This window comes from Desulforegulaceae bacterium, from assembly GCA_034006035.1.
Classification (GTDB): domain Bacteria; phylum Desulfobacterota; class Desulfobacteria; order Desulfobacterales; family JACKCP01; genus JACKCP01.
In genome coordinates this window covers 1-57671 of sequence record JAVETN010000008.1, presented here as the reverse complement: position 1 = coordinate 57671, position 57671 = coordinate 1, and the positions used below count along the sequence as shown (strand labels likewise).

General features: G+C 32.6%; 52 protein-coding genes and 1 other RNA gene (1 of these 53 running past the window's edge). 18 read left to right on the top strand and 35 right to left on the bottom strand.

Annotation, left to right across the window (positions count from 1 at the left end; translation table 11 throughout):
* The 11 genes from RBR53_07695 to RBR53_07645 form a co-directional block, all read right to left on the bottom strand.
* Positions 1 to 1262, bottom strand: the 5' portion of a protein-coding gene (locus RBR53_07695; GenBank protein MDY0132536.1) for an SUMF1/EgtB/PvdO family nonheme iron enzyme. The gene continues 775 nt to the left of window position 1, outside the view; only the first 1262 of its 2037 coding nucleotides appear in the window; the start codon lies at positions 1260 to 1262; the stop codon falls past the left edge of the window.
* 29 nt (positions 1263 to 1291) lie between these two features.
* Positions 1292 to 2473, bottom strand: coding sequence for a hypothetical protein (locus RBR53_07690; protein ID MDY0132535.1), 1182 nt, complete (start codon positions 2471 to 2473; stop codon positions 1292 to 1294).
* Positions 2474 to 2535: 62 nt separating this feature from the next.
* Complete coding sequence (locus RBR53_07685; GenBank protein ID MDY0132534.1) at positions 2536 to 3801, bottom strand: hypothetical protein; 1266 nt, start codon at positions 3799 to 3801, stop codon at positions 2536 to 2538.
* A gap of 31 nt (positions 3802 to 3832) precedes the next feature.
* Positions 3833 to 4258, bottom strand: coding sequence for a hypothetical protein (locus RBR53_07680; GenBank protein ID MDY0132533.1), 426 nt, complete (start codon positions 4256 to 4258; stop codon positions 3833 to 3835).
* A 103-nt stretch (positions 4259 to 4361) separates the two neighbouring features.
* The gene (locus RBR53_07675) at positions 4362 to 5342 is read right to left on the bottom strand and encodes a hypothetical protein (GenBank protein ID MDY0132532.1); all 981 of its coding nucleotides are present in this window, start codon (positions 5340 to 5342) and stop codon (positions 4362 to 4364) included.
* Positions 5332 to 6228, bottom strand: a complete 897-nt coding sequence (locus RBR53_07670) for a phosphoribosylaminoimidazolesuccinocarboxamide synthase (protein ID MDY0132531.1) — start codon at positions 6226 to 6228, stop codon at positions 5332 to 5334. Before RBR53_07670 ends, RBR53_07675 begins: the two co-directional genes overlap by 11 nt.
* Positions 6197 to 6757 (bottom strand): metallophosphoesterase, encoded by a 561-nt coding sequence (locus RBR53_07665; GenBank protein ID MDY0132530.1) that lies wholly within the window; start codon positions 6755 to 6757, stop codon positions 6197 to 6199. The genes RBR53_07670 and RBR53_07665 overlap by 32 nt, the downstream gene beginning before the upstream one ends.
* A gap of 8 nt (positions 6758 to 6765) precedes the next feature.
* The gene (locus RBR53_07660) at positions 6766 to 7113 is read right to left on the bottom strand and encodes a PilZ domain-containing protein (GenBank protein MDY0132529.1); all 348 of its coding nucleotides are present in this window, start codon (positions 7111 to 7113) and stop codon (positions 6766 to 6768) included.
* Between the two features lie 17 nt (positions 7114 to 7130).
* On the bottom strand, positions 7131 to 8273 hold the full coding sequence (locus RBR53_07655; GenBank protein MDY0132528.1) for a DUF4388 domain-containing protein: 1143 nt from the start codon (positions 8271 to 8273) through the stop codon (positions 7131 to 7133).
* A 5-nt stretch (positions 8274 to 8278) separates the two neighbouring features.
* Entirely contained in the window at positions 8279 to 8893 is a 615-nt protein-coding gene (locus tag RBR53_07650) for an ADP-ribosylation factor-like protein (protein MDY0132527.1), read from the bottom strand.
* Between the two features lie 13 nt (positions 8894 to 8906).
* Positions 8907 to 9794, bottom strand: coding sequence for a hypothetical protein (locus tag RBR53_07645; GenBank protein MDY0132526.1), 888 nt, complete (start codon positions 9792 to 9794; stop codon positions 8907 to 8909).
* Positions 9795 to 9949: 155 nt separating this feature from the next.
* Here RBR53_07645 and mdh point away from each other — a divergent pair, with 155 nt between their 5' ends.
* A complete protein-coding gene (gene mdh, locus RBR53_07640) occupies positions 9950 to 10876 on the top strand; it encodes a malate dehydrogenase (protein ID MDY0132525.1) in 927 nt (308 codons plus the stop codon).
* A gap of 182 nt (positions 10877 to 11058) precedes the next feature.
* Entirely contained in the window at positions 11059 to 11841 is a 783-nt protein-coding gene (locus RBR53_07635; GenBank protein MDY0132524.1) for a hypothetical protein, read from the top strand.
* Here the strand turns inward: RBR53_07635 and RBR53_07630 are convergent.
* From RBR53_07630 to tmk, 7 genes are all read right to left on the bottom strand, one after another.
* A complete protein-coding gene (locus tag RBR53_07630; protein MDY0132523.1) occupies positions 11824 to 12492 on the bottom strand; it encodes a class I SAM-dependent methyltransferase in 669 nt (222 codons plus the stop codon). The genes RBR53_07635 and RBR53_07630 overlap by 18 nt on opposite strands.
* Positions 12493 to 12520: 28 nt before the next feature.
* A complete protein-coding gene (locus tag RBR53_07625; protein ID MDY0132522.1) occupies positions 12521 to 14686 on the bottom strand; it encodes a DNA translocase FtsK 4TM domain-containing protein in 2166 nt (721 codons plus the stop codon).
* A 10-nt stretch (positions 14687 to 14696) separates the two neighbouring features.
* Entirely contained in the window at positions 14697 to 16346 is a 1650-nt protein-coding gene (locus tag RBR53_07620) for a ribonuclease J (protein ID MDY0132521.1), read from the bottom strand.
* Between the two features lie 184 nt (positions 16347 to 16530).
* The gene (locus RBR53_07615; GenBank protein MDY0132520.1) at positions 16531 to 16863 is read right to left on the bottom strand and encodes a hypothetical protein; all 333 of its coding nucleotides are present in this window, start codon (positions 16861 to 16863) and stop codon (positions 16531 to 16533) included.
* Between the two features lie 100 nt (positions 16864 to 16963).
* Positions 16964 to 17152, bottom strand: a complete 189-nt coding sequence (locus RBR53_07610) for a 4Fe-4S binding protein (protein MDY0132519.1) — start codon at positions 17150 to 17152, stop codon at positions 16964 to 16966.
* A gap of 245 nt (positions 17153 to 17397) precedes the next feature.
* Positions 17398 to 18141 (bottom strand): hypothetical protein, encoded by a 744-nt coding sequence (locus RBR53_07605; GenBank protein ID MDY0132518.1) that lies wholly within the window; start codon positions 18139 to 18141, stop codon positions 17398 to 17400.
* A 44-nt stretch (positions 18142 to 18185) separates the two neighbouring features.
* Complete coding sequence (gene tmk, locus RBR53_07600) at positions 18186 to 18842, bottom strand: dTMP kinase (protein ID MDY0132517.1); 657 nt, start codon at positions 18840 to 18842, stop codon at positions 18186 to 18188.
* Positions 18843 to 18956: 114 nt separating this feature from the next.
* Here tmk and lptD point away from each other — a divergent pair, with 114 nt between their 5' ends.
* The 10 genes from lptD (at position 18957) to RBR53_07550 (ending at position 30058) form a co-directional block, all read left to right on the top strand.
* Positions 18957 to 21173 carry an LPS assembly protein LptD gene (gene lptD / locus RBR53_07595; protein ID MDY0132516.1) on the top strand — a complete coding sequence of 739 codons (2217 nt, stop codon included), beginning with the start codon at positions 18957 to 18959 and terminating at the stop codon, positions 21171 to 21173.
* A gap of 126 nt (positions 21174 to 21299) precedes the next feature.
* Entirely contained in the window at positions 21300 to 21836 is a 537-nt protein-coding gene (locus tag RBR53_07590) for a UpxY family transcription antiterminator (protein ID MDY0132515.1), read from the top strand.
* 65 nt (positions 21837 to 21901) lie between these two features.
* A complete protein-coding gene (locus RBR53_07585) occupies positions 21902 to 22183 on the top strand; it encodes an HU family DNA-binding protein (protein ID MDY0132514.1) in 282 nt (93 codons plus the stop codon).
* 32 nt (positions 22184 to 22215) lie between these two features.
* Positions 22216 to 23130, top strand: coding sequence for a hypothetical protein (locus RBR53_07580; GenBank protein ID MDY0132513.1), 915 nt, complete (start codon positions 22216 to 22218; stop codon positions 23128 to 23130).
* Positions 23123 to 23938: a regulatory iron-sulfur-containing complex subunit RicT gene (gene ricT / locus RBR53_07575; protein MDY0132512.1), complete on the top strand. Its 816-nt coding sequence runs from the start codon at positions 23123 to 23125 to the stop codon at positions 23936 to 23938. The genes RBR53_07580 and ricT overlap by 8 nt, the downstream gene beginning before the upstream one ends.
* Before the next feature lie 25 nt (positions 23939 to 23963).
* The gene (locus RBR53_07570; GenBank protein ID MDY0132511.1) at positions 23964 to 25262 is read left to right on the top strand and encodes a penicillin-binding transpeptidase domain-containing protein; all 1299 of its coding nucleotides are present in this window, start codon (positions 23964 to 23966) and stop codon (positions 25260 to 25262) included.
* Between the two features lie 20 nt (positions 25263 to 25282).
* Positions 25283 to 26461, top strand: a complete 1179-nt coding sequence (locus RBR53_07565) for a DegT/DnrJ/EryC1/StrS family aminotransferase (GenBank protein MDY0132510.1) — start codon at positions 25283 to 25285, stop codon at positions 26459 to 26461.
* 16 nt (positions 26462 to 26477) lie between these two features.
* Positions 26478 to 27542: an iron-containing alcohol dehydrogenase family protein gene (locus tag RBR53_07560; GenBank protein ID MDY0132509.1), complete on the top strand. Its 1065-nt coding sequence runs from the start codon at positions 26478 to 26480 to the stop codon at positions 27540 to 27542.
* 324 nt (positions 27543 to 27866) lie between these two features.
* The gene (locus RBR53_07555) at positions 27867 to 29720 is read left to right on the top strand and encodes a heavy metal translocating P-type ATPase (protein MDY0132508.1); all 1854 of its coding nucleotides are present in this window, start codon (positions 27867 to 27869) and stop codon (positions 29718 to 29720) included.
* A gap of 107 nt (positions 29721 to 29827) precedes the next feature.
* On the top strand, positions 29828 to 30058 hold the full coding sequence (locus tag RBR53_07550; protein ID MDY0132507.1) for a heavy-metal-associated domain-containing protein: 231 nt from the start codon (positions 29828 to 29830) through the stop codon (positions 30056 to 30058).
* Positions 30059 to 30178: 120 nt separating this feature from the next.
* Here the strand turns inward: RBR53_07550 and RBR53_07545 are convergent, their stop codons facing one another.
* The 3 genes from RBR53_07545 to eno all read right to left on the bottom strand — a co-directional run bounded on the left by RBR53_07545 (position 30179) and on the right by eno (position 34054).
* Positions 30179 to 31828 (bottom strand): CTP synthase, encoded by a 1650-nt coding sequence (locus RBR53_07545; protein ID MDY0132506.1) that lies wholly within the window; start codon positions 31826 to 31828, stop codon positions 30179 to 30181.
* Positions 31829 to 31919: 91 nt separating this feature from the next.
* Positions 31920 to 32726, bottom strand: coding sequence for a hypothetical protein (locus tag RBR53_07540; protein ID MDY0132505.1), 807 nt, complete (start codon positions 32724 to 32726; stop codon positions 31920 to 31922).
* A gap of 56 nt (positions 32727 to 32782) precedes the next feature.
* Positions 32783 to 34054: a phosphopyruvate hydratase gene (gene eno, locus RBR53_07535; protein MDY0132504.1), complete on the bottom strand. Its 1272-nt coding sequence runs from the start codon at positions 34052 to 34054 to the stop codon at positions 32783 to 32785.
* Positions 34055 to 34261: 207 nt separating this feature from the next.
* Here eno and RBR53_07530 point away from each other — a divergent pair, with 207 nt between their 5' ends.
* Positions 34262 to 34666 carry a hypothetical protein gene (locus RBR53_07530; protein ID MDY0132503.1) on the top strand — a complete coding sequence of 135 codons (405 nt, stop codon included), beginning with the start codon at positions 34262 to 34264 and terminating at the stop codon, positions 34664 to 34666.
* 68 nt (positions 34667 to 34734) lie between these two features.
* On the opposite strand, the gene RBR53_07525 is transcribed toward RBR53_07530, so the two are convergent.
* The 6 genes from RBR53_07525 to RBR53_07500 form a co-directional block, all read right to left on the bottom strand.
* On the bottom strand, positions 34735 to 36129 hold the full coding sequence (locus RBR53_07525; protein ID MDY0132502.1) for a hypothetical protein: 1395 nt from the start codon (positions 36127 to 36129) through the stop codon (positions 34735 to 34737).
* Positions 36126 to 36899, bottom strand: a complete 774-nt coding sequence (lgt, locus tag RBR53_07520) for a prolipoprotein diacylglyceryl transferase (GenBank protein ID MDY0132501.1) — start codon at positions 36897 to 36899, stop codon at positions 36126 to 36128. Before lgt ends, RBR53_07525 begins: the two co-directional genes overlap by 4 nt.
* 31 nt (positions 36900 to 36930) lie before the next feature.
* Positions 36931 to 37413 carry a signal peptidase II gene (gene lspA, locus RBR53_07515; GenBank protein ID MDY0132500.1) on the bottom strand — a complete coding sequence of 161 codons (483 nt, stop codon included), beginning with the start codon at positions 37411 to 37413 and terminating at the stop codon, positions 36931 to 36933.
* Positions 37414 to 37520: 107 nt separating this feature from the next.
* Positions 37521 to 40322 carry an isoleucine--tRNA ligase gene (gene ileS, locus RBR53_07510; protein ID MDY0132499.1) on the bottom strand — a complete coding sequence of 934 codons (2802 nt, stop codon included), beginning with the start codon at positions 40320 to 40322 and terminating at the stop codon, positions 37521 to 37523.
* Positions 40323 to 40369: 47 nt separating this feature from the next.
* Positions 40370 to 41068, bottom strand: a complete 699-nt coding sequence (gene rsmG / locus RBR53_07505) for a 16S rRNA (guanine(527)-N(7))-methyltransferase RsmG (GenBank protein ID MDY0132498.1) — start codon at positions 41066 to 41068, stop codon at positions 40370 to 40372.
* Positions 41069 to 41470 carry an NUDIX hydrolase gene (locus RBR53_07500; GenBank protein ID MDY0132497.1) on the bottom strand — a complete coding sequence of 134 codons (402 nt, stop codon included), beginning with the start codon at positions 41468 to 41470 and terminating at the stop codon, positions 41069 to 41071.
* Positions 41471 to 41950: 480 nt separating this feature from the next.
* Between RBR53_07500 and fusA the strand changes: the two genes are divergently transcribed.
* Positions 41951 to 44032: an elongation factor G gene (gene fusA, locus RBR53_07495; protein MDY0132496.1), complete on the top strand. Its 2082-nt coding sequence runs from the start codon at positions 41951 to 41953 to the stop codon at positions 44030 to 44032.
* A gap of 150 nt (positions 44033 to 44182) precedes the next feature.
* On the opposite strand, the gene RBR53_07490 is transcribed toward fusA, so the two are convergent.
* The 8 genes from RBR53_07490 to RBR53_07455 form a co-directional block, all read right to left on the bottom strand.
* The gene (locus RBR53_07490; GenBank protein MDY0132495.1) at positions 44183 to 45613 is read right to left on the bottom strand and encodes a GTPase/DUF3482 domain-containing protein; all 1431 of its coding nucleotides are present in this window, start codon (positions 45611 to 45613) and stop codon (positions 44183 to 44185) included.
* A 5-nt stretch (positions 45614 to 45618) separates the two neighbouring features.
* Positions 45619 to 47184 carry a DUF2868 domain-containing protein gene (locus RBR53_07485; protein ID MDY0132494.1) on the bottom strand — a complete coding sequence of 522 codons (1566 nt, stop codon included), beginning with the start codon at positions 47182 to 47184 and terminating at the stop codon, positions 45619 to 45621.
* Between the two features lie 195 nt (positions 47185 to 47379).
* Positions 47380 to 47523, bottom strand: coding sequence for a FeoB-associated Cys-rich membrane protein (locus tag RBR53_07480; protein ID MDY0132493.1), 144 nt, complete (start codon positions 47521 to 47523; stop codon positions 47380 to 47382).
* Positions 47524 to 47600: 77 nt separating this feature from the next.
* On the bottom strand, positions 47601 to 48401 hold the full coding sequence (locus RBR53_07475; GenBank protein ID MDY0132492.1) for a DUF4198 domain-containing protein: 801 nt from the start codon (positions 48399 to 48401) through the stop codon (positions 47601 to 47603).
* Between the two features lie 110 nt (positions 48402 to 48511).
* The gene (locus RBR53_07470) at positions 48512 to 48829 is read right to left on the bottom strand and encodes a hypothetical protein (GenBank protein MDY0132491.1); all 318 of its coding nucleotides are present in this window, start codon (positions 48827 to 48829) and stop codon (positions 48512 to 48514) included.
* 11 nt (positions 48830 to 48840) lie between these two features.
* The gene (gene feoB / locus RBR53_07465; GenBank protein ID MDY0132490.1) at positions 48841 to 51297 is read right to left on the bottom strand and encodes a ferrous iron transport protein B; all 2457 of its coding nucleotides are present in this window, start codon (positions 51295 to 51297) and stop codon (positions 48841 to 48843) included.
* Complete coding sequence (locus tag RBR53_07460) at positions 51294 to 51518, bottom strand: ferrous iron transport protein A (GenBank protein ID MDY0132489.1); 225 nt, start codon at positions 51516 to 51518, stop codon at positions 51294 to 51296. The genes feoB and RBR53_07460 overlap by 4 nt, the downstream gene beginning before the upstream one ends.
* Before the next feature lie 347 nt (positions 51519 to 51865).
* On the bottom strand, positions 51866 to 52423 hold the full coding sequence (locus RBR53_07455) for a metal-dependent transcriptional regulator (protein MDY0132488.1): 558 nt from the start codon (positions 52421 to 52423) through the stop codon (positions 51866 to 51868).
* A gap of 270 nt (positions 52424 to 52693) precedes the next feature.
* Here RBR53_07455 and ssrA point away from each other — a divergent pair.
* From ssrA to RBR53_07435, 4 genes are all read left to right on the top strand, one after another.
* Positions 52694 to 53039: a transfer-messenger RNA gene (gene ssrA, locus RBR53_07450) on the top strand.
* 164 nt (positions 53040 to 53203) lie between these two features.
* The gene (locus RBR53_07445) at positions 53204 to 54472 is read left to right on the top strand and encodes a tyrosine-type recombinase/integrase (GenBank protein ID MDY0132487.1); all 1269 of its coding nucleotides are present in this window, start codon (positions 53204 to 53206) and stop codon (positions 54470 to 54472) included.
* Positions 54453 to 55502 (top strand): site-specific integrase, encoded by a 1050-nt coding sequence (locus RBR53_07440; protein ID MDY0132486.1) that lies wholly within the window; start codon positions 54453 to 54455, stop codon positions 55500 to 55502. The genes RBR53_07445 and RBR53_07440 overlap by 20 nt, the downstream gene beginning before the upstream one ends.
* Positions 55503 to 55704: 202 nt before the next feature.
* Complete coding sequence (locus RBR53_07435; GenBank protein ID MDY0132485.1) at positions 55705 to 57444, top strand: AAA family ATPase; 1740 nt, start codon at positions 55705 to 55707, stop codon at positions 57442 to 57444.
* Positions 57445 to 57671 lie beyond the last annotated feature (227 nt).

The following is a 57671-nucleotide window of genomic DNA, read 5'->3' as shown; positions in this document are numbered from 1 at the left end:
TGGGAAATGGAATTTGTAAAATTCATTAAAGGAGAAAGTTTTTCATCAATTTCAAGATTTTGTCCTTCCAAAATTTCAACTTTTATACTTTTTTCCAAATAAAAAGGAGAAGACAAAACAAGCTCATATTTACCTGGATCAAGTTTTATTTTGTTTTTGTATTTAATCTCCTTGTTTTTAAATTTAATTGAGCCTGTATCTGGAATTAGGTTGATACTAAGGCTTCCTTTTTCAGGTATAAGTTTATCAAGAAAAAACTCTAGTTTTTTGTCTCTGTTTTCATCAATTTTTAAATTTTCAATCTTTTCCTTATAACCTTTCTTAGATAATTTTAAATTGTATGAGCCAGGTTGAAGAATAAGGTTTTCAACAGGAGTTTTACCTTTGAATTTATTATCTATAAAAAGACTTGCCTCACCTGGATTTGTGAAAATATTTATAACTGAAGGTTTTTTCTCCTGAGATTTGATTTTCTCTTTTTTTAAAGGAACCTGATCCTTTTGATTTTTATAAGAGAAATTGGCAAATTTGATTTCTCCTTTTTGTACAGGAGAAATACCAAGAACTTTTAATTCAAGCTTAAGCCCCTGGGCAGATGAATTTTTACTTGCAGTTTCTGATAAAGAACGCACAGAAACTTCTTTTGTATCTGAATCTTTTAAAGCTTGAATCAAAGAATAACCAAAGATGCTGAACTCCGGGGAAATAGAAGAAGCTGATTGATTTCCAGATGAATTTAAAATCAATTTAATTCCAAGTCCTGAGTCTGAATAAGAGTTACCATATCTATACGAAGGATAGTTTTGAGGAAGAGATGAATTTGTTGCAATTAAAGTATTTGATTTTATTTTTTTTAAAATTTCTGAAGCTTTTGAATAATCAATATATGATAAGGTATCTCCATAAAAAGCATCATAGGGAATCCACCATGAATCATTGCTAAAAGCATCATATTCGGTTTTACCGCTGAAATAAATAAAAAGAGTATCTTTTTTTGAAAGTGTTTTTGAATAATTATCAAGTTTATTCAAGATGTTTTTTTTAGTTGCTTTTTCTCCTGAATAAACTTTTGTTTTAAACCCATATTTTTTGTTTAAAACCTCCCCAAGTCCTTTGGCATCATTTGCTGCTGTCCCAGGTCCTTTGATCATGGAATCATGATAATTATCAACTCCAATTAAAAAAGCATGGTACTCCCCAGCACTGACTAAAGAGGAATAAATTAGAAAAAAAATAATTAAAAGATATTTACAGCTTTTCATAAACTTTCCCCCAGAACTAAAGAAAAATCCTATTGAATAAAATGAGGATTTTCATTTACTACACTTCTATTTTTTCCACCTGCAATTATTGAAAAATCGCCTTTTGCATTATTTTTTTCTCCGCCAGCCACAGTGGAATATATACCTGAGGCAGTATTTGAGCTGCCACCTATTGCTACTCCAAAATTACCGCTTACTTTGTTATTGTTTCCTCCTGCAGCCACAGAATAGGGTTTTGATACACTATTGTTTTTACCTGTAACCAAGCCTCCATAGGAGCTGGCTTTAACTGAAGTTCCTGCAACTATATTATGGGAGCCAGAAATATTACCTTTTTCATTATAGCCAACTATTAAATTACCTGTTGAATTTGAAGATTCGGTTTTACCCAGTCCATTAACAAGATGGATATTTACATTGTTAAAAAAAATCTCATTATCTTTTCTAACAACACCGCTTAAAATAAGATTTAGCTTTTCTATTTGTTTTTCCAGCTGGGCTATTCTTGACTGAAGCTGATTTACTATAGCTGAATCCACACTTGCTGATTTATCACCTTGTCTTAAACTTACAATCATAGCAATATCAGCTTTTTTAGATAAAGCTTCTTCAAGTTCAGAATCCCTTGTTATTGAATCATCAATAAATTTTTCATTGATAATTCCCTCCACTATATCATTGCCGCTATGTGTATGGTTTTTATCTGCTTTTAAATTGATTTTTTCTCGAAGTTTTATTTGTGAGTAAATTGGGTAAACATCTTTTATTCCATAATCTCTAAAATATTTACATAAAACATCATCAGTTATTGAATTAAAAGAGTTTATATTTGCACTGCCCCTCCAGATCAAATGTGGAACAGAACTATGTATTTCAATGCCTTCATCATTTTTAATTACCAAAAAACCAACAATTGCATCTTCTCCTGATTCATACTTTGATTTATATGCAATCATTGAGTATTTGTCACATAAATCAAAAACTTTTACAGGGTCTAAAAAACTTATTTTTCTTTTCTTTTTTTCTTCATTTTTTGAAACAACATCAAGTGCCTTATCAATTTCACTTAAAGCTTTTTCAAGCTGAGCTTCAGTTAAATCAAGAGCTTTTCCGATTTCAGAATTTGAATTTACAGGGATTGAAAATGAAGTTGATATGAAAATAAAACAAAAAATTAAACCGCCCATAAAAACTTTAATGAGCTTATTCATTAATCCACCTCCAGCAGCTTAAAAAAAATCCGCTGAAAAACTCAGCGGATTTATATGATTTTTTAGAAACTGAATGTTAATTTAGCAGCTCCAAGATACCAATCTTGTTCTGTCTGAAGCTTACCGTCAAAAGTATTTATTCCTTTCATCAAAATAGCAGCACCGTCCATTTTATGACCTTCAACTTTTAATACCCAGTTGTCTGAAAGATCAAATTTAAAGGAAAGACAAAGATCTTTTAGCCATGCATCATGATCTTTGTAACCAGCTGCTTTACTAGGATTAGAATCTATTGTATTCGACTTTCCGTCCTTATCATCTATATCAGCATAATATACTGAATAATAGGTCCCTATTTCCATCCAGTCTGTAAATCTATATGAAACAGCTCCATAATAACCTTCTGTTTCCAATTTATCATGAGAATTTCCAATTTTATCGGCTTCACTCCAGAAATCATAATAATTTCTTGAATATTCCCCTGAAATTATAAAATCCCCTATTTCATATTGAATTGAACCAGTCCATTGTCTTGATTTTGTTTCCATTTCCATTTCAAACTTAAGCGTCTCATCTGAAACGACAGTTGTCTCGCCCTTAAGTGTGAAATTTACCACCCATCCAGTTAAGGAAAACTTTAATCCATCAACAGGAGCTGACCAAACCAAACCAGTAGCTGCTCCATAATGAGAGGTTGAGTCTTTAATATCAAAATCCATCCCCTTAAGTTTTAATTGATCTTTTGTGGTAGTAACAACTCCTGAATCTACATCAAATTCACAAATCCCCCCCTGGAACTGATATGAAAAGTTTCCAGCTTTTCCAAGGTAGATATCACCATAAACTTCTCCACCTTGAATTGCTGCAACTGAATCTCTCCAGGCTTCATTATATACAGACTGGGGTAAAAAAATATTTGTTCTTAAAAAGTCAATATCTCTTGTTGTATTATGAAGTCCGTGGGGGAGCTTCATTTTACCTGCACGGATACCAAGCCAGTCTTTATACCTATAGTCACCATAGGCCCAGTCTATTTCAACTTCACCTTTTCCAAACTCACCAAGTTTTCTTGAAAAAATCTGAATACCTAAACGAAGATTATCACCTAAATCAGTACCAAGGTTAAATCCTACCTCAGAAAATTCTGCTGTTCCATCATCAGTTTCACCAAAAAAATTATTATGACTGGACTGCATATAACCCTGAGAAATAAAGCCATGAATTTCAACATTACTTCCCATTGAAATATCACCAAACTCAACTGCAGACACAGAAAAAGCTGTAAATACAATGCAAATTGCCAGCAAATATTTAATATATTTTTTCATTGCTTACCTCCTTAAAAAATTTCTTACAAAATTATTTCACACTGATAACTTTAACACTGTCTGTATTTGCACCAGATGAAACAAAGCCTATTGCTCCCTTTTTCTGGGATACATATTGAATTAAATCTTCATCTTTTTCATAAAAAGGAGGCATTGAGCCTTTTCCTGTAAAAACTTCTTTTTTCCAATATCTTACAAAGTTTGAAGAATTTTGTCCCAGATAATCCTGGGTAAATTCATCAAGTAATTCATTTTTTAAGAGACAAAAATAAACCCTGTCTCCATTTTCCCATCTTGACATTTTACCCAAAAAAATTCTTTGAAGCTGATCTTTTGATAAAGAACTTTCAGATACTCCTTTGTTTGCAATAATAAGAATGTCTGAAGCTAAAGCAAAAGTTGCTGACCCAAAGAACAAGGTAAAAGCCAATGAAAAACAAATAAAACTTTTTTTCATTTTCCTACCCTTCTTTCTTTAAAATTGTAAATAAATTTAATTAAACCCATGAAATCAAATTTTCGATTGTAAAAATATCTTTTAAAATCGGAATTAAAAAAGACTAAGTAAGATTGACAAACTTTTCTATATAGCCTTTTTTTATATTTTCACTCATCTTTTCACATAAATTAATATAAGTTTCAAGACTATTAAAGCTAAGTTCAACTTTGAAATCAATGTTTTCAAAGTTTTTAGGAGGAATTATTTTAGGATTTTTTTCAAATCCAGATTCTTTAGCAAGTAATTGAAATTTATCTTTCAATTTTATCATTTCAGGATATCTTTTTTCTGTCAAAAACTTAATAATAATGTTTAATTTCTGGGGTTTAGACAATTTCTCATCTAAAATAATTTGATTTATTCTATTTTGATTTATAATTTCAGAAATATCCTTATCTTCAATATGGGCCAGTTCTTCCAAAAGATTAAGAAGTTCTCTTTGTCTGTTTAGGTTGGGTGATAAGTTTTTAAAAAAGATCAAGATGCTTTTTATTTCATCTTCTTCATGATTTAGTAGATCAAATAAAAGGGGAAGAGCAATTACTCCTTTTAAAAAAGCATCTTGGATATAAAAAGGGGCTTTTGAAAAAGAAATGATTTTATTGATAAAGTCTTTATTTTTGCCAAACCAAAAATCTTTTTCAGCTTTAATATTAATTTTTGGAAAAATTTCATTTATTCCTGAAAGAATTTTATAAAGTTTTGATTTAGCGTAAAAGTTTAAAGATTCATCAAAATTTTCAATCTCTTTATCTAAAAACTTTAAATAAAATCCTTTTAAAAAAGAGTCAGCACTATAATCCATAACAAGACAGCTGCAATTTTTTTTCTCTGATTTTAGGACTGAAAGCAAACGTTTAAAACCATCTACCACAATAAACTTTTTTAAATTTTTATCTTCAATAAGAATAGGAGGAGATAAAACCCCTAGCTTTTCAATATTTAAAAAAAGATTATTAAAAGTTTTTGTTTCCACAGGAAAAAGCCTGAACAAACTATAGTTAAAGTCAATATCATTAATAGAGATATCTCTAAACTGCATATTTTTCACCTGCAATTTTTAAAAGGGCTTCTTTATATTTATCTGCAGTTTTATTTATAACATCATCAGGAAGATAAGGGGCTGGAGGAGTTTTGTCCCAATTTATTTTTTCAAGATAGTCTCTTACAAACTGCTTATCAAAACTTGGCTGGGAACCGCCTGGTAAATATTTTGATTTTGGCCAAAACCGTGAAGAATCAGGAGTTAAAACCTCGTCAATTAAAATTATTTCATTATCATAAATTCCAAACTCAAATTTAGTGTCTGCAATTATTATCCCTTTTGTAAGAGCATAATCAGAAGCTTTTTTATATATTTCAAGGGTAAGCTCTTTTAATCTTTTTGCATTTTCATTTCCTATAAGAGCTGCGGACTCTTCAAAGGAAATATTTACATCATGGGTGCCCACTTCTTCTTTTGTTGAAGGTGTATAAAGCACTTCAGGAAGTTTGTCTGATTCTTTTAAATTATCCGGCAATTTAATTTTACAAACTTCTTTGGTCTTTAAATATGACTTCCAGCCCGAACCTGAAATATAACCTCTTGCAACACATTCCACAGGAAAGGGCTTAGCTTTTTTTACAAGCATACTTCTGCCTTCAAGCTGAGCTTTGTATTTAAGGCACTCTTTTGGATAATCGTCTATATTTGCTGAAATAAGATGATTCGGCACAATGTCTTTTAAAAAATCAAACCAGAATAATGATAGTTGGGTTAAAATCTTTCCTTTTTCTGGCACAGGATTTGGTAAAATCACATCAAATGCAGAAATTCTGTCTGTTGCTACCATAAGAATTGAATCACCAAGGTCATAAAGATCCCTGACTTTGCCCTGGTTTACAAGATTCAAATCCTTAAAAAAAGTTTCCTTTATTGTGTCTGACATCTAAAACCTCTTTAATTGTAAATTTTTTTTGTGAAATCTTTGAAAGATCAATAATTTTAAAAACTGCTTTTTCATCTTCAATTTCAATAAGCCCTGCACTTCTTGAAGGGTCTTTGACTCTGTTATATGAAAAAGAACCTGGATTAAAAAAAATATTTTTGCCGATTTTATTTATTAAAGGTTTATGGGTATGTCCATATAAAAAAACATTGAAGTCTGGAAATTCATTTTGGAGTGAATTAAAAAAGTTTGAATAGTACCCGTTTCCATGAAGAATAAGAAAATTAACTCCTGAAACAGTTATTTTTTCAATAAAAGGATAAACATTTCTAACATTGGAACCATCCATATTACCAGAAACAGCTATTACTTTCTTATTTGAAAACCCATCAAGAACATTAAGAGAAACAAGATCTCCACAATGAATGATTTTTGATGCATTTTTAAAAACAATTTCATTTAAAAACTCAAGCTCTTTGTCAGCTTTGTACATATGGGTATCGGAAATAACACCGAGAATAGTTTTCATAATTTAATTTATTTCATTTGTTCAAATATAGTTATGTATTTTTTTATTGCTTCAGTTTTTTTAATTGAATCTATTATAAAAGAAAGGCCTGAATGATAAAGTCCTTCTTTATTTTTGGTGAAATGTACAAGTTTTGCCTCTAAATCAACAGTTTCATTATTAAGTCCAAGACTTAAAGAAATTAATTGATCATCAATAAGTTTTTCATGGGTTTCAAGAAGAATTCCGCCCTCACTTATATTGATAGTTTTTCCCATGCCCTGTTGTTTTAAAGTTTTATCAGGATAAAATATTGCAAAATATACAAGATTAGCTGATTCTGACCTATGGGGATATTTCCTTCTTTCCACTTTCATTTTCAACCTGCCTTAATTTATCTTTTGCATAATACCGTAAGTTTTGAAGCCAGTCTCAAAGTTGTGGTTGATAAGCTTGAGCCTGTAAACTCCGCCATTTTTTTTATGTTTTCAGACATTATTGAAAACTCTTTATTAAGCTCGTTTTTATCAAGAATTTCTATGGAAAAATCCTTGTCACCTTCAAGATAAAAACTATAATCATTTTTTGTTTCTACAAAAGGAAGTTCTCCAACAATTTCACCTTTTACAATTTTGCCAAGATCAAGAAATTTACCGGAACACTCTAAATAAAGCTGTGCTGTTCCAGACTTTACTATTCCCGGATTTCTATTTTTAAGCTTTTCAGGAATAATGTTTTTTAATTGTTCTTTGTTGGAAACCTCTCTTATTCCATTGGCGTAAATTCGGGCACAAACGTTTGTTATCTTTCTCAGTCTATTATCTATTGAGATAAAATATGCTTTCAGTAAATCAGAATATGTTGAATATTCTTTGGAAAGAGACTGGGCATCAAGCACTCCAAGCTGAACCGGTGAAATTGCTTTTACAGTGGCACTTCTTGGTCTGTCCCCCCTTGAAAATGAAGAAAGGCTTCCAATAAATCCGCCTCTGCCAAGCTGGACAATGGGAATGCTTTTTCCTGAAAAACTTTTGTTAATTTGAACAATCCCGTCAAGAATCACCCAAATCCAAGAACCGTACCTGCCTTCTTTTACAATCATTTCATCTTTTTCAAAATATTCTTCATCCACTATTTCACTATAATCAATAAACCTGCCCTTTAAGAAAGGAATATCTTCACCAAAGTCAGTGATATCTGATTTAGGTGATAATTTTCCTTCGTCAAGCAATCTTAAGCCTTCAAGTATCAGTCCTGTAAGATTGTTTTCTATGGATTTTTCAAAATCTGTACTATTTAATAAAAATTTAAAATAGCCTTTCTTCCATGAAAAAGGCAGAAAAAAGGCTGGCTCGCCTTTTAGTTCTTTTGTCTGTGCATGAACAACTTCGCCTTTTTCAAAAAAAATTTTTACTTTTAAGTCTTTATCATCAGTAATTTCAAGAATACCGCTTGAAGCAGTTGATCCAAGAAGCTGCAAAACATCTGCAAAAGATATAAAGCCAAGACTGCCAGATAATAAATTAGTTACGATCATACTTATCAACCAGCCCAATTAAGCTCTTTTTGAAGATTTTCAAGGGTGAGTTCAAGACACTTTTTTAAAGCTTGACCAACCCCGTCACCTCTGATTGCACTTCCTGGAAATGAGGGAACCTTAAGCTGCCTGTTTAAATCTTTTTCCATTGTTTCCACCTCAAGAAGAGGTAAACCCTGGTCAAGCAGATCTCGTTTATTATATTGAAGGACCAGGGGAACTTTAAAAATATTTCTATCGTATTCCTTAAGATTGTCGTGAAGATCCTGGAGGGATAAGATGTTATTTTTTCTCTGAACTTTTAAAGAATCAGCTACAAAAACTATCCCATCTGCTCCCTTTAAAACAAGCTTTCTTGTTGATGCATACTGGGGTTGACCCGGAACTGTAAAAAGTTGAACTTTTACCTCACAACCCCTTATTTTACCTAGACCTATAGGTAAAAAATCAAAGAACAAAGTTCGATCACCCTGGGTATCTATTGAAACCAGATCTCCGGTGATATTTTTTTTAAATGTTTTATGAATATATTCAAGATTGGTTGTTTTACCACCGCGCCCAGGCCCGTAAAAAACAATTTTACATTCAATTTCCCGAGTTTGAATATTAAATACAGCCATTTAACTAATTCCTTTAACTGGGGTTTTTAATTTCCAGATCCAAACACCAGTCACCTTTTTTAGGCCCGCTGCCTATCTGATGTTTTGATAAAATAATACCTGTGCTTTTAAAAACAGCTATTGGAGAATAAAAACACATATCTTTTAGCTTTACGCCTACATCAAGGCTATCAATAATTCCCTTTTCCTTGCTGGAGATAATCAGGCTGAGATGGTTTCCTGTTTGAAAACTTACATCGAGTTCAATGGGATCAGAGTCAAACCTTTCGCTTCCGCTGAACTTAATTCCCACAGAATCGATTTCCATTATTTCTGGTGAGCAGGAATCTTCTAAATATTCATTGGAATCTGAATCAGCTTCAACAAGAGCATTTGCTTTTGAAGATTCTATGAAATGAAGAACTTCTTTTTCAGAAAACAAAGATTTTTCTTTCCACTTATTTACTAGAGGAATTATATCTTCAATTTTTTCCATGGCCTCATAACATCTGATTATATTTCTCCCAGCATCTATTTTCAGCTTTCTATTTTCAAGAAAAGGGGTCATTTCTTTTATTGAATCACTGAATTGCCCAAACTTTGCAAGTGCAAGAGCTTCTTCAAATTTTTTATGCTCAGGATCATCTTCCGCATCAGAAAAAAGTTTTTTAATTATTTCTTTTTTAGAATCTGAAAGTTCAGTATTAACCCCTTCTCTTTCATAAAAACTAAGCTTTTGTTTTATTTCTACTGTTTTTTCATCAATCTTTTTTTTAATTTCCTCTTTATTTTTCAAACCTCTAATTTTAGAAACAAGCTTAAGAAGGGTTTTGTATTTCAAAAGAGATTCTTCATACATTCCCTGAGAATAATAAAGCAAGGCTTCTTTGTTGATTGAATATATTTTTTTCTTTAGAGTCATAAAATTATTAAACTCCATGCTTTGTGAAAGTTAAATAACAATTAATATATTTTCAATCTTAAAACAATAGCAAACCTTGCCAATTCATTCCATTTTATATAATGAGAGTTCATAAAATAAAAATATCTGTAAAATTAAACTTTAAGAGGGGAATAATGAATAGAAAAGTTACCATAGTCGGAGCAGGGAATGTGGGGGCTGCAGCGGCTCAAAGACTTGCGGAAAAACAATTATCCGATGTTGTGCTTGTTGATGTTAATGGAGAGATGCCAAAAGGAAAAGCTCTTGACCTCAGCCAGGCTGCTCCCATTGAATGCCATGATTCAAAAATAATGGGAACTTCGGATTATTCTTACACCAAAAACTCTGATGTTGTTATTATAACTGCTGGTATCCCAAGAAAACCTGGAATGAGCCGAGATGAACTGATTGAAACTAACTCAAAAATAATGAAGGAAGTTACTGAAAAAATTTCTGAAAATTCTCCTGATTCAACCCTGATTATTATAAGCAACCCACTTGATGCCATGTGCCAAATTGCTCTTAAAACAAGCGGTTTTAAAAAAACCAAGGTGATAGGAATGGCTGGAGTTCTGGACTCAGCAAGATTTAAGACATTTATTTCAATGGAGCTTGATGTTTCAGTTGAAAACATTGAAGCTTTTGTTCTAGGCGGGCATGGGGATACAATGGTTCCTCTTCCAAGATTTACAACCATAGCAGGAATTCCTGTAACAGAACTGATTGAACCAAAAAGGCTTGAAGAAATTGTAGAAAGAACAAGAACTGGAGGAGCTGAAATAGTAAGTCTTCTCAAAACAGGAAGTGCCTACTACGCCCCTGCTTCTTCTGCAGTTGAAATGACAAAGGCTATTTTATTTGACAAGAAAAAAATTATGCCCTGTGCCGCCTACCTTGAAGGTGAATATGGGATAAGCGGAATTTTTATGGGAGTTCCTGTAAAACTTGGGAAAAACGGAATAGAAGAAATCATTGAAATAAGACTTGAACCAGATGAAAAAAAAGCCCTTGAAAAATCAGCTTTAGCTATTAAAAACTTAATTGACAGCTTAAAAATTTAAGAAAACAAATTGTATAGGGTAGAATCAACCCCTATGCAATCTGAATCAATTTTGAAATTTCAAAAACCTCTAAACCTTGATTATTATTGATCAGCTGTTGATTTTTTTATATTGAGACTTGTTTTTTTTACAGAAAACACTATAATAATTTTATTAGTAAAAATTTAAATTTAAGAAACAAAATGAAACAATTGACTTCTGCTATAGCATTTATATTAATTACAATAAACCTATCTTTCTTTTGCTTTGCAGAAGAATTTAGAGGTGAGAACTATTTCTATGACGAAACAACTGCTAAAAATGAAGACAGTTTTTTTGTAAATCCTTTTGATCCTGATAGTTTTTTACCTAAATTTCACCCACCTTCAGAGCCCTTTAAAAATGAAGAATTATACAAGATCAATCCCCATGGAAGTTATGATGCAAAAATAAAACATAAGTTTGATTTTAATATCAATGATAAAAAGCTTGAAATTGTTCCAAAACTTAGGTTCAAAAGAGTTCTTGAAGACAAAATCTCAAGGGGAAAAAATGATTTTCAGTCTGAATCATCAGTTAATGTGGACTCAGCAGACTCAGAAAAGCTGGTTCCTTCTTCAGTTTCTGCCTCATCGTCTTTAACCAATTCAATTTACATAGGAATGGATCTTTCCTATGCAATTAACAAAGACATCTATATTGATTCAAACCTTACCTTTTATCAAAAAGATTTTGAAGTAAGAGACAAAGATCATAGAACAAGAGAAGTTGAAAACAGGTACAGATACGAAGGTAATGCAATGGCATTATCAATTGGTTTAAGAAAAAAAATCAGCGACTCTTTTAGTGCAGGTCTTATTTACAGCTGGGAGACCTGGCTTAATGAAACAGAAAATTTTAAAGTGGCTGAGCCCTATTCTGATGAGACTAAAGCCTCCAACGATGCCCAGGAGGCTTTAAACCTTATTTTAAGATATGATTTCTAAATAATCTTTATTTATTTTTTCACTTATTAATCCATTGGTTCTTCTTAATATTCCAAGGGTTTTAACTCTTTCAACAAACTCAAACTGGCCTGAATCAATAGCTTTTTCAAAAACAAACCTTGGAGCCTGCCCTCCTTCATGGATAGAGTCAAAAATATCATGAACAAAAAGATAACCTCCCCAGGCAATTTTGGATGACCAGATAAGATAATCTCCAAACTCTGTTTCAAGGGAATGTCCTCCGTCTATAAACAAAAAAGAAAGAGGAGTTGTCCAAAATTTTCCAATCAAATGGGAATCACCCACAATTGGAACTACTGTGCCTTCAAGCTCTGAATCATTCAAAGCTCTTCTAAAAAAAGGCAAGGTGTCAATTTTTTGGGTTTTATTATCAAAAAGGTCTTCGTCAAAATATTCTTCGCCCTTTTGCTGTTCTTCTGAACCTCTGTGATGATCAATGGAAAACATAAGATTGTTTTCATTCTTGCATCCAGCTCCAAGATACAAAGACGATTTTCCGCAATAACTTCCTATTTCAAGTCCTGGAAGACCAAGTTCAGCCGAAGCTTTTTGAGCATATTCATATAAAAGCTCACCTTCCTCCAAATCCAGAAAACCTTTGGTTTTTTCTATAACTTCCAGATTATACATCAGCGTAATTTTCCTTAATTATTTAATATTAATTGATAACTTCACGGGGTTTGGAACCGTCTCCTTTGGAAACTATCCCATCTTTTTCCATTTGCTCTATCATTCTTGCTGCCCGGTTAAAGCCTATTCTTAAATGTCTTTGAACCATTGAAATAGAAACTTTTTTCTTTTCCCGGACAAGCTTAACAGCCTCCATGTATTTTTTATCATCATCATTGGAAGCCTCATTCAAGCCACCTCCAAATACATTTTCAGAAGTTTCCAAATCACTGTTTATAATTTCTTCATTATACTCAGGTTCTCCTGAGTCACAAATAAACTCTATAACTTTTTCAAGCTCATTGTCAGAGATAAAAGAACCGTGAATTCTTCTTATACCTGAAACTCCAGGCGGTAAAAAAAGCATATCCCCTTGACCTAAAAGTTTTTCAGCACCATTAGCATCAAGAATTGTTCTTGAGTCTACCTTTGAAGAAACTTTAAAAGCAATTCTTGTGGGAAAATTTGCTTTAATTATTCCGGTAAGAACATCAACTGAAGGTCTTTGAGTTGCAATTATCATATGAATTCCAGATGCCCTTGCCATTTGTGCAAGTCGTATAAGAGCAAACTCAATCTCCTTTGAAGAAACCATCATAAGATCTGCAAGTTCATCAATTATAATTACTATAAAAGGAAGTTTTTCGTAAACTTTGTCTGATTTTTCATTTTTTATTTTATTTTTTTCATCTTCTATTTTCTTTTGAATTTTTAAATTATATTGTCCAATATTACGGGCTTTTTCCAGGGCAAGAAGCTCATATCTTCTTTCCATTTCCCTTACTGCCCAAAAAAGAACATTTTTTGCCTTTTTCATATCTGTAACAACTGGAGCAAGAAGATGGGGGATTCCTTCATAAACTGAAAGCTCTATTCTTTTAGGGTCTATCATCAGCATTTTAACATGCTCTGGAGACGATTTGTACAAAAAACTGGTGATCATCATATTTAAACAAACACTTTTTCCAGCTCCTGTTGCCCCTGCAATAAGAAGATGTGGCATTTTTTCAAGAGTTACCACCACAGGAGTTCCTTCAATATCTTTTCCAAGACCTATACTCAAAGGAGAACTACTTTCAATAAACTCTTTAGTCTGCAAAATTTCACGTGAAGAAACAGAGGATCTATTTTTATTTGGAACCTCAATTCCTATTACCGACTTACCAGGAACAGGAGCTACAATTCTTATACTCATTGCTTTTAAAACAAGAGCAAGATCATCGGCCAAATTTGAAATTTTGCTTATTTTAACACCAGGAGCAGGCTTGAACTCAAAGGTTGTTACAACAGGACCTCTTAAAACATTTACCACTGCACCGTTAATTCCAAAATCAAGAAGCTTTTTTACCAAAATTTCAGATTTTTTCTCAACTTCAGAAGCAGACTCCAGATTGTCGATATTTTCAACTTTTTCAAGAAAAGAATAAGGAAGAAGAACTCCTTTTTCCAGGGTAAAACTTTTGTTTTTATCTGATTTTTCTTTTTTATTTATAGTTTTTGGCAAAGATTTCTTTTGTACTTCTTTTTTTGGAGAATTTGTTTTTGGAGAAACTATTGGATGATTAATTTTTGGTTTCTTTTTAAACTTTAATTTTTCTTTTAAAAACAAGGTAAAAGAAAAGCCCCATTTTTTTATGTAAAAAAGAACTTTAGCAAAAAAAACTGGGATATATAAAAAAATTTTTGCACTAAGTCCTGTTGTAATTAAAATTCCTGTAAGAAAAAGAAAAATAAGAAAAATTAAAGAGCCAGCAGAATTTAAATATTTCTCAAGAAAAGCCTTTAAAAATCCGCAAAAAATTGGATAGTCCGGTATTTTTAAAAAAGAATTAAATCCAATAAATAAAGAGCCCGAGGAAACAACAAGAATAAAACTCCCAAACAAACTTATAGGAGTGGATAAAAACTTAAAATCCTTGTTAAACATGGAAAAAGATTTAATAAATAAAAAAACAGGAATAAACAAGGCCCCAAGTCCAAAAAAATCAAAAAGAGAACCACAGAAAAAAGCCCCTGCAATTCCCACATAATTTTTGATTTTAATTGAAAATACGGAGTTATTAAAGGAAGGATCATAAGGGGAATAGCTTAAAAATCCAAGAAGGATAAACACAGATAAAAAAAACAAAAAAAGACCTGCGATTTCCCTTTTCATACGAATTTTACTAAACCTCCATTATTTTTATAATAATAACCGGCTTTCTTCTGATAGCAAAATAGAAATACTGCCTTAAAGATTTTTGAAGTCTGGCTTTAATAAGTTCTGTTCTGTTTGGAGTGCCAGCTTCTATATCTTCTACAACTTCAAGAATAACACATTGGGCATCCTGAAGAAGATGTCCTGTTTCATTGCAAAAAACAAACCCTCTTGACTCAAGTTCAGGCCCATAAAGAATAGCATCGGTTTCCTCGTCAATAACCATAGTCACAACAGCTATTCCGTCCTCTGATAACACCCTTCTTTCCCTTAACAAGCTTCTTCCTACATCACCAATTCCCTTGCCGTCAATAAGAACTCTTCCTGTTGAAACATTTTGGCCAAGCCTTCCACCTAATTCATCAAAAATTATTTCCTGACCGTTTTCAACAAGAAAAATATTTGATTCTAAAACTCCAACTCCTGCAGCAAGAGCTGAGTGATGAAAAAGATGCCTGTATTCTCCATGAATTGGAATAAAATACTGGGGTTTTACAAGATTGAGCATCATCTTCAGTTCTTCTCTATAAGCATGACCTGATACATGAACCTTGGCTATTTTTTCATATACAACATGAGCCCCTTGTCTATAGAGGTTATTAATTATATAATTAATAGCCTTTTCATTTCCAGGTATAAACTTTGACGACAAAATCACTGTGTCGCCCTTTTGTACTTTGAGCTGCTTATGACTTCCCTCAGACATTCTTGCAAGGGCAGACATGGGTTCTCCCTGGCTTCCTGTTGTAACTATCATTGTTGAAGAATTGCTAATATAGCCAATCTCATGAATATCAACTTCCATATCAACAGGGATTCTTAAATATCCATTTTCTTTAGCTACTTTTACAGTTGTTTCAATGCTTCTTCCATTGAAAGCAATTTTTTTTCCATATCTCCTGCCAATATTCACTATTTGCTGGATTCTTGCAACATTTGAAGCAAAAAGAGCCACAATCAGTCTGCCCTGACTTCCTGAAATAAGAGTTTCAAGGCTTTCTCCCACCTCAGCCTCAGAAATGGTATGCCCTTCTTTTTCAACATTTGTTGAATCAGACAAAAGACATAAAACCCCTTTTTCTCCAAAAGAGGCAAACTTATTGATATCAGTTGACATGTCATTGATAACAGAAGGATTGATTTTAAAATCTCCTGTATGAACTATTCTGCCCAAAGGAGTTTCAATCATCATTCCCACCCCGTCAATGGTGGAGTGGGATACTCTGGCAAACTCAATTTTGAAATCATCAATTTCAAGGGTTGAATGAATATCGATTTTTCTCAAATCATAATCAATCGGAAGATTAAAGTCATCAAGCTTGTTTTTGACAATACCAATAGTAAAAGGAGTTCCATAAATAGGACAATCTACCTCTCTTAAAAGATAGGGAATTCCTCCTATATGATCTTCGTGTGCATGGGTAAGGATAAGGGCTGAAATTTTGTTTATATTTTCTCGAATATAGGTAAAGTCGGGAATTACTATATCTACCCCAAGCATATAATCTTCTGGAAACATCAAGCCGCAATCAATAATTAATATCCTGCCGCCGTACTCGACAGTCATCATATTAAGTCCGATTTCTCCAAGCCCCCCTAGAGGAACTATTTTAAGCATTTTAAATCCTTTCAAAGTTTTTGATAATAAATTAGCATTACGCTAATGATATAGTTTTATCTATTCAAAAAAATCAAAATAAAACCTTAAAAGTCAGGTTCTAAATTTTATTTAACTGAAAGATAAAAATAAGCTTGGGAGAATATATTAAACACGAAAGTTTATAAAAACTGATTCAGTTTGGCTAAATTCTGACTCCAGCTTCGGAAAGGATATCATTAATAAGTCCAATAAGCCATAAAATCTGAGGGCTGTCAGCATAACCCATACAAGAACATCTCATTGTTTTTTTGGAGCGGACAAGAGTTTCAGCTACAAGTTTGTCTTTTTCAAGACTCAAAGAAAAAAAATGAGGACTGCAGTTGCTATGTTTGTTTTGTTCGGAAGATAAAACTGAAGAGTCTAAGGTTACCTGGAAAACTTCATCCAGGAAAGGATTTCCAAATCTTTTTATTAAAACCTTTTTAATTGATGAAATATCTTTGTGGTTTAAAGAATCTACAACATAACTTTTCATAAATTTGTAACACTGAAAATAATAAAATTTATCTGATTAGATTATAATTTCCCCGGAATTTAAAAATCATTTAAAAATCAAATAAACTCCGGGAATATTTTTATAATTCTTCTATTGTAATTGCACCTTCAGGGCAAACCTCAACACAGCTGTCGCATCCAACGCACTCTTCTGCGTTAACAGGAACTGATTTACCGTCAACAATCTCATAAACATCTACTGGGCAGATATCTACACATTCTTCGCAACCTGTGCACTTTTCCTGATCAACTACTGGATTAAAACTCATAACCTTCTTCCTCCTTCTTAAAAATTGTTTTATATTCTGACCCATAATTTAAAGGGTGCTTTTTCAAGGGTTCTTTATAATTTTTAAAAACCCCATGTCAACACAAATTAAATTTTAAGCCAAAGTTTTTATATTTTGAATTTAAATCCTCAAAGTATTTAAATTTTTATTTGAAGCTATACTCTCTTTTTCTTTTTTGTCAATCATTTTGCCAAGTTTTAAAATATAAAAAAAGTTAGGCTGTCTTATCTGACAACCTTGATTTTCAATTTCCCTTTTTTATGATCAAATATCTGGGATTTTGATTGAAAAACCAAGTTTTTATTGTTCAAATATTCTAAATCAAATGACAAAATCCAGGTATTAAAGCCTTTTGAATCCAAACCCTGGCTTTCAAGTTTAAATCCATTTTCTAAAAGAATATTTATATTTTCAATTTTATCTGTAATTAAATTAAAAGATGGAAAATCAAGATAAAAATAAAAATCAAGCCATGATTTAATTTGTTTTTCAATCAAATCTGGTGAAATTTTATTATTGATTTTTTCAGGTATTATAAATTTTTCATTTTTATTGTTTCTAAGAGAATTAAAAAGTTCCTGTTCTTTTTTTTGAATACTGGCAAAAGATGAGCTTATATGTTTTTTGTCTAATTCATATTTTTCAAACAATTTTAAAAAAAGTCCTGATAAAACTAGTTTGTCTTCTATTTTTTTTAAATTTTTATTTAAAATTCCGGACTTAAGTTCTTTTACTATTAACTCGGGAAGCTCGGATTCATTTTCTTCATTAAATTTAAACTGATAAAAATCAAAGTTTTTATCGTAAATCCCGTTTAAAAGATAATGTTTTTCAAGTCTTTTGATATTTTCAAATAAACTTTGGGGCAACTTAAAAATTTTTGAATAAAGCCCGTCAATTTCAATTGAATTTTTATCAAAAGATATCAATGAAAGATTAGAAAAATCATCTGCTGCTTTATCAATCACAGGATTTTCTAACCTAGTGTATGGAAAAATAAGACTGATCATAATTAAATTTTAACAATTCCTTTTTCATAAATTACAGATTTGATTTGTTCAAAAACTTCATCAGCTGTTTTTTCTGCATTTATAAGAACAAATCTATTGTATTTATCTTCTTCAGCAAGCTCTAAAAAACCTTTTCTAATTTTTTTATGGAATGAAAGCTTTTCATTATCAAATCTTGATTCATCTTCATTTCTGATTCCTGAATTTTTATCTAAACTTATTCTTTCAAGACAAAGTTCAGGTCTACTGTCAAGAATCAAGGTCAAATCAGGAAGAAAATCTCCTAAAATATATTCATGGGCTGAGTTTATAAACCTGGTTCCCATTTTTCTTACTTTTCCCTGATAAACTAAAGTGCTGTCAATAAATCTGTCACAAACAACCAATTCACCTTTTTCAAGTGAAGGTAAAACAATCTTTTCAAAATGCTCTGCTCTGTCTGAAAGATACAAAAGAAGCTCGGTCTTATTTCCAATTTCTGAATTTTCAGGCGAAAGAAGGATTTTTCTTATCATCATCCCAATTTTTGTACCTCCAGGCTCTTTTGTAAGAACAGAGGGAATGTTTTTTTCTTGAAAAAAATCAAATAATTTTTTTGCCTGGGTAGACTTTCCTGTACCTTCGCCCCCGCATAGTGTTATAAATTTACCGCTGTTAATTTAGCACCTCCTAATTGAAATAATTGTTCTTTACAAAAAAGCTTGGTAATTAATCTTTTACCAAGCTGATAAGGACGTTTTAAATTATTATTTAAACTAAAAAAAAGCAAGGATATGGCAAAGAAAAGTATAATTTCATTTTACATCTTTATCTTCATTTTCTTTAAAAACTACGGTTTTACTCAAACTTTATTTGAAAAAGGTGAAAAAATAAACACCAATGCAGATTTTGTTTATTACGATACAAAACTTAAGATTGTCAAAGCGTCAGGAAATGTTGTTGTTAAAGGAAAAGATAAAGAAATAAAAGGTGACCATGTTTTTATAGATCAAAATTCAACTATAGTAAGTGTTACAGGCAATGCCCTTTTCAAAACTAAAAATGAAACACTTACCGGAGATTCGATTTTTTTCAACTACTCTACAAATAAAGGAATAATAAGAAATGGAAAGATATTTATAAGCGACCTTAATTTTTACATCAAAGGGTCTAAAATAGAAAAAATATCTGAAAAAACCTATGTTTTTGAAGATGCCTCAATAAGTTCGTGTGATAATCCTGAAAAAGACTGGGAATTTAAAGCAAAAAAAATCAAGGCTGAAATAGACGGATATGGCTATGCATTTAATATGAGGCTGAACACAATGGACAGGCCTTTGTTTTATTTCCCTTTTTTATATTTCCCGGTAAAAACACAAAGACAATCAGGTTTTTTGATTCCCCAGGTTGACTATTCAAGCACAGACGGACTTGATTATAACCAGCCTCTTTATCTTGTGCTTTCAGATCAAGCAGATCTTACCTTATATTATAATTTTTTGGAAAAAAGATCCAACAGGACAGGAGCTGAATTCAGATACAAGCATTCAGCCCATAGTTTCAGCCAAATTCTTTACGACCAGATAAATAATGACCCTTATTTATATAATGAAAAAAGGTTTAAAGATCCTGAAATTGAAAATCACGACAGATACTGGTTTAGAATGAAATCTGATTTTTTATCCAAGTCGGGATTTAAAACAAGCATTGATATAGATCTGGCAAGTGATCCCGATTATTTAAAAGATTTTGACAGTGGTTATATGAGTTATGATTTCACAGAAAAAGTCTTTACTAAAAATTTCAGCAGAAATATTGAACCAGATGATGAAATGAAAAGAACAAACAGAATATATTCTTCAAAAAATTTTGGTAAAAACATTTTTGAAGCTGAATTTTTATGGATGGACGACCTTATAGTAAAGGAAACAGACAAAAAGAATTCTACAGTACAAAAACTTCCAAGACTTTCATTGTACAGCCCAAGAACAACCTATGATTTCATGCCCTTACAAACATCTTTTGCTACTGATTACAATTATTTCCACCGAATAAACGGTGAAAAAGGTCATAGGATAAACCTTACTCCTTCAGTTTATCTTCCTTTTAATCTAGGCAACTATTTATATATTGAGCCTGGAGCCTATATAAATGAAACTTTATGGTACACAGAAAATCCCGATAAAAATGAAGACTTTGAAAAATCATTCAGGCAGCTCTATGGCCTTGAATTAAAAACTTCTTCTTCAGTTTACAAAGTCTATAATATTTATGGGGATAAAATCAAAAAAATAAGACATACAATAGTTCCCGAACTCAATTATCATTTTATTCCTGAAAAGGATCAAAGAGACTTACCTAAATTTGAAGACTTTGACAGAATAGAAGAAAAAAATGAATTTGAATTTGCTTTAACTCAGACACTTACTTCCAAAAATATTCTTCCATCAATTGATAACTCTAATGAAAACAAATATAATTACCATGAGTTTTTAAGGTTTCGCCTTTCTCAAAAATATGAAATGGCTGATGATAGAATTATATATAATACAGGTGATGAGTATAAACACGGAAGATTCCAGCCACTTAGTGCATATCTTAAGTTTACTCCTTTTAGCCAGTTAAATTTTGAATTTACAGGAGAGTATGATCATTATCAATATATGATAAACAAAAGAAATTTTGCCCTAAATATTTTATCTGATAAAGGTTCAAAGCTCAGGCTAGAACATAGATATACCCACGAAGAGAACAAGTCAGCTGTAATTTCTGGAGAAATTGTTGTTTCGCCTTCCTTAAATCTCTATGCTTCTTATGAAAGAATCTATATGGAAGATGATATAGAAAAAAATGAATATGATAAAAAAATTGGGTTTCATTATATTTCACAGTGTTGGGATGGGGGAATCTTTTACTCAGAAGATGAAAAAGAAAAAAGGGTTTCTTTTATTATAAACCTTAAAAACTTTGGGGGAATTTACCCAAGCATTACTGAATCCTCAAAAAATTAAAAAGCAAGGGTTTTAAATTTAAGTTTTTTAAAACAACAAAGATTATAAAATTCAGTATGAGGTTAATCAATCTTTGGTTACTAACACTTTGTACCTAAATTGACTATTACTACAATGGAAGATAAAATGAGTTGCAATCAGGTTAAAGAAAAAAAATGGTATGTACTCCATACAAGAAGCAAGTTTGAAAATGTTGTAAAAAATCAGCTTTTAAAAAAAGATATTAATGTTTTTCTTCCTTTAATTCTGAAGCTGAGCAAAAGAAAAGACAGAAAAAAAACAATTGAAGTTCCTATGTTTCCTGGCTATGTTTTTGTTCAATGTGATTCTTCTCCAGAAAGCAGACTTAAAATTCTCAAAACCATAGGAGCTGTAAAACTGATAGGAACAAACAAAGGCCCTGTATCTGTAAAAACCGAGGCAGTTGAATCTTTAATTTTACTTTCTAAGTCTAAAGAAAAAATTTTCACAGGCCATGGCTATAAAAAAGGGCAGCCTGTTATTATAACAAAAGGTGGGATGACAGGTGTTAAAGGTATCTTTGAAAAAGAAACTGGAAAAATGAGAGTAATTGTCCAAATAGATATTTTAGGCAGGTATGCATATACAGAAGTTAATGAAGCCGACATAGAATTTTTGGACTCAACTACTATCATTACTTGACTTATTCTTATCTGCCATTTATGTAATGCATCTGATTTTAAAGAACTTATTACCCTGGAGGTTAAATGAATAAACTGGAACTGATTTCAAAACTAAAAAAAGAAGCAAATCTTACTAAAAGTGAAGCTTCAGAAATAGTGCAAATTTTTTTTGATTCAATGACTGAAGCCCTTGCAAACAACGAAAGAGTTGAAATAAGAGGACTTTGCAGCTTTTATATCAAGGAATACAAAAGCTATACAGGAAGAAATCCAAAAACTGGAGAAAAAGTTAAAATACCTCCAAAAAAACTTCCTTTTTTCAAATGCGGCAAAGAGCTTAAGGAAAGAGTTGACAAAATGAATTAAGAATCTGTTCACTCAGATGCCATGGATAAAAATTGAATTTTATCATTGAATGTTTTAACAATATAATAAAAAAGGGGGCCATTCCCCCTTCAATGCTTTTTACAGGGGAAAAAGAAAGTAAAAACAAAGATTTTGCTATTAATCTTTCTATGGCTCTAAATTGTATTGAAAATAAAGAAAACATTTTCAGCTTTTGCAGTAAATGCAGAAACTGCAGGCGAATCAAGGAAAACATCCATCCTGATTTTATTATAGTTGAAGCCAAGGGCAATGGTATCAAGGTTGAACAGATCAGAAATCTTAAAGCCTCTCTTTCGTTCAGACCTTATGAAGCTGAAAAAAGAATAGTTTATATTAAAGACGCATCTTTGTTAAATCTTCAATCAGGAAATGCCCTTTTAAAAATGATGGAAGAACCTCCTGCAGCCACCCATTTTGTGCTTACGGCTCCGGACTCATCTAGTGTTCTTAAAACCATAAGGTCAAGATGTCAGGTTTTCAGATTCAATCTAACTGACTTAGATGATTTAGAAAAAAAAGATCTTTATTCATCAGAGCAGATTAAAAATGAGTCTGGAATTTCACAAAAGAACTTTGAATTATGTTCAAATATTTTTAAAAAACTTTTAGAAGATAATTTTGAAAACTTTAATATGATATTTCTGGCAGGAGAATTAATCTCAGGGAAAAAAACAATAGAATCTTTTTTCACCTATATGCTGGTGTTTTTCAGAGATCTCATTGCAGGGAAATATTTAGAAGATAAAGTTTATTTTGATGAATCCAAGATTTTGATTGCAGAAAACAATAAAAAATTTGACAATAAAACTTTAGATAAAATTATTGAAACAATTTATCTAGCTCAATCAAGACTTAAAGGAAACGTTAATACAAAAATTTTAATCAAATCATCACTTTTAAAAATTCAGGCAGCAATAAATGAATAAAAATGAAATAATAATAACCGGAGTAAGATTTAAGCCCGCCGGTAAAATATATGATTTTGAAACTCAAATTAAAGAGCTTGAACCGGGAAACCTTGTTGTTGTTGAAACAGAACAAGGTCTTGGTGTGGCAAGGGTTATTCACCCTCCTTCACCCAGGACATTGGATCCTGATGAACAGGAAATAAAATCTGTATTAAGAATTGTTACAGATGAAGATAAAAAACTCATTGAAAAAAACAATCAACATGAAAAAACAGCTTTTGACTTTTGTTCAACCCAGGTAATCAAACTAGGCTTGGAAATGAACCTTTTTAAGGTTGAAAGCACCTTTGATGCAAAAAAGCTAACTTTTTTCTTCACAGCCGACGGTCGTGTTGACTTTAGAGAACTTGTCAAGATACTTGTAAGAGAATATCATATAAGAATTGAAATGAGGCAGGTTGGAATAAGACACAGAGCAAAACTTTGCGGAGGTGTTGGAAGATGCGGAAGAGAGATCTGCTGCTCATCATATCTTGAAAACTTTGAACCCATTTCAATCAAAATGGCAAAGGTTCAGGGTTTGTCTCTCAATCCCACAAAAATTTCTGGAGTCTGCGGCAGACTTATGTGTTGCCTTCACTATGAAAATGATACATACAAATATTTACACAACAAACTTCCTGAATTAGGCAAAGAAGTGGAAACACCAAATGGGCCTGGAGTTGTTACAAAACATCTCCCCCTTAAACAAAGAGTAGGAGTTTCAAATGAAGAAGGATATGAAACAATATTTGATTTAAGGGATTTAAAATCAATTTCAAAGTAGCCAAAAGGTTGTTTAAAGCATTTAAATGTACGATTATATTGATAAAGGTAAAAGAAATCGTTTTGATAAGAAAAAAACAAAAAAAACAAATTTAAAAAAAATATTTAAATTTGTTTTTTTAATGGTTTTTTTGTTTTTATCAATATTTTCAATTTTCAAACTCAGCAGCAAAAAAGTTGACTCTCCTGTTTTTGAACCAAAATTAATTTCAAAAACTGAAATAAGAGAAATATTAACAGACATCCCTGAGTCAGAATTTACAAAAAAATACTTTGTTTCAAAGCTAAAAAACGAAACTATTGTTTTTCATACTTCTATAAATGAAAATCTTCAAAATTATCTTGAGATGGAAATTCAAGCCGCTTTAAACTGTGGTCATGGGGCTCCTAAAATAATATGCTTTGCCATTGCAGATGCATATTCAGGAAAAGTACTTGGCCTAAAGGGATACAATTTTGAAACTTCAGAAAATATTTCTCCATGTACAAAAACTTTATACCCGGCTGCCAGTCTTTTTAAAATAATATCCTCGGCTGCTGTGATTGAAACAAAAAACTATACCCCAAATCAGAAAATGGCTTTTAACGGGGGAAAGTATACTCTTTATAAAAAGCAGCTTTCAAATTCAACAACTAAATATACAAATTATATAAAACTTAAAGATGCTTTTGCCCAGTCTGTAAATCCTGTGTTTGGAAAAATTGGTTTTTTTGAACTTAAAAAAGACAATCTTATAAAATTTTCAAGCGATTTCCTTTTAAACAAAGAAGCAGATACAGAAATTCCATTAACTACCGGGGTTGTAAATATAAGTGATAAAAAGTACAATTGGGCTGAAATAGCATCAGGGTATAATAATTCAACCAAAATTTCTGTTCTCCATTCAGCTTTTTTAAGTATGCCCATAACTAATAAAGGTTTTTTTATAAATCCTTTGCTTGTTGAAAAGATAATAGATGATGGCCAAAATACAAGATATGAAAATATTTCCTCTATCAAGGAAAAAATTATAAATGAATCAACATCAAAAAAATTAGCAGAAATGATGGAAAGAACAGTAAAAGCCGGTACAGCAAAAAACTCATTTAATGCTTATAGAAATGGCAAAACCATGAAAAATATAATTATAGGAGGAAAGACCGGCTCAATTTCTGATTATTCTAAAGAAGTTAAATATGATTGGTTTTCAGGCTATGCAATAGACAATGATTCACAAAAAGCAATTGTTTTTTCTGTGTTAATTGGCCATGGTCAGTTTATAGGAACCAAGTCATCTGAATTTGCAAGAAAATTAATAGCAAATTATTTTAGTCACCTTTTCTAAATATAAATTAAGGAGGCCAAATGCCTGGCTTTGAGTTATTCGGAGACCTAGAAAAAAAACATGTTTCAGATGTCCTGGAATCAGGAATTCTCATGCGTTACAATTTTGATTCAATGAGAAACGGACACTGGAAAGCAAAAGAATTTGAAGAAAAACTATCATCAAAACTAAACGTTGATTTTACCCATTTATGCTCAAGCGGAACAGCAGCCCTTTCAATAGCTCTTGCCTCATGTGGGATTGGCAAAGGAGATGAGGTTATTGTTCCTCCTTTCACTTTTGTTGCAACAATTGAAGCAATAATTGCAGCCGGAGCTATGCCTGTTTTTTCAGATATTGACAAAACCCTTTGTCTTGATCCTGATCTTCTTGAATCTAAAATCACCAAAAAAACAAAAGCAATCATGCCTGTCCACATGTGCGGAGCAATGGCAGATATTAATAAAATAAAAAATATTTGTGAGAAAAACTCCCTGATTCTTATTGAAGATGCATGTCAGGCAATTGGAGCCTCAATAAACAATGTTTATGCAGGAACATTTGGAGACATGGGCTGTTTTTCATTTGATTTTGTTAAAACAATAACCTGCGGAGAAGGCGGGGCTGTTGTTACAAACAAAAAAGAGCTTTATGAAAATGCACACGCATTTTCTGATCATGGTCATGATCATATCGGCAATGACAGAGGAAAAGAAAACCACCCTTTCCCAGGGCTTAACTTCAGAATAAGCGAACTTAATGCAGCTGTTGGGGTTGCCCAGCTTGAAAGATTTGATGAAATAATTTCCATTCAAAGAAAAAACAAACAAATTCTTAAAAACGAACTTAAAGATTTAAAAAACATTGAGCTTAGACAAATTATCGATGAAAAAGGAGATAATGGAGGTTTCCTCTCTTTTTTTACTGAAGACGAAAATGCTGCTAGAAAAATCTTGGAAAATCTTAACAAAAACAAAGCAGACGGTACATTTTACTGGTATGATAATAATTGGCATTATCTTAGAAAATGGGATCATTTCAAAGAAAAGGTTAGTTTGTACAAAACTGAGTTTTCAGAATTTTTTAACCCTGAAACAATAAATATTAAAAAATCTGATGAAATAATGAAAAGAACCTTGTCAATGCTGATAAAACTTAGCTGGACTGAAGAAGAAATGGAAAAAAGAGTTGAAGCATTGAAAAAAAGCGTAAACATTTAAATTTAAGGAAAGCATAATGCATAGAAATTTCAAACAAGTATCAAGAGTGGTTTTTGGCCGCGGATGCTTTGATCAATTGGCCGATATTTTAAAAGAAAAAAGAACTGGTTCCAAAAAAATGGTTTTTCTGGTTGATCATTTCTTCAAAGGAAAAGACCTTGAAAAAAGAATACCTCTCCAAGGTAATGACGAATTGATTTTCATTGATGTAACCTATGAACCCACAACTTCAGATGTAGACAAATTAAGAGATAAATTAATTTCAGATTCGGATAATTTCCCCGATGGAATCATAGGTATAGGCGGAGGAAGTACAATGGATGTTGCCAAAGCCGTCTCCCTTATGCTTACAAACGAAGGAAAGTCCCATGAATATCAGGGCTGGGATCTGATTAAAAAACCAGGAGTCTATAAAGTTGGAATCCCCACTCTTTCCGGAACAGGTGCTGAGGTATCAAGAACTTGCGTTTTAACAGGCCCTGTAAGAAAACTTGGTCTTAACTCTGATCATACAGTTTATGATCAAATGGTTCTTGATCCTGAACTGATTAAAAACATTCCAAAAGATCAATGGTTTTATACAGGAATGGATTGCTTTATCCACAATATAGAAGCTCTTAAAGGGACCTTTATAAATGAATTTGCAAGGGCTTTTGGAGAAAAATCCCAGGCTCTTTGCGAACAGGTATTTTTGGAAGATCATCCAGATTCAGACGACAAGCTGATGATGGCTTCTTATTTTGGAGGAATGTCAATTGCTTACTCCCAGGTTGGAGCCTGTCATGCACTTTCATATGGCCTTGCCTTTGTTCTTGGTGTAAAGCACGGAATAGGCAATTGTCTTGCATTCAATCAGCTTGGAGAATTTTATCCTGAAGGTGTTGAAAAGTTTAAAAAAATGATGGATAAGCATAAAATCGAGCTTCCAGTCAATATAACTAAAAATCTTACCAGCGAACAATTTGACCAGATGGCTGAAATCTGTCTTGGCCTTGATCCTCTTTGGGAAAATGCCCTTGGTAAAGACTGGAAAAAAATAATGACCAAGGAAAAAGTACTTGGCCTTTATAAAAAAATTTAATTTACAAATTATAGATCAAAATTGATTTAAAAAAACAACGAATTAATGAGTGGATTCCCGTTCAAAACGAATCCACTCATTTTGAACTCAAAACTCAAGGATTATTTTCTAAGCACAGCAGTTATATAAACTCGTCTCTTTCTTGAAATCATGTAGATACATCTGGTATTTTGGGCCGTTTTAGGGGAATTTTTAAAAAAATCTACACCTTCAAAGATAGAGAAAATTGTGCAATAAAAATATAACATTGAACAGCATTGTGGATTTTATTATTAAACTGCTCTAAAATCGTAAAACAAAAAACAATAAAAAAATGGTGAAGACATGCAACGGTATATTTTAAACAGTAAAAATAAGATTGCATTAATTGGTGGTCTTTTGATTGTCGTTGGATTTTCAAGCAAATGGACAATCGATAATATGACCATCTTTAACTGGTCATTAATTGTTGCATCCATCTTAGGTGTAGCGCCTATTGCTATTCAAGCATATCAAGCTTTAAGAGTAAAAGTGGTTAGTATTGATGTTTTAGTTACAATCGCAGTTTTTGGTGCATTTTTAATTCGAAATTATGAAGAGGCGGCAATTGTTACATTTTTATTCTTATTCGGTGCCTTTTTAGAGCAACGCACCTTAAACAAAACCCGCTCTGCCATAAAGGAATTAACAGAAATGGCCCCAGAGAGTGCACTAAAGCAAATGGAAAATGGAGAGTTTGTAGAAGTTGAAGTGGATGAAGTTAACATAGGAGATGTTTTACTTGTTAAAACTGGTGCAAAGGTTCCTGTTGATGGTACAGTTTTAATTGGTGAAGGTAGTATTAATGAGGCAAGTATTACAGGAGAATCTATTCCCATTGGAAAGGAAAAGGGTTCAAATGTATTTGCTGGTACAATCCTGGATAATGGAACTCTTCAAATTGTTGCTGACCGCGTAGGCGAAGATACAACCTTTGGTAAAATCATTGAACTGGTAGAAGAGGCACAAGACTCAAAATCAGAAGCAGAACGTTTCATAGATCGGTTCTCGAAATATTATACACCAGGAGTTCTTGTCCTGTCCTTTATAGTATGGTTATTCTCACAAAATTTTGAACTAGCAATTATTATTCTGGTTCTAGGTTGTCCAGGTGCTTTAGTTATTGGTGTACCAGTATCTAATGTTGCTGGTATAGGGAATGGAGCACGTAATGGGGTATTACTAAAAGGTAGTGAAGTAATTAGTGATTTCAGCAAGTTGGATACAATGGTATTCGATAAAACTGGAACACTGACTCTAGGCAATCCATCGGTTGCAGAAAAAGAATATTATGGAGATAAGATTGATGAAGCATTAGGATACCTTGCAAGTGTTGAAAGAGAATCAGGTCACCCATTAGCAAAAGCAGTACTAGAGGAAATTGGTGAAACGACATTCTCACCAGTTGAAAATACAGAGGTTGTAAAAGGCGGCGGAATTGTAGCTAGTGTCAGTGGGCACAGAATAGCTGTTGGTAATGCTGCCTTAATGGAAAGGGAAAATGTTGAACTAAATGAAAAAACAAAAGCCGATCTAACTCGTTTCGAAAAAAATGGGAACTCACTTGTATTAACTTCAGTTGATGGAAAACTAAAAATTTTAATGGGTATTCGTGACCAGATACGTCCAGGCGTTAAAGAGGTTCTGTTAAAACTAAAGAAATTAGGAGTGAAAAATCTTGTTATGTTATCGGGCGACAACCAGGGAACAGTTGACGTGGTTAGCCGTGAGATAGGCTTAACAAAAGCCCATGGGAACATGTTGCCTGAAGACAAATCAGCGTATATAAAGACATTAATTGAAGAACAAGGCCAAATAGTTGCTTTTGTTGGTGATGGTGTTAATGACAGCCCCTCACTAGCTTTGGCAAATATTGGTATAGCTATGGGAAGTGGCACAGACGTAGCTATTGAAACATCAGATGTTGTTTTAATGAATTCAGATTTTAGTCATTTACCACACGCACTTGGATTAACAAAAGCTACGGCTAGAAACATGAAGCAAAATATTTTTATTGCCCTAGGTGTTGTATTAGTCTTATTAGCAGGCGTATTATTTAGTGATTGGGTAAATATGTCAATTGGCATGTTAGTGCACGAAGCCAGTATCTTGGTTGTTGTCTTAAATGGTATGAGATTATTACGTTATAATCTAAAATAAAAAACTTTTGATCTAAGTCAAAGCTTTATCAGGTGAAATGGGGTAATATAGCAGTCAGATAAAAACTTTGAAAACTACAATAAAAAACAACAGGAGGAGGTAATAATATGAAATCAGCAACAATTCAATTAGAAACTTTAACATGTCCATCATGTGTTCAAAAAATTGAAGGTGCACTTAAATCTTTAGGCGGTGTAAACCAAGATACAGCAAAAATATTATTCAACTCCAGCAAAGTAAAACTGGATTTTGACGAAGATCTAGTGTCAATTGAAAAAATAGAAGGTGCAATTAACAAATTAGGTTTTGATGTTATCAAATCAAAAGTAAACAGTTAAGAAGGCCTGCAAGGATTTCTTGAGCGTTTACTAAAAAAGCATTGAAAAATCAGTATTCAAAATAAAAAAGCTCTGAATTATTCAGAGCTTTTTTTATTGCAATTATTAAATTTTACAAGCTTATTTTTTAGAGTTTTTATACTTATATGAATATTTGATAAAATCCCTGAAAAGAGGATGACAATCCATTGGTCTGGACTTGAATTCAGGATGAAACTGGCATCCCACAAACCAAGGATGATCTTTTATTTCCACCATTTCAACCAATTCCTTATCAGGAGACATCCCGCTTATAATAAGACCTTTTTCTTTTAAAGGCTTTAGATATTCATTGTTAAATTCAAACCTATGCCTATGTCTTTCAGAAATTTCAGTCCTTTGATACGCTTCATAAGCTTTGGTGTTTTTTTCAACTATACATGGATAGGCACCAAGGCGCATTGTTCCGCCTTTGTCTGAATTTTCATCCCTGAACTCTTTTATACCCTCTTTTTCATTAAACCATTTTTTCATAAGATAAATAACTGGATCTTTGGTTTTTTCATCAAATTCAGTAGAGTTTGCATTGATAATACCAGCAACATTTCTTGCAAATTCAATTACAGCAACCTGCATTCCAAGACAAATTCCAAAAAAAGGAATTTTGTTTTCCCTGGCAAAGCGTACTGCTTCTATTTTACCATCAACACCTCTAAATCCAAAACCGCCGGGAACAAGAATCCCATCACTTCCTGAAAGCTTTTCAGATACATTTCCAGATCTTATTGTTTCAGAATCAACAAAATCAAAATTAACCCTTAGATTGTTTTCTATCCCTGAATGAATAAGAGCTTCATTTAAACTTTTATATGATTCTGTAAGATCTGTATATTTACCGACAATTTTAATTGTCACTTCATCTTTTGGGTTTTTAAATCTGTAAATTAGCTGCTCCCAGTTTTCAAGTTTAGGAGCACGAGCCCAGAGATTTAAGTGGGAAAGAATCTTATCGTCAAGTCCCTGACGATTATATACAACTGGAACATCATAAATACAATCAACGTCAATAGCTGTAATTACATGATCCTGGCTAAGATTGCAAAAAAGTGCAATTTTCTTTTTTAAATCATCTGTAAGATATTTTTCTGTTCTGCATAAAAGAATGTCTGGCTGAATTCCTATGCTTCTGAGTTCTTTTACACTGTGCTGGGTAGGTTTGGTCTTAAGCTCTCCAGATGTTTTAATAAAGGGCACAAGAGTAAGATGAAGATATAATACATTTTCTTTTCCAACATCAGATCTCATCTGCCTTATTGCTTCAAGAAAAGGAAGGGATTCTATATCTCCAATGGTTCCGCCAATTTCCACTATGGAAACATCAACATTATCACCAACCTTTTTTATACATGCTTTTATTTCATCAGTTATATGGGGAATTACCTGAACAGTACCTCCAAGATACTCTCCTCTTCTTTCCTTTTTTATAACTGAATTATAAATTTTACCCGTGGTAAAGTTGTTGTTTCTTGTAAGTCTTGAGGATATAAATCTTTCATAATGACCAAGATCAAGGTCTGTTTCTGCTCCGTCATCTGTAACAAAAACCTCTCCATGCTCAAAGGGATTCATGGTTCCAGGATCAACATTAATATAGGGGTCAAGTTTTTGAATTGTAACCTTAAGTCCTCTGTTTTCGAGAAGAGCTCCTATTGCTGCTGAAGCCAGACCTTTGCCAAGGGATGAAAGAACACCCCCTGTAACAAAAATATATTTATTTGAATTTCCAGCCATAACCTGCCTTATAATTTGAATTATTAAAAATTTAGAAGTTTATAAATCCAGGAACAGATATTCCTGAGTTTCCAGTTGATTGTCCTTATAACTATTCAAAAATTTTATCAATGGAATCGCTTTTCCAGGGGAAATCATCTCCAAAACCTGAGTCAGATTTTTTGTATAATTTTTTAATCTTATCCAAATTGAAAAAACTATTTGAATTTGGTTTAAAAGAAGACTTCAAATACTTAACATCAATTTTCCTGGTTAATTCATTGTTGATAAAAATCTCTGTTGTTTTTGGATAGAACAACCCGCTAGTCTTGAAATATTGCTTGAACTTAAATGAGCAGCTTTTACCCTCAAAAACAAGATTATAATAATAAGGAAGAAAAGTCTCCTTGTCTATCCAGAGTTCAGCCTGATCTTTAATTGAATTTTCATTTACTTTGCCAACAACATAACAAATTTTACCGTCAATCTTGTCAAGCCTGACCTCTGAAAGTTCACAACCCCTTTTTCCAAGCAAACCCATTAAACTTTCATAATCATAAAGCCAGAAAATATCTTTGAAAAGAAAATATTTCGAAGGGTCTTCAGAAACTATCTCTTCTCCAAATAAAGTCAGGGATCCTGTTAAAGATTCAATATAAAGCATTTTAACACTTGTTATCCAATCTGCCCTGAAATCACCTGAACAAGAATAAAAAAGATCTATTTTTGTTTCAGAAATGTTTGAACCGCCAAAGGAAAATATGTCTGAATTTACAGCACTGAAATATGAGCTGCACCTTCCTTTTTGCCTGAGCATATAATTAATCAGGTTCGGGGCATCAGGAACAAAGGCATAAACATTGGGGCTGATAAACAAACAAAAAACAAGCAATAAAACAATGTGTTTTACTTTTTTCATATTAAACAAATTTCTGATGCAGCAGGATTCAATCCTGCCGCAGTTCTTGGTTTAAATTAAATAAAAATATTTCCTGGATAAACAGCCTGATTTCCAAGTTCTTCTTCAATTCTTAAAAGCTGGTTATATTTTGCAACTCTGTCACTTCTTGAAAGAGAGCCTGTTTTTATCTGCATTCCTGAAAGACCAACTGCAAGATCTGCAATAAAAGAATCTTCAGTTTCACCGCTTCTATGGGAAATCACTGTTGTATAGCCTGCTTTTTTAGCCATGGCAACAGCGTCTAGGGTTTCAGAAAGTGTTCCAATTTGGTTAACCTTGATAAGAATTGAATTTGCAACCTTTTCCTTAATTCCTCTTTCAAGAACTTTTGGATTTGTTACAAAAAGATCATCTCCAACAAGCTGAATTTTTTCACCAATCTTTTGGGTCAAAAGTGACCACCCTTCCCAATCATCTTCAGCAAGACCGTCTTCAATAGAAATAATTGGAAAATCGTTTACCAGTCCTTGATAATAGTCAACCAGTTCTTTAGAAGACAAGATTTTACCTTCACCTTCTAAATTATACTTTCCATCTTTAAGAAACTCACTTGCAGCACAATCTAATGCAAGAAGAATATCTTTACCTAAATTGTATCCTGCCTTTGAAACAGCTTCTGAAATAAGTTCAAGAGCTTCCCTGTTTGAACCAAGGTTTGGAGCAAATCCCCCTTCATCACCAACAGCAGTATTGTAATTTTTTGATTTTAAAATCTTTTTAAGATGGTGAAATACTTCTGTTCCCATTCTAAGGGCATCCTTAAAAGAGGAAGCATTAACAGGCATTATCATAAATTCCTGAATATCAAGGTTGTTTGCCGCATGAGCTCCGCCATTTATTATATTCATCATGGGAACGGGAAGAGTATAAGCTGTGATTCCGCCTATATATTTATAAAGAGGCAGCCCGTGTGCCTGTGCAGCAGCCCTTGCAGCAGCCATTGAAACACCAAGAAGAGCATTTGCACCAAACTTTGATTTGTTCTCTGTTCCATCAAGTTCAATAAGTACCTTGTCAAGGGTTCTTTGTTCAGAAGCATCAAGCCCTATAATAGCTTCTGCAATAGGTCCGTTTACATTGTCAACTGCTTTAACCACCCCTTTGCCAAGATAATAATTTTCATTTTTGTCCCTTAGCTCAAGAGCTTCTCTTGCTCCAGTTGAAGCCCCTGAAGGAACCGAAGCCCGTCCAAAGGCTCCGGATTCAAGAAGAATATCAACTTCAACGGTTGGATTTCCTCTGGAATCAAGAATTTCTCTTGAGTTGATATCAATAATTTCAGTCATCTTCCCCTCCTGATTGATTTTTATATAGATCTGGAATAAAATTTTTCTGCCTAAATTCAGCCAAGATTAAAATCCAGCCAGATATTGCTTTAAGTAAATTAGTATTTACTTTAATTTAATCTTTAGATTTGACTTTTTTTTAAGAGAATTGATACTCTCACTTAATTATTATGTCAAGTTAACTAAAAAAACACGGAGCCAATATAAATGAAAAACATGTCCCTATATAATAAAGCTCTTCTTCTCATATCAGCTTCCAGGGTCATTGAATACAAAAACAATAAACTTCCACCTTCTGTTAAAGAAGTTTCAGAACTTTTAAATGTTTCCCAGGAGGAAACTCTCTTTGTCTTAAGAAAACTTGAAGAAAAAAATATAATTAATTTAATTGAAAAAGATCGTAATTTTAAGATCTGTTTAATTGATCACACTTTAATTGAAGAGATCCCAAGGGAAAAACAGCCTCCAAAACTTGACAATGAACTTAAACATTTTCAGGAAAAACAAAAAAATAAAACAAAAGAAATTGAGGAATTTCAAAAGAAACAAAAGGAAAAACAAAAACTTTTGTTTGAAAAACTTAGCAAGGATTTAAAATCAAAAAAAGATTAGCACAAAACTTAAATTGCATAGTCCAACCAAAAAATAATGAGTTGCTAACCAATGATTTTTTAAATCCATTACCTTATATATCTGAAAAGAAAACTTTCAATTATTTTAATTGGTTCTGCTCCGTTTTTTATTGAATTATCAATCTCACCAAGCTCAATTAATGCTTTTTTAAGCTCTCCTATTTTAAAATTAGAAGCATGTTTTAAAAGAAAAAAAACAGGATATGAAATTTTTTTCCCATTTGATATTAAATATTTTTTATCCTTGGATTTTTTTAAGCTTAAGTCTTCAATTTTTTTTAAAAAACTATTTTCATAATTTTCTATTTGCGGAGCTATTGCAGATAAAAAAACATTAAAATTCATAGTTGGCAAATAACCCGGTGAATGAGAATTTAAAAATTCTGATGCAAGAAGAAGGTTTGAAAATTGATTGTATAAGGCTGAAAGGATCTGCAGGGGATGAAAGCCATTGGAAATAAGAGAATACATATAAAAAAGAGAATCTTCAATTTTTCTTTCACTGACAGCACCTGTAAAAGCAAAAATAGGGTCTTCCCTTGTTCTTTCCAACACTTTTTTAAGATCTTCAGTATTGATATTGTTTTTGTTACCCGAATAAACAATTACCTGATTTAAATTTTTTACAAGAGTTCTCAAGTCATCCCCTGAATAATCAAGCAATAAATTCAAAGTATTATTGTTGATTGTTAAATTTTTTCCTGCTTTTTCAAGCTCTGCTAATACAATTTCTCTTGCTGCTGCATCTCTTTTATCCTTGTCAGCTTTTCTTTGCCCCGAAGGAAGAAGACAATTAATTATTTCACCTTTTTTATCAAGCTTTTTATAAATTCTACTTCTTTTATCTGTTTTTGAAGATAGAATTATAAGATAATTGTTTTCGGGAAAATCTTTTTCAAGCCATTCTAAAAACAAATCATTTTCTTGTTTTTTACTGCTTATCTTTACTTTATTTTCTTTTGCATAGGCAATTATCTGATCAATCCATGAATTATCAGTTTCTTCCTTTAAAAATTCATTTTTAATTTTATCTCCAAGCTCGTCATAGAAAGAGTCATCATCACCTGGATCTTCTGAAAACATTCTAATCAGTCCTGAAGCACTTAAATCAAGCCTGTTTTGAATGTAATTCTTTTTGATTTTTTCAAGGGAGTTTTTAGGTTCAGGAGCTTTTTCAAAAAAAGAAGGATTTTCATACACAATTATTTTTTGATCCGAAAAAAAGGAATAGGTAAACACACTTTCACAAACTTCATCTATGCTTTTAAAATTCCCATCGTATTCTTCAACAGAAAACTGATTGTTTTGAGATGAAAGCAAAAATTCAATTATTGTTTTTTTGGCCTGATCACACAGGTATAAATCACCGTAAATATAAAAAAGACCAGAGTTGTTTAAGGTTTTAATTTTTTTTTTCAGATCAAAGAAATTTATTTCACTCATTTTTCCAAAGTCTTATGTTTCATAATTTTAAACAAATAAATCAAAACAGCAGAGATAACAGCCAAAAACCCAATAAATTGAGATAAGGAAAAAACGCCTAAAATAAATTCCCCCCTGTTATCTCCCCTGAAATATTCTATTATCATTCTTAATATTCCATACAAAAAAAGATATAAAAGGAAAACATCCCCATCATTTTTTTTTCTTTTATAGAAGAAAATAAGAACAGCAAAAAGAAAGAAATTTGAAAGAACAGAATAAATTTGAACAGGATGAAGACTTAGATTTAAAGGGGCCAAAGCTTCCGGGTTTTTAAAAACTATTCCTATGGGAAGCTCAGTTGGTCTTCCATAACAGCAACCTGCAAAAAAACAGCCTATCCTGCCTATTCCATGTCCTAAAGCAAGGGCAGGAGCAATTATATCAGCAGTTTTTCCAAAGGGAAGCTTCCTTTTTTTTATAAAAATAAAAGCTCCCAACAGTCCAAAAACAAAGCCTCCATAAAAAACCAGACCGCCTTTCCATATTTTAAATATTTCTATTGGATTTTTTAAAAAATATTCAGGTTCCACAAAAAAATAAAACACTCTTGCACCAATAATTGCAGATAAAATAATATAAACAGCAAGATCTGAAATTTCATTTTTTTTGATATTTTCTTTTTTAGCAAGAAAACCTGAAACCATAATGGCAAAAAGAAATCCTAGAGCGGCCATTATTCCGTATGTATGAATAACAAAGGATTTGAATTCAAAAAAAACAGGATGCATTTTACTTTCCTCTTATTTTACCAGTTATAATTTAAAAATCAGGAATTTTATTGAAAAGTACATGATAAACTATGATACACATTCCAATGGAGATAAATGAGTCGGCTATATTAAAAGCAGGCCAATGCATGTCTTTAATATAAATATCTAAAAAATCCACTACATATCCAAACTTTATTCTGTCAATTAGATTTCCCACTGCTCCTGCAAATATCATTGAGTATGAAATTCTAAGCCATTTAAGGTTTTTATCCGTTGTTTTATAAAACCATAAAATTAAAAAAAGAGCGATAAAAGCCATGAAAACAAATACAAATACTCTTATATTTTGAGATTTATCTGCAAAAAACCCAAAAGCACCTCCAGGGTTTCTAAGGTGGGTGAGATCAAAAAAACCTGGAATAATTTCAATACTTTGAAATAGGGGAATATACTCTACTACAATAATCTTAGAAGCCTGATCAAATAAAACTCCAATCAAAACTATGAGAACAAATCTTAGTCTGTGATCCATTTATTTTAAACCGTATCTAGGGGTGTGATTTAATTAAACAATGAAAACCCCTGTGAATAAACTAAATATTTAGACACAAGGGTTTATAAACAATTTTAATTTTTATTTCAGCTGATTACTTTTAAAACTTTCACACATCTTTCGCAGGCATCGCTGTATTGGCTGTCTTTATTAGTTGTTTCGCTATAATGCCAGCACCTTGCACATTTTTCACCCTTTGCCTTGTAAACACTTACAAAGAAATCTTCCAATTCTTCGCTTGATATTGAATCTTCTGTTTTGTCTTTTATATCTGAAAGACTAGATTGAGAAACAATAAAAAACTCGCTTAAATCTCCTTTATACCAATTCATAGCTTCAAGGGTTTTACCTGAGGCAAAAAGATTAATTCCTGCATCAAGGGGATGACCTATGATTTTTTTAATTCTTGCTTCTTCAAGAGCTCTAAGGGCAACCTCTCTTATTTTGGTCATTGTTTGAAATTTTTCGCTTAGTTCGTTATTAAGAAAATCTGAATTAACTTTTGGAAAAGATGAAAGATGAACACTTTCTTCTTTGTACTCTCCTTTTGGCATAAACGAATAAATTTCTTCTGCAGTAAATGGAAGAACTGGAGCCATCATGGAAGCAAGAGAATTAAGGATTTCAAACATCACAGTTTGAACAGCTTTTCTTTCGGTAAAATCTTTTCCAAGCACATAAAGGGAGTCTTTTTCAATATCAAGATAAAAAGAAGAAAGTTCCACAGTGCAAAAGTTATAAAGAGTGTGATAAATCAAATGGAATTCATATTCTTCATATGCTTTTTTAACCCGTTTTACAACTTGAGTCAGCCTGTGAAGCATATATTTGTCAAGCTGAGAAAGATTTTCATAATCTATTTTTTCAGTATCAGGATTAAAATCAGAAAGATTGCCCAGCAAAAATCTACAGGTATTTCTTATTCTTCTATAAGCATCTGAAAGCTGGCGTAAAATATTGTCTGAAATTTTTATATCATCACGATAATCTGAAGCAGAAACCCAAAGTCTTAAAATTTCAGCTCCATATTTATTTATTACTTCTTTTGGGGCAATTACATTACCAACGGATTTGGACATTTTTTTGCCTTTTCCGTCAACAACAAACCCGTGGGTAAGAACAGCCTTATAAGGAGCACTTCCATAGTTTGCAACAGAAGTTAAAAGAGAACTGTGAAACCAGCCCCTATGCTGATCACTTCCTTCAAGATAAAGATCAGCTGGCCATCTTAACTCATCTTTTCTTTCATCAAGAACTGCAGCATGGCTTACTCCTGAATCAAACCAGACATCAAGAATATTTGTTTCCTTTTTTAAAGAGCTGGAACCACATTTACTGCATTTTACATCTTTAGAAAGGAAAAACTCTGCTTCTTTTTCAAACCAGATTCCAGCACCATGTTTTTTGAAAAGAGAATAAATATTTTCAAGGGTTTCATTGTTTATAAAAGTTTCTTCGCATTCTTCGCAATAAAACACAGGAATGGGAACTCCCCATACTCTTTGCCTTGAAACACACCAATCAGGTCTGTTTTCTATCATATTATAAATTCTGTCACGACCCCATTTAGGAATCCAGTTTACCTGATCAATTTCTTCAAGAGCTCTTTTCCTTAAATCATTGGTTTCCATGGATATAAACCATTGGGGAGTAGCTCTGAAAATAACAGGTCTTTTACATCTCCAGCAATGGGGATATGAATGGGATAAATCTTCTTTTAAAACAAGCATTCCCAGTTTATCAAGTTTTTCATTTATAACTTCATTGGCTTTAAAAACAAAAAGACCTTCAAGATCTTCACCTGCTTCTTTTGTAAAAGTTCCATTGTCTTTTACTGGAGCAAACACATCAAGTCCGTATTTTTGTCCAACAATAAAGTCATCTGCACCATGGCCCGGTGATGTATGAACAAGTCCTGTACCTGTTTCCAAAGTTACATGGTCTCCCAAAACAACCAAGGATTCTTTGTCATAAAAAGGATGAAGACATTTTTTATTTTCAATTTCACTGCCTTCAAATTCTTTTAAAGGCTTATAATCAATTCCAAATTTTTCACAAAGATTTTCAGAAAGCTCTTTTGCTACAATATAAACTTCATTTTCATTCTTGCCCTGAATAGCTTGATAAATAAAGTCAGGATGAACACAAATTCCAAGGTTAGCTGGAATTGTCCAGGGAGTTGTTGTCCATATAATTGCAAAAACTTCTTTTCCTTCAAACTCTTTCATATCTAAATTATCAATAGCTTTGAATTTAACATAAATTGAAGGAGAGTTATTATCCTTATGTTCAATTTCTGCTTCTGCAAGGGCTGTTTTACAATTACAACACCAGTGAATAGGTTTTTTACCTTTATATAATCCGCCGTCAATTCTAAATTGCATACACTCTCTTGCAATTCTGGCTTCATATTCATAATTCATTGTAAGATATGGGTTGTCCCATTCTCCCATTACTCCAAGTCTTTTAAACTCATCCTTTTGAATTTCAATAAATCTGTCTGCGTATTTTCTGCACTCATCCCTTACCTGTGAAGCAGACATATCTTTCTTTTTAGAACCCAGCTTTTTATCCACATTATGTTCAATTGGAAGCCCGTGGCAGTCCCAGCCCGGTACATAGGGAGCATCAAAACCAGCCATTTGTCTGGAACGGATAATCATATCTTTTAAAATTTTATTAAGTGCGGTTCCAATATGAATATTTCCATTGGCATAAGGAGGACCATCATGGAGAATAAATTTTTCCCGTCCTTTTGATTTTTCCCTGATTTTTTTGTAGAGATTTATTTTTTCCCATTCTTCAAGCTGTTTGGGTTCCTTGGCAATCAGGCTTGCCTTCATAGGAAAACCTGTTTTAGGGAGATTAAGCGTATCTTTATAATCCATATATTCCTCCGAATAAAATAAGTGTCATTTTGTTAAATCCTTTAAGTTTATTTCACAATTGCAGAATGTGTCAAGGATATGATTTTTCTTTGATGATCAAGAACAGGAAGTCTGTATTCATGGATATCCATTAAAACATCTTTTCCTGAAAAAACTTTATCATTATATATGAAAGACTTTTTGTGAAAATCATTTATTTCTTTTTCAGTATCAGGCCCTTTCATCGCTATACAAACCCCTGTTTTTTCAAGACAGGGAAGCATGATTTCATAAAAAAGCTCAATAGCAGTAAATGCCCTTGAAACGCTGTATCCAAACAGATTTTTATTCTTAGAAGAAAAAGCTTCACCCCTTTGATTGATGCAGCTTATATCATTAAATCCAAGTTCTCTTGCGATAAATTTAAGAAAGCTTATTTTTTTACCTGAGGAATCAATCAGGGTAAGATCAAGATCTGGATCTAAAATTTTAAGAACCAGGCCAGGAAATCCCCCTCCTGTACCAAAATCTACAATTTTTTTGTTTTTATCTTTTATAAAGGGAAGTACAAAACCGCTGTCTACAAAATGAAGAACTGCAATGTCTTTTGGGTTTGAAATTGAAGTTAAATTCTTTTTTTTATTCCAAAACACCAGTTCTTTGGCGTAAATCTGGAATTGGGAGGTTTGAGTATCAGTTAAATTTATATTGATTTCTAAAAATACTTTTTTTAAAAACTCAACCCATTCCTGGTTAAAATCTTTCATTTAATTACCTTTGATAAAATCTGAAATTATTTTTTTATGGTCAAAGCAAAGATTTGAAGGAAGGTTTTTTAAATCAAAGACAATTGCTTTGGCTGCATCGTCTCCTCCAACGGGAAGAAAGTTTTCATCCAGGGGTTTGCATACAAAAACAATACTTACACAATGCCCCCTTTCATCCCGAAAAGGATCTGAGTAAACATTAAAAAGCCTTTCAATTTCAACCTTTACTCCAGTTTCTTCAAAAACTTCTCTTTTCACCGCATTTTCAACTGTTTCCCCAATATCAACAAATCCTCCGGGCAAAGCAAATCCCTTTGGTTTGTTTTTTCTTTTAATAAGAATAATTCCTTTTTTGTAAACAACAATCCCGTCAACTGCAAGTAAAGGAGTTTGTGGTTTCATTAAAAAGCATCCCTTTCTCTATGATGATAATAAAAAATACTATGCTGATATAAACCAGAATTAATTTTAAAAAATTACAATGAATTTAAGCTGAGACAATTTGCAATTATATAAGGCAAACTTAAAAATTGCTCAATTTATTATTCATATTGTTCACAAAGAAATACCTATCTAAATATTAAATCTAGAAACAAAGATAGTGGTGGACTATTATCACTAAAATATGTATAAGACTTTTTATAGGCAAATTTAAAAAAAATGTGCTTTTTAGTTGACAATCCAGCTACTTCAGTATATCTGTTATTGCTTTAGTCAGTTTACATCGGCATTTTTTCTTAAATGCCGATTTTTTTTGTATTTTTATTCATCAAAAATTTATGGTCAACCAACCCTGAATTAAAATATTATAAATATTTTGTACAGGGAAAACCGGGTAATTTTTTAGTTTAAACAATTTTTTTATATTTTAAGGAACAGGAAATGAAATACGACATTAACAGAATCAGAAATATAGGCATAAGTGCTCATATCGATTCCGGAAAAACTACTCTCACCGAAAGAATTCTTTATTTCACCAAAAGGATTCATGCATTCCATGAAGTAAAAGGCAAAGACGGTGTCGGAGCAACTATGGACCATATGGAGCTTGAAAAGGAAAGAGGAATTACCATTGCCTCTGCAGCTACATTCTGTGAATGGAAAGATACTCCGATAAATATTATTGACACCCCCGGTCACGTTGACTTTACAATAGAAGTAGAAAGATCTTTAAGAGTACTTGACGGTGCTATTCTTGTTCTTTGTTCAGTTGGTGGAGTTCAGTCCCAGTCTATTACCGTTGATCAGCAGATGAAAAGATATAACGTTCCATGCATGGCATTTGTTAACAAATGCGACAGAGTCGGAGCAGACCCATTCAGAGTTATTGAACAACTTAACACAAAACTGGGGCATAATGCAGTTGCTATCCAGATTCCCATAGGGCTTGAAGATTCACTTGAAGGTGTGGTGGATCTTATTCAAATGAAAGCTTATTACTTTGAAGGCATTAATGGAGACGATCTAATAGAAAAAGAAATTCCAGAAAACCTTATTGAAATGGCAGAAGAAAAAAGAGAAGAACTAATTGATGCTGCCTCACTTTTTTCAGATGAACTCACTGAAGCAATTCTTGAAGAAACCGAAATTACCGAAGATATGCTTATCTCTGCAATAAGAAAAGGTACTTTAATAAGAGAGCTTACTCCTGTTGCAATGGGTTCTGCATTTAAAAACAAAGGAATCCAGAAACTCCTTGATGCGGTTTTACTCTTCCTTCCCAACCCCACCCAGATAGAAAATGAAGGACTTAACCTGGATAATGAAGAAGAAATTATTATTCTTTCAAATGACCCTGAAGCAAAAACAGTTGCTCTTGCTTTTAAGCTTGAAGACGGAGCATATGGTCAGCTTACTTATATCAGGGTTTATCAAGGAAGTGTAAAAAAGGGGGACACCCTTATAAATGTAAGAACAAAAAGAAAAATTAAAATTGGCCGTCTTGTAAAAATGCATTCGGATCAAATGGAAGATATAAATGAAATTCCTTCAGGAATGATTGGAGCTATTTTTGGAGTTGACTGTGCTTCAGGAGATACGTTTTGTGATCCTGCAATCAATATTTCAATGACTTCAATGTTTATTCCCAAACCTGTTATTTCTCTTTCTGTACAACCAAAAGACAATAAAGCCCAGGTGAACATGTCAAAGGCTCTCCAGAGATTTACCAAGGAAGACCCGACTTTTCGCACTTTTGTAGATGATGAGTCAGGAGAAACCATTGTTGAAGGTATGGGCGAGCTTCACCTTGAAGTTTATATTGAAAGAATGAAAAGAGAATATAAAGCTGAAGTTACAACAGGAAAGCCAAGAGTTGCATACAGAGAAGCAATTACCAAGCATGCTGAGTTTAATTATACACACAAAAAGCAAACAGGTGGTTCAGGACAATTTGCCCGAATTGCAGGCTATATTGAGCCAATTGAGGAAGAATTTGAATTTGTTGACCTTATTAAAGGCGGTTCAATTCCAAGACAGTTCATTCCTGCTTGTGAAGCTGGGTTCAAAGACTGCCTTGCAAAAGGACCAAGACTTGAGTTTCCTTTAACAGGAGTAAGAGTGGTAATTAACGATGGTGCCTCCCATGCAGTTGACTCATCTGAAATGGCTTTTCGCATTGCTGCAAGAGATGCTTTTCTTGAAGTTTACTACAAAGCAAAACCAACTATACTTGAGCCTATAATGAAGGTTGTTGTTGAAACTCCAGGCGAATTCCAGGGAAATGTTATAGGAACCCTTAACCAGAGAAGAAGTATAATCAAATCTGTCCACGAAGACGGACCTATGTGTACAATTGAAGCAGAATCACCCCTTTCAGGAATGTTTGGATATTCAACTGACTTAAGATCTTGCACCCAGGGTAAGGCCCAATTTACAATGGAGTTTGGTTTTTACAAACGTGCTCCAGCAGAAATAATTGAGCAGGTTGAAGAAGAAGTAAAAGAAAGACTTAACAAAGACTGATAAAAACATCTGATTTCTAAATTATAAAAGCCCGGTAGTTTTTACCGGGCTTTTATGTTTTACTTATTAAATATAATAAATTTTTGTCTACGAAAAACAAATCACTTAAAATTTCAGTTTTAGTCAAACTCTCAAAATATATTTAAAAAATTAATTGCCTGAAATTGAAAGAAGGATTTTTTTAATTTCCATGATCAAATCTTTTTCCAAAACCATTTCTTTTTTTACCGACTTTGGCTTGGTTGTCTGCCTAAAAAACTTATCAAATATCTTTCTTTTTTCATTATCAAGACGAGAAGAAAATCCAATTTTATTTGATTTTACAAAATTGTCCGAAAAACTTTCCTCTCTTCTACCATGGGCCCAATTAATTGAATTTGAATAAAAAATAAGAATTCTGTCCATAAGCACATAAAAAAGCTGAATATTTCTGCATGGACCTACTATAATTTCAAATTTCCCAAGTTTCATTCCAGCCAGCTTTACATCTGCAATTTTGTTTTTGTTAAAATAAGCATAACCAGCACCTGCGGCTCCCCCAATTGCTGTAAATACTCCCAGGCTTATTCCGTGAAAAATTCCATCAGCAACAGCACCCATTACACCACCGGCAATTCCTCCGGCAATTGCAAGCTGACTTGATTTAAGTCCTAAAATTTCAAGATTTTTCTCATCAAACAAGTCTTCATTTAAAACTGAATATTGCGGTAAAGAATAATTAAAAATATTGTGTTTATATAGCTTCTTTATTTTTTGACAGGCTTGTTTTTCATAACTTATAAGTTTTTGCTTATAGGATTTAACAAGTTCTTCTTTAAACTCCTCTGTTTTTGACCTGGAAGAAAAAGTTTTTTTAATTTTAAAACTAATGCTTTTTTTTAAAAACTCCAAAATATACTCTGCAGCTTCCTCAGCTCTGTTGTCCCAGTCATTTTTAAAGGCATCAACAACCCTGGCTATTTCTTCCTGCCAGTCTTGATGCATTGCTTTTAAGGATTCAAGAATAGAAATTCTTTCCTTGTAAGTTGCTGTATGTGCATTAAAAATGCGAACAGAATTGAAGTTCTTTGTAAACTCCAGTTTCCATTCATCAAGATATTTATCCTCATTTTCCTTGGCATTAAGAACAGCCATTCTAGGCTGACCTGTAAGCCTTAAAATTTCCATTTCCATTTTATCTATGGATCTTACTGGTCTTGAACCATCTGCAACATAAATAATACAAGCACCTTGGCTGATAGGTGTAAGAAGCTCAATTTCATCCTTAAAATCTGGGTTTTCTTTGTGTTCTTCAATAAAATTTTTAAAAATATTTGAAGCATCCCCTTTGTAATTTCTCATCCAGGCAAGGGTTTTTCCAGGATTTTGAAATCCAGGGGTATCTACAAATCTTATTATTTCCAGGTTGTCAATTATCACAGGATAAGACATAGACTCTGTTGTTTCACCAGGGTATCTGCTCACTTTCACCCTGTCATCTTCAGCAAGAGTTGAAACAACTGAAGATTTACCTTCGTTTGGATGACCTACAATGGCAAATACTGGTATTTTAAAGTTTGATTCATTTATATTTTTCCCCATAATATCTATTCCAATTTCAGCTCAGTAAGTGAAACAAGAGGATCTTTAATAGAATCAATTTTAAACTGCCATAGTTCAAAGTCATTTTTTTCTACATCCAAAAAAAGATCTTCTTTTCCCGGTTTCCCAACAAGGGCAACCAGGATCTCACAGTTTTTACCTGATATTTTACGTAAATTTTCTATATATTCAATAGTTTGTTTTAAAGGAGGCTGCCAGGCTTCTAGACAGAGCATAATTATAAACTTTTTACCTGATTTTTTGATATTTTCCTCTAACCAGGGCTGATCAAATTCTGATACTCCAGTTGAATTTATCACAGGATAAAGAAGATATCCAAATTTTTTGGCTATTATTTTTTCTATAAAATCAATTACTTCTTCACTATAAATATCTTCTGGTAAAATAAGTCTTACCCCTGTTGAAGTTGGATTTAAATTTTCTTTAATTTTTTCAGATTTTAAAAAATCAGGCTTGGTTACAGATCTTAAATCTTTTTCTAAATTTTTTTCACTGGGTTTAAAATCGAATTCAGGTCTTAAAAGAGATCTTGAAAGCTGTCTTAACTCTGAACTGTCTTTAGGATATTTTTTAATGGTTCGGCTATAATTAAAATATGCCACCAGCATAATTATAAACCTTGGAATTATCGAATAAAACAATACAGAAAAACAAAGAAAAGGCCACCATGAAGTCATGTCTTGGGTTGAAAGTGAAGCAATCCCTTCTTTTAAAATAATTTTGCTGCCTATAATTTGATCCATAGAAGGATTTGCCATGGACTCTGGAATAAACCATGCCCAGGGAGAAGCAATAAAACTTACAATTTTGTAAATATATTCAGCCCCTGGATTTAAAGTTGTTTGCCACCCAAAGGCAAGATCAGAACCAGTTACCTTAATAAGGGTTCCTATCAATACTCCTGTACTAAATAAAGCAATTATCCCTTGAGAAATTGTAAAAAAAAGCCAGAACAAAGGCTGGCTGTATTTTAAAAAATCAAAAGAATATAAAACGCTTGGGTCAGATGAAGATTTATGAAAGAATTTTTTGAAAATTTTTTGGAAAGCTATTTTAAAAAAACCAGCCACTGGTAAAAACAAAGAAAATTTTTTAAAAAAACTTTTCTCATTCCGAAAAAAGAAAGGAATAAAAGCAAAAGGTAAAATTAAAATTTGAAATCCTGCAAAAATTCCAAAATAATAAAATACATTAATAGGAGAAACTCCTGAATATGACAAAAATCCAAAAGCAGTAAAAAGCCCAATTAAAAAAAACAAGACAGAAAATATCAATACAATTAATTTTACTGCAGATACTGACCACTCACCTGGAAGCTGGGGATTGGAAATTTTAATAAGTTCTGTTTTTTTTGCACTGGCCCATAAATATAAAAGATCCTTTTGATTAAAATTGGAGCTTTCAAAATTAGCAAAAGGAGCTATTTTGTCCAGATAAAATTCCCTGTCTGAAGATCTCCTATCCTTATCATTATTTTTTCTTAAAAAAAGAAAATAGTCAAAGTCAATAAGATCTTTTAATTTCCATTTTGATTTAAAAGTATTTCCCATTATCAAGTTTTTTATTTAAAAGTTAATATATTAAATCTGACAATTACTTAAATTAATCAAATTTATCATATTTTCAATCTAAAGTTTTTATTAATCAATTAAATAACTCATTAAACAAAAATACAACCCTGAAATGGATAAGCCTAGAATCATTTAAATCAAAATCAGATTTGCAAAATCTTATTTTACAATTGACTATTTTTTGATTTTGGGATTTTCACACCCTGAGCATCCCTGACAACCGGAATCTATAGAATCGTTCTTAAAAGAAAGGTAAAGCTTTCTGACCACATAAACTACTGATATTCCAACAATAATAAATACAAAAATCTCCCCCATCTTATCCTCTTTTTGTTTGTTTTTTTATTAACCGGGCACAATGGACTAAGCCATTGTGCCTTTAATTATAATCAAAACTATTTCATATCTCTTGCCTGGATCCAGATAACAGCATCCTGGGAAAGTTCCTTTCCTTTATATTTTTTTGAAGGTCCGGATCCAAGAGCACAAAAACCCCACCATCCAGCTTTTGGAATACCAAAAGTAAACTCTCCATTTGAGTTTGCCTTGATTCCCATGGTTACAAAAGAATCCTGGGGAGCTTCTACTGCACCCTCCTTTGCAAACTCATTTTTGTCAATTAAAGGCTGGTGATTAAGGTATTCAACTTCAATTTCAGCATAAGGAACCGGCTTTCCATTACTTTTAACAATTCCTCTAAATACATTACCTGTCCAAAGTGCATAAGGCTTATCAAGGGGAACAATTTCTGTTGGAAGATCTGTTTCCAAATCCCAGTCTGTTGGAAAACCAGCAGTGTTTACAATCATTTTAGTTATCTGCTGAATGTAAATATCTTCATTTTTTTCAAAGTATGGTTCAGGAACAAGGCAAAAAACATTATCTCCCATTCCCCTTAATTTAAATTTTGCTTCATAGGCCTTCCCCGAATTTGTAGAGCTTTTCCACTCAATTGGCTTAAGAGTTTTTAAAAGATCTGTTTTTCTTTCTCTTTTTACAACAAAGAACTTAACTGGTTTTCCCATATCCATTGTATATCCCCCATCAAAGGGATGGGTAAATACAAGCTTAAGATCTATTTCAGATGCATTTGTCAAAGCTGACTCTGGTGTATAAATCATCTGAAAATGTGAATATGCCGGCACTGCAAAGATTAAAACAAACAACCCCACTAGAACAAGACAACCCTTCTTCATTTTGACCCCTCTAACTTTTTTAGTTAAAAAAATGGCATTATTTAAAGTATTTACTTTCAGTTATTAATTTCTTTAAAACTGATTAACTTTAAAACCCTGCCTCTTAGTTATTAATAAATTTTATCGCCATCAATTTTTATTTCATGCCCAGGACCTGCATTAAAAATTACAACATAATCATGTTCAGGCTTTTGAAACAAAAATTCACTAAAATCATCCATCTTTCCTTTTAAAACAATTTTTCCATTTTTATCTTCAACACGCATTTCAACTCCTGAAGCTGAAGAGCCGTCTGAAAACCCTCCTTCACAAACAATACTTCCCTCGCCCTCATCATAACATGAACAAAGTGGTGTATGAGCAAAAGATTGCCCTGTAAAAAAGAGCAAAGCACAAAAAACAAATAAAGCTGATAACTTTTTAACCATTTTTTTCTCCTTTAATTTTGATAACTTTTATCATTGCCTACAAACCCCATTAGTATTGTAAAAATCAAGGCAATTCCATAAAACCAAAACATTGCCTGTAAACCGCTTAAACCAAAAGCCTTTGATACAGAAAACACTCCAGAAGAAACAGCAACACCTATAACCATTGGATAAATTACAGAAAAAACCATAATTTTAGCTGAACCAGACATTAATTTAACTGCAATTGCTGTTGCAACACAGGGTGGATACAAAACCATAAAAAGCATAAGTGAAAGTGCATGAAGAGAAGTAAATCCTTTTTCTTCCTTTTCCATTCTTGTTTCAAGAGATGAACCTGACTCATCTTGCTGATAAAGAGCTCCAAGGGTTGCAACACTGCTTTCTTTTGCGGCAAGTGCACTTAAAAGGGCAACATTTACCTTCCAATTAAACCCCGCATATTTTGTAACAGGTTCCATTGCCATTCCGGCTTTCCCAAGGAAACTATTGTTTATTCTTTCTTTTTGCATTTCCATGGTAGCCATTTTCCTTGTTCTGACAAGCTTCCTAAGTTCCCTTCCAAGTATTTTCAAATCTTTGTCTTTAGATCGTTTTACAATTGAAAGAAAAAGAGGATTTTTTTGCTCAAACGCTTTTTCTTTTTTCTTGAAATTAGAACCAGCCTGCATTCTTGCAGAACGATATGAATCGTAAAAATTAGCAAGCTCTACTACTTTTTCTTTATCAAACTCATCTTTATATGAAGTATTTGCAGCTGAATTTAAAAATTCTGAAATTGCATTTTTTTCAATATTTTTATAATAGTTCATTCTTTCATTACTTATTCCAGGATAATAAAGAAGAACAAAAACAATCACTGCAACTGCTGCAACTATGGTTGTAATCTTTTTTAAAAACAGCCACACCCTTTCAGCTGCACGTCTGAAAATAGTTTTAAAAGAAGGAATATGATAAGGAGGAAGTTCCATTACAAAAGGAGCTGTTTCCTTATCTTTTAAAATTGTCATTGTAAGAATTTTTGAAACTGGAAGAACAAATAAAAGACTTATTGTTGAAATAAAAAACATTGCAAGTCCTTTATGTGCGGAAAAATAAATATTTATTAAAAGAACATACAAAGGAACTTTGGCAAGACAGTTTAAAAGAGGAATAATTAAAATTGTTGAAAGCCTTGATCTTTCATCAGGTATTCCTTTGCAAGACATAACTGCAGGAACAGCACAGCCTCCAACATAAATCCCGCCTAAAACCATGGGAAGGGTTGATTGTCCGTGAAGTCCGAATCTGTTTAAAAGTCTGTCCATTATAAATGCCATTCTTGGCATATATCCGCTGTCTTCAAGAATTGCTATAAGTCCAAAAAGAATAAAGAAAATAGGAATATAGTTTAAAAGGGCATTTATGCTGTCAACAAACCAAAGTGCAAAAGATCTGATAAGAGGCTCTTCAATAAATCCCGGAGCAGGCATAATAATTTCAGTAAATGTTCTTATTTTTGCAAGCAAAGGCCAAGTATAATTTGTTAAATTGTAGCCCTGGACAATGGCAAGATAATAAAGAAGATAAACAACTCCTATGAGTAAAATCGGTCCCATAATTTTATGGCAGAAAAAACTGTCTAAAATATCTGTCATATTTCTTTTGGAATTTTCTTCTTTTGTTACTGAAGTTCGAATAATATCCTCAGCTACCTCAAACCTTCTTTGTGAAATATACATTTCAGGTTGTAAATCATAAGTTTCTTCAAAATTTTTTCTTAATTCTGATACAGAATCAAGGATTTCAAGGTGATTTTCCTCTTCTAAAATAAGCTCTTCAACATTTTCATCGCTTTCCATAAGTTTTATGGCAGCCCATCTCAGGGGGAATTTTTTATGGGCAAATGATGTTTTTGAAAGAAGGGTTTCTATTTCTCTTAAATAAGGTTCCATATGAAGATAATCCAGCTGGGCAGGAACTTTTAATTTTTCTGATTTGGAAAGATTATAAACAGAATCTATAATTTCTTTTTTTCCCATCCCTGTTTTCATTGATGCAGGAACAACTTCAACACCAAGTCTTAAGGAAAGATTTTCATGATCTATTGTTACTTTGTTTTTTTGGGCAAGATCCATCATATTAAGAACAAGAACAACAGGCCGCCCTGCTTCCATGAGCTGAAAAGTAAAAAAAAGACTTCTTTTAAGAGCCATGGAATCTGCAACATTGATTAAAACTTTTGGTTCCTCATTTAAAATAAAATCACGGGCAACTCTTTCTTCCAAAGAAAATGAGGTAAGAGAATATGTTCCGGGCAAATCTGTAAGGCAAAACGTTAAATCCTTAGATTTAAAATTCCCTGTTTTTTTCTCAACTGTTACACCTGGATAATTTGCCACATGCTGAGAAGCTCCTGTAAGAGCATTGAAAAGAGTTGATTTTCCGCAGTTTGGCTGGCCTGCCAATGCAATGTTAACAAGACTCATAGAGGTTCAACCTCCACACAACCTGCTTCTGCATGTCTTAAAGACACAAGAGTTGAATCCATTTTTATTTCCATGGGATCTTCAAGCGGAGCATTTCTTACAACATCAACAATTGCTCCTGGATAAATACCCATGGAAAAAAGTCTTTGACCAAGCATGCTTGATACCAAAAGACCTTTTATTTTACACTTGTTACCCGGCTTAATTTTGTCCAAAGTCATTGAAAATCCCTTCAAATAAAAAGTTGCGAAAAAACCATAAAACTTAATTTATTTTTTTCCGATGCCAGCTTCCTATATTCACTATAATTTAAGGATAAAGTCAGGCGTTGGTAGATATGTCTAACTTAAAAAGTTTCTGCTAAGTACCAGGTGATGTTTTATAAGTCAAACAAATTTTATAATTTTTTTTAAAACTTTAAGATATTTTTTTAGTCAAGGTTAAAATTTCTGGGTTTTAACAGCTGTAAATTTGTAAAATCTGTCACCCAGAATAGTTAGACAACTCTAAGTTTGCTTGCAAATAAAAAGCCTGAATTTATAAAAACCAATTCAAGCTTTTACTTAAATTATTTATTTTCCATTTTTGAAAGAATTTCAACCCTGTCTTGAATTACCTGGCAAGGAATTTCAGATTCTCCTCTTTCAAGACATTTTCCAGGATTATTCCCTGATTTCCTGAATTCTTCAAAATGATCAAGCCATTCCATTCCAGCCCTTGGGCAAATCTGAATAAACTCCATAAAATCAACCACCCTCTGAAGGGTTGATGGACTTAAAGAATGTTCCATTTTGCATGCTTCCTGGTCGGCTGTTAAATTATCTATCTTTAAAATTTTTGTTAAAAATTTAAAAAGAATCTGGTGTCGTCTTTGGATTTCACGACCAACCTTTTCACCTTCTTTTGTTAACTCTACAAACTCATATTTTTCATAAAAGACATGCCCCCTGTCCCTTAAGTTTTTGAGCATACTTGTTACAGTAGGCATTTTCACACCAACTTGTTTTGCAATATCCTTTACCCTGACAAATCTTTTTTCCTGGCTCAGTTGGTAAATAGCTTCAAGATAGTCTTCCATGGAAGAAGTAAGGGGCTTTTTATTTTTTTTTAATATTTTTGTATTCATTTTCTATCCATAATTTTCAATTCTCTTTAATATCATTAGATATCTCTAACTATACTTTCCAATCTTTTTTGTCAACACTAAAACCTTAACTGATTTTTTTAACTATTAAAGGTTGTATTTAAATCAAAGGGGTATTATCTTTATTAACAAATTTAGATAACAAATCTATGGAAATCCAACTCGATATTAAATTTATTTTAAAAATTTGATTGACTTAAAGATAGGAATCATTATAATATATACAGTTTTTAAGAAGTTCTTTTAAAATTTGGGGGCGATCTGGTTTCGACGGGGCTGATAGAAACCAAGACGGCATGTCGGATTCGCAGTCCGTATAATGCGAAACAAACATAATCGCAGACGATTATAACTACGCTGTAGCAGCATAAGCTACCGTCCTGCCAGGGTAAGATTGCGTCTCTGGTTCTGGGCGTCGACTCAGCAATCTCGTCTTTTTGTCCTGTCCGTTGACAAAAAGATTAAATTAATCGGACTGGCGGTCAAAAACTTCTGTCTGTAAAAGGCTTTGACTGCGAGATTAAATCTACAGACTAAACATGTAGAAGTCTTTGTGGAACCTCTCCGGACCCGGGTTCAATTCCCGGCGCCTCCACCACATCATAGTTGCATCCAATTTCAAACAATATCAAAAACCCAATAAAAACACACATTACAAGCACTTCTTAGAAAATCTTTGTCTCTTCTTGTTGCATTAAATATCATAATATCTTATCTTTTTGGATACCCTTATGGATACCCTTAAAAAGAAAGATAATATTTATGATAATAAAAACCCCTATTACAGATAAACAATTATTAGCTTTAAAACCAAAGCCAGGGCAAAGCAATTCCGATTATGCCGTTGGCGGTGTTCCATATTTATATATAAGGTGTTTTAAATCTGGGGCTAAAAGTTGGAGATTTAGAATAAAAAAAGGAGGTAGATTTTATGTTTGGGGCTTAGGGAGCTATCCGAATATTTCATTAGCTGATGCCAGAGAAAAAGTAAGGGAGCTTTTAAACCTTCAAAGTCAAGGTGTAGATTTAGTTAAAGAACGATATAAAACAAAAGCGGAACAAATAAATTTATTTTCAGAAATAGCATATCAGTATCATAAAATAAAAATCATTCCTGAACTTACAAATCAAAAGCATATTAAAAATTGGATATCACAAATTGAAAAATATATATTCCCTGTAATTGGTGATTTCAATATTAAAGACATTGAAACAAACCATATTATCAAAGCACTTGAACCAATATGGACAGATAAGCATGAGACAGCAAAAAGAATAAGACAGCGTTTAGAGGTTATTTTTGATTATGCTATTGCTTCAAATCTTATGGAACGTGGTTTTAATCCGGCCTCATGGAAAGGAAATTTAGAGCAGTTACTTCCAAAAATCAAAAAGCAGGATAAACATTTACCAGCGTTAAAACCTGAACTGATAAATCAATTTTTAAAAGATCTTAAAGATTATAAAGGCATATCCGCAAGAGCTTTAGAATTTATTATTTTAACAGCTTGCCGGTCAGGGGAAGCAAGGCTTGCGACATGGAAGGAAATTGATTTTAAGAATAAAGTCTGGACTATCCCAGCGGACAGAATGAAAGCTGGAAAACCTCACACAGTGCCATTGTCAGAGCAGGCATTAAACCTGTTAGCCGATCTACCAAAGTTGAGTGAGTATCTTTTCACATCTCCAAGAGGCGGAATTTTAAGTGATACGGCAGTAAATAACGTTATCAGGAGACTTGATAAAAAAGGAAAGACATACACAGACGAAACAACAGGAAGGCTTGTTGTTCCTCATGGCTTTAGGAGTACTTTTAAAGACTGGGCAAGACAGCCACAGCGGTACGGTCATGTTAATTATTCTGATGAACTATCAGAGCTTGCACTTGCTCATGTAAATAGTGATGCCACAAGGTCAGCTTATGCAAGAAATGAACTACTCGAAGAACGTCGGCCTTTAATGTCAGACTGGGCTAAATATTGCGATGGTAAAAAATCAATTGGTGAAGTTGTTGAAATGCGGAGGGCTTGATTATGACAACAGGGAAAGAGCAAGAGAAATAAAAGATCAAATATATAAAGGCATAAATCCCATTGAAGAAAGAAAAAAAGAAAAAGCAAAAAAATTCAAGAGTTTTTCTGAAATAGCATACCACTATCATAAAACAAAAATTAGTCCGGAACTTAAAAATGATAAGGGAAGAAAAAGCTGGATTAATTCTCTTGAAAATCATGCATTCAAGGTTATTGGTGATTTAAACATTGAAGATATAGATACAAATCACATTCGAAAGATTCTTGATCCTATCTGGCTAACAACTGCAGATATGGGTAAAAAAGTTCAGCAAAGATTAAAAGCTATTTTTGATTATGCAATAGCATCTGAAATCTTACCTTCTAAATTTAATCCTGCAAGATGGGATGGGCATCTAAGCACTTTAATGCCTAATCCTGATAAAAATAAAACAAAAAGCCATTACAAAGCTCTTCCTCCAGAAGAAGTATCCCAATTTATAAAAGATTTAAGAGATATAAAAGGAATAGCTCCAAAGGCACTTGAATTTTTAATATTAACGGCAGCTAGACCAGGTATGGTACGCAGTTTGATTTGGACTGAAATAGATCTGTCACAAAAGGTTTGGTCAATACCAAACTTTAAGATGAAAAAAAATGAGAGAGGACAAAGAATCCCTTTATCTGAACAGGCTGTAGAACTGTTAATAAACTTACCCAAGATTAATGAATATATTTTTCCCAGCCCAAGAGGTAAGGCTTTATCTGATGGTGCAATGAACAGCATCATTAAAAATCTTGATAAAAAAGGAAAAAAATATATTGATCCCAAATTAAATGATTTAATCAACCCACATGGCTTTAGGTCTACATTCAAAGATTGGGCAAGACAGCCAAAAAAATATAATCACCCTTTTTACTCTGATGAATTATCTGAGCTTGCCTTAGCTCACGTAAATAGCGATGAAACCAGTGCAGCCTACGCTAGAAACGAACTTTTGGAAGAAAGAAGACCTATGATGGAGGAATGGGGTAAATTCTGCCGTTAAGAATTATTGATAGTTTCCAAGATTTTCACTAAGATCGATACTGAAGGAAATCAGAGAAATGTTTTAGTTTTTGCTTGCAATAAAGAATTTAATGGTTTTATTTTTCTCTAAACCTGATTAAAAGTGAACAGAATTAATAGACTTAATTCAAAGATTCATTAACTAAAACTGTATTTGCAATTGCTGGAGGAAATATTAACTATTGAAAATAAAGAGTGTTAAAATCCATAATTTCAGGTCAATTAAAGAAGAATCATTTGATCTTGATGCCTTTAGTCTATTAGTCGGTGAAAACAATGCTGGCAAAACAAATGTAATTTCCGCACTTCGAGTTTTTTATGAAGAAGGTGGCACTAAATACAATGATAAGAAAGATTTTCCCAAATTCGATACTAATGATAAAGAATCGTGGATTGAATTAACATTCATCTTGTCAGATGAAGAAAATGAACTTATCAAAGAAGAATATAAAACTGCTGATAAGGTTCTGAAAGTCAGAAGGTATTTTAAATCTGATGATAAAGAACTGATTGATTCGAAGAATAGCAATATTTTTGCTTATGAAAAAGGCGAATTATCTAAGAATCAATTCTATGGGGCGAAAAACATATCTTCCGCTAAATTGGGTTCTGCTATTTACATCCCTGAAATGTCCAAAACATCTGACACTTTAAAACTATCTGGACCATCTCCATTAAGAGACATAACTAACTTTGTTTTCAAAAAAATTGTTTCAAATAGCCCTTCCTACTCGCAATTAAACACAGCTCTTGAAGATTTCAATAAAGAATTTAGAGTTGAATCTGAAGGAAACGAATTTTCACTAAACAGCCTTGTTCAGGATATCAATGAGCAAATTTCTCATTGGGAAATAGATTTTGGTTTTAAAATCAATGCAATAAAACCGGAAGATATTGTAAAAAACCTTTTAAACCACTATGTGACTGATAGAAACCTCCAGGATTCAGAAGTCGATATTGATAATTTAGGCCAGGGATTACAGAGACACATTATATATACTCTCATTCGTTTGAGCAGTAAATATGTCGATAAAAAAACTCCGAAGAAAAAAGATTTTAACCCTGATTTTACATTGTTGCTATTCGAAGAGCCAGAGGCTTTTTTACACCCTTCACAACAGGAATATTTAAATCTCAGTTTAAAGAGACTTTCCAAAGAAAATCAAATTTTGATAACAACGCATTCCACAACATTTGTAAGTAAGAATATCAATCAGTTGCCATCTATAATAAAAGTAAACAAAAACAGTGGAAGAACATCAGTATATCAAATAAAGAACGAAGTTCTTGAAAAGTTATGGAATACGAATGCAGGCATGTATAAGTATTTTTCTGATTTATTAGTAAATGATAGTAGTGATTCGAAACTGATTAAATTTATAAAAGATAAACACCTTGGTGAAGAAACTCCGGATATTCTTAAGAAGATTGATGATGAAAGTTTTCGGTATTCTTTATGGCTAGATACTGAGAGGGCATCAGCTTTTTTCGCCAAACATGTATTGATTTGTGAAGGTGCAACAGAAAAAGTAATATTTGATTATCTTATAGCTAATTCTTGGGAAGAGTTACAAAAAAAGCAGATTTATGTATTAGATTCCATGGGCAAATTCAATATACACCGATATATGAATCTTTTTTCAGAGCTTGGTATAAATCATTCTGTACTTTACGACGGTGATGGTGAAAAAATTGGTCAGGAAGAAGTTAACAAATATATTAATGAAAACAAAAATGATTTTACATGCGCAATAGCCTTCTTTGATGTAGATATGGAGTCTTTTCTCGGGTACGAAGCACCTAAACGGAAAGACATTAAACCTTTAACAGCTTTATCAAAGCTGACAAACGATGAAATACCAGAAGAAAAAATACAAGATTTGAAAGACAAAATTACCAATCTTCTCCAAGAGAAGGATTGATTTAACAGAGGAACAATATGCAGAATTTACTAGAAGACTTAACCAAATTACTTTCAAAAGAAGAAAAATACACCTCAGAAGGAAGAATGCTAAAAAACGTCTAGTTTTGGTAGCCTAAAATTGACCCACTAAAGCACAAAATTGCAGCTGAAAATTGACCCACCCAAAGAAAACTTCTGATAATCTGAAAATATACAAAGACCAGATATCAGGAGAGAGGGGATGAT

What these genes read in the sequence shown, in the direction of transcription:
- RBR53_07690 (MDY0132535.1), bottom strand. Translation starts at nt 2,473, where the DNA reads ATGAATAAGCTCATTAAAGTTTTTATGGGCGGTTTAATTTTTTGTTTT.
- RBR53_07685 (MDY0132534.1), bottom strand. Translation starts at nt 3,801, where the DNA reads ATGAAAAAATATATTAAATATTTGCTGGCAATTTGCATTGTATTTACA.
- RBR53_07680 (MDY0132533.1), bottom strand. Translation starts at nt 4,258, where the DNA reads ATGAAAAAAAGTTTTATTTGTTTTTCATTGGCTTTTACCTTGTTCTTT.
- RBR53_07675 (MDY0132532.1), bottom strand. Translation starts at nt 5,342, where the DNA reads ATGCAGTTTAGAGATATCTCTATTAATGATATTGACTTTAACTATAGT.
- RBR53_07670 (MDY0132531.1), bottom strand. Translation starts at nt 6,228, where the DNA reads ATGTCAGACACAATAAAGGAAACTTTTTTTAAGGATTTGAATCTTGTA.
- RBR53_07665 (MDY0132530.1), bottom strand. Translation starts at nt 6,757, where the DNA reads ATGAAAACTATTCTCGGTGTTATTTCCGATACCCATATGTACAAAGCT.
- RBR53_07660 (MDY0132529.1), bottom strand. Translation starts at nt 7,113, where the DNA reads ATGAAAGTGGAAAGAAGGAAATATCCCCATAGGTCAGAATCAGCTAAT.
- RBR53_07655 (MDY0132528.1), bottom strand. Translation starts at nt 8,273, where the DNA reads ATGATCGTAACTAATTTATTATCTGGCAGTCTTGGCTTTATATCTTTT.
- RBR53_07650 (MDY0132527.1), bottom strand. Translation starts at nt 8,893, where the DNA reads ATGGCTGTATTTAATATTCAAACTCGGGAAATTGAATGTAAAATTGTT.
- RBR53_07645 (MDY0132526.1), bottom strand. Translation starts at nt 9,794, where the DNA reads ATGACTCTAAAGAAAAAAATATATTCAATCAACAAAGAAGCCTTGCTT.
- mdh (MDY0132525.1), top strand. Translation starts at nt 9,950, where the DNA reads ATGAATAGAAAAGTTACCATAGTCGGAGCAGGGAATGTGGGGGCTGCA.
- RBR53_07635 (MDY0132524.1), top strand. Translation starts at nt 11,059, where the DNA reads ATGAAACAATTGACTTCTGCTATAGCATTTATATTAATTACAATAAAC.
- RBR53_07630 (MDY0132523.1), bottom strand. Translation starts at nt 12,492, where the DNA reads ATGTATAATCTGGAAGTTATAGAAAAAACCAAAGGTTTTCTGGATTTG.
- RBR53_07625 (MDY0132522.1), bottom strand. Translation starts at nt 14,686, where the DNA reads ATGAAAAGGGAAATCGCAGGTCTTTTTTTGTTTTTTTTATCTGTGTTT.
- RBR53_07620 (MDY0132521.1), bottom strand. Translation starts at nt 16,346, where the DNA reads ATGCTTAAAATAGTTCCTCTAGGGGGGCTTGGAGAAATCGGACTTAAT.
- RBR53_07615 (MDY0132520.1), bottom strand. Translation starts at nt 16,863, where the DNA reads ATGAAAAGTTATGTTGTAGATTCTTTAAACCACAAAGATATTTCATCA.
- RBR53_07610 (MDY0132519.1), bottom strand. Translation starts at nt 17,152, where the DNA reads ATGAGTTTTAATCCAGTAGTTGATCAGGAAAAGTGCACAGGTTGCGAA.
- lptD (MDY0132516.1), top strand. Translation starts at nt 18,957, where the DNA reads ATGGCAAAGAAAAGTATAATTTCATTTTACATCTTTATCTTCATTTTC.
- RBR53_07590 (MDY0132515.1), top strand. Translation starts at nt 21,300, where the DNA reads ATGAGTTGCAATCAGGTTAAAGAAAAAAAATGGTATGTACTCCATACA.
- RBR53_07585 (MDY0132514.1), top strand. Translation starts at nt 21,902, where the DNA reads ATGAATAAACTGGAACTGATTTCAAAACTAAAAAAAGAAGCAAATCTT.
- ricT (MDY0132512.1), top strand. Translation starts at nt 23,123, where the DNA reads ATGAATAAAAATGAAATAATAATAACCGGAGTAAGATTTAAGCCCGCC.
- RBR53_07570 (MDY0132511.1), top strand. Translation starts at nt 23,964, where the DNA reads ATGTACGATTATATTGATAAAGGTAAAAGAAATCGTTTTGATAAGAAA.
- RBR53_07565 (MDY0132510.1), top strand. Translation starts at nt 25,283, where the DNA reads ATGCCTGGCTTTGAGTTATTCGGAGACCTAGAAAAAAAACATGTTTCA.
- RBR53_07560 (MDY0132509.1), top strand. Translation starts at nt 26,478, where the DNA reads ATGCATAGAAATTTCAAACAAGTATCAAGAGTGGTTTTTGGCCGCGGA.
- RBR53_07555 (MDY0132508.1), top strand. Translation starts at nt 27,867, where the DNA reads ATGCAACGGTATATTTTAAACAGTAAAAATAAGATTGCATTAATTGGT.
- RBR53_07550 (MDY0132507.1), top strand. Translation starts at nt 29,828, where the DNA reads ATGAAATCAGCAACAATTCAATTAGAAACTTTAACATGTCCATCATGT.
- RBR53_07545 (MDY0132506.1), bottom strand. Translation starts at nt 31,828, where the DNA reads ATGGCTGGAAATTCAAATAAATATATTTTTGTTACAGGGGGTGTTCTT.
- RBR53_07540 (MDY0132505.1), bottom strand. Translation starts at nt 32,726, where the DNA reads ATGAAAAAAGTAAAACACATTGTTTTATTGCTTGTTTTTTGTTTGTTT.
- eno (MDY0132504.1), bottom strand. Translation starts at nt 34,054, where the DNA reads ATGACTGAAATTATTGATATCAACTCAAGAGAAATTCTTGATTCCAGA.
- RBR53_07530 (MDY0132503.1), top strand. Translation starts at nt 34,262, where the DNA reads ATGAAAAACATGTCCCTATATAATAAAGCTCTTCTTCTCATATCAGCT.
- RBR53_07525 (MDY0132502.1), bottom strand. Translation starts at nt 36,129, where the DNA reads ATGAGTGAAATAAATTTCTTTGATCTGAAAAAAAAAATTAAAACCTTA.
- lgt (MDY0132501.1), bottom strand. Translation starts at nt 36,899, where the DNA reads ATGCATCCTGTTTTTTTTGAATTCAAATCCTTTGTTATTCATACATAC.
- lspA (MDY0132500.1), bottom strand. Translation starts at nt 37,413, where the DNA reads ATGGATCACAGACTAAGATTTGTTCTCATAGTTTTGATTGGAGTTTTA.
- ileS (MDY0132499.1), bottom strand. Translation starts at nt 40,322, where the DNA reads ATGGATTATAAAGATACGCTTAATCTCCCTAAAACAGGTTTTCCTATG.
- rsmG (MDY0132498.1), bottom strand. Translation starts at nt 41,068, where the DNA reads ATGAAAGATTTTAACCAGGAATGGGTTGAGTTTTTAAAAAAAGTATTT.
- RBR53_07500 (MDY0132497.1), bottom strand. Translation starts at nt 41,470, where the DNA reads ATGAAACCACAAACTCCTTTACTTGCAGTTGACGGGATTGTTGTTTAC.
- fusA (MDY0132496.1), top strand. Translation starts at nt 41,951, where the DNA reads ATGAAATACGACATTAACAGAATCAGAAATATAGGCATAAGTGCTCAT.
- RBR53_07490 (MDY0132495.1), bottom strand. Translation starts at nt 45,613, where the DNA reads ATGGGGAAAAATATAAATGAATCAAACTTTAAAATACCAGTATTTGCC.
- RBR53_07485 (MDY0132494.1), bottom strand. Translation starts at nt 47,184, where the DNA reads ATGGGAAATACTTTTAAATCAAAATGGAAATTAAAAGATCTTATTGAC.
- RBR53_07480 (MDY0132493.1), bottom strand. Translation starts at nt 47,523, where the DNA reads ATGGGGGAGATTTTTGTATTTATTATTGTTGGAATATCAGTAGTTTAT.
- RBR53_07475 (MDY0132492.1), bottom strand. Translation starts at nt 48,401, where the DNA reads ATGAAGAAGGGTTGTCTTGTTCTAGTGGGGTTGTTTGTTTTAATCTTT.
- RBR53_07470 (MDY0132491.1), bottom strand. Translation starts at nt 48,829, where the DNA reads ATGGTTAAAAAGTTATCAGCTTTATTTGTTTTTTGTGCTTTGCTCTTT.
- feoB (MDY0132490.1), bottom strand. Translation starts at nt 51,297, where the DNA reads ATGAGTCTTGTTAACATTGCATTGGCAGGCCAGCCAAACTGCGGAAAA.
- RBR53_07460 (MDY0132489.1), bottom strand. Translation starts at nt 51,518, where the DNA reads ATGACTTTGGACAAAATTAAGCCGGGTAACAAGTGTAAAATAAAAGGT.
- RBR53_07455 (MDY0132488.1), bottom strand. Translation starts at nt 52,423, where the DNA reads ATGAATACAAAAATATTAAAAAAAAATAAAAAGCCCCTTACTTCTTCC.
- RBR53_07445 (MDY0132487.1), top strand. Translation starts at nt 53,204, where the DNA reads ATGATAATAAAAACCCCTATTACAGATAAACAATTATTAGCTTTAAAA.